Source organism: Ferrovibrio terrae, from assembly GCF_943371255.1.
In the GTDB taxonomy this organism is placed as follows: Bacteria; Pseudomonadota; Alphaproteobacteria; order Ferrovibrionales; family Ferrovibrionaceae; genus Ferrovibrio; species Ferrovibrio terrae_B.
Genome location: NZ_CALRUC010000018.1, coordinates 1 through 52,110 on the forward strand (window position 1 = coordinate 1; position 52,110 = coordinate 52,110).

At 64.3% G+C, this 52,110-nt stretch carries 54 protein-coding genes; 26 read left to right on the top strand and 28 right to left on the bottom strand.

Annotation, left to right across the window (positions count from 1 at the left end):
• Positions 1–1,233 (top strand): acetate--CoA ligase (acs, locus tag AAG799_RS06195; protein WP_341894933.1); only part of this gene is annotated, 1,233 nt, incomplete at its 5' end.
• A gap of 194 nt (positions 1,234–1,427) precedes the next feature.
• A complete protein-coding gene (locus tag AAG799_RS06200; protein ID WP_341894934.1) occupies positions 1,428–1,631 on the top strand; it encodes a hypothetical protein in 204 nt (67 codons plus the stop codon).
• On the opposite strand, the gene AAG799_RS06205 is transcribed toward AAG799_RS06200, so the two are convergent.
• From AAG799_RS06205 to AAG799_RS06220, 4 genes are read right to left on the bottom strand one after another with little or no spacing between them, the layout of a single operon-like run.
• Positions 1,615–3,789, bottom strand: a complete 2,175-nt coding sequence (locus AAG799_RS06205; RefSeq protein ID WP_341894935.1) for an FUSC family membrane protein — start codon at positions 3,787–3,789, stop codon at positions 1,615–1,617. The two genes, AAG799_RS06200 and AAG799_RS06205, sit on opposite strands and share 17 nt — an antisense overlap.
• A 51-nt stretch (positions 3,790–3,840) precedes the next feature.
• Positions 3,841–4,359, bottom strand: a complete 519-nt coding sequence (locus AAG799_RS06210) for a GNAT family N-acetyltransferase (protein WP_341894936.1) — start codon at positions 4,357–4,359, stop codon at positions 3,841–3,843.
• Positions 4,356–4,853: an N-acetyltransferase family protein gene (locus AAG799_RS06215; protein ID WP_341894937.1), complete on the bottom strand. Its 498-nt coding sequence runs from the start codon at positions 4,851–4,853 to the stop codon at positions 4,356–4,358. The genes AAG799_RS06210 and AAG799_RS06215 overlap by 4 nt, the downstream gene beginning before the upstream one ends.
• Positions 4,850–5,437 (bottom strand): XRE family transcriptional regulator, encoded by a 588-nt coding sequence (locus AAG799_RS06220; RefSeq protein WP_341894938.1) that lies wholly within the window; start codon positions 5,435–5,437, stop codon positions 4,850–4,852. The genes AAG799_RS06215 and AAG799_RS06220 overlap by 4 nt, the downstream gene beginning before the upstream one ends.
• Before the next feature lie 94 nt (positions 5,438–5,531).
• Between AAG799_RS06220 and AAG799_RS06225 the strand changes: the two genes are divergently transcribed.
• Positions 5,532–6,656: a PQQ-dependent sugar dehydrogenase gene (locus tag AAG799_RS06225; protein WP_341894939.1), complete on the top strand. Its 1,125-nt coding sequence runs from the start codon at positions 5,532–5,534 to the stop codon at positions 6,654–6,656.
• Between the two features lie 52 nt (positions 6,657–6,708).
• Here AAG799_RS06225 and AAG799_RS06230 read toward each other — a convergent pair whose 3' ends face one another.
• From AAG799_RS06230 to AAG799_RS06245, 4 genes are all read right to left on the bottom strand, one after another.
• A complete protein-coding gene (locus AAG799_RS06230) occupies positions 6,709–8,238 on the bottom strand; it encodes a TRAP transporter large permease subunit (RefSeq protein WP_341894940.1) in 1,530 nt (509 codons plus the stop codon).
• A 6-nt stretch (positions 8,239–8,244) separates the two neighbouring features.
• Positions 8,245–8,808 carry a TRAP transporter small permease subunit gene (locus AAG799_RS06235; protein WP_341894941.1) on the bottom strand — a complete coding sequence of 188 codons (564 nt, stop codon included), beginning with the start codon at positions 8,806–8,808 and terminating at the stop codon, positions 8,245–8,247.
• 263 nt (positions 8,809–9,071) lie between these two features.
• On the bottom strand, positions 9,072–9,914 hold the full coding sequence (locus AAG799_RS06240) for a hypothetical protein (RefSeq protein ID WP_341894942.1): 843 nt from the start codon (positions 9,912–9,914) through the stop codon (positions 9,072–9,074).
• 148 nt (positions 9,915–10,062) lie between these two features.
• Positions 10,063–11,463, bottom strand: coding sequence for an aspartate aminotransferase family protein (locus tag AAG799_RS06245; RefSeq protein ID WP_341894943.1), 1,401 nt, complete (start codon positions 11,461–11,463; stop codon positions 10,063–10,065).
• A gap of 112 nt (positions 11,464–11,575) precedes the next feature.
• On the opposite strand from AAG799_RS06245, the gene AAG799_RS06250 reads away from it, so the two are divergent.
• On the top strand, positions 11,576–12,517 hold the full coding sequence (locus tag AAG799_RS06250; protein WP_341894944.1) for a lysophospholipase: 942 nt from the start codon (positions 11,576–11,578) through the stop codon (positions 12,515–12,517).
• On the opposite strand, the gene AAG799_RS06255 is transcribed toward AAG799_RS06250, so the two are convergent.
• The 11 genes from AAG799_RS06255 to AAG799_RS06305 form a co-directional block, all read right to left on the bottom strand.
• The gene (locus AAG799_RS06255; RefSeq protein ID WP_341894945.1) at positions 12,489–12,983 is read right to left on the bottom strand and encodes a MarR family transcriptional regulator; all 495 of its coding nucleotides are present in this window, start codon (positions 12,981–12,983) and stop codon (positions 12,489–12,491) included. The two genes, AAG799_RS06250 and AAG799_RS06255, sit on opposite strands and share 29 nt — an antisense overlap.
• 98 nt (positions 12,984–13,081) lie before the next feature.
• A complete protein-coding gene (locus AAG799_RS06260; protein WP_341894946.1) occupies positions 13,082–13,474 on the bottom strand; it encodes a response regulator in 393 nt (130 codons plus the stop codon).
• A 103-nt stretch (positions 13,475–13,577) separates the two neighbouring features.
• Positions 13,578–14,630, bottom strand: coding sequence for a chemotaxis response regulator protein-glutamate methylesterase (locus AAG799_RS06265; protein ID WP_341894947.1), 1,053 nt, complete (start codon positions 14,628–14,630; stop codon positions 13,578–13,580).
• Between the two features lie 27 nt (positions 14,631–14,657).
• On the bottom strand, positions 14,658–15,524 hold the full coding sequence (locus AAG799_RS06270; RefSeq protein ID WP_341894948.1) for a protein-glutamate O-methyltransferase: 867 nt from the start codon (positions 15,522–15,524) through the stop codon (positions 14,658–14,660).
• Positions 15,525–15,537: 13 nt separating this feature from the next.
• Positions 15,538–16,056: a chemotaxis protein CheW gene (locus tag AAG799_RS06275; protein ID WP_341894949.1), complete on the bottom strand. Its 519-nt coding sequence runs from the start codon at positions 16,054–16,056 to the stop codon at positions 15,538–15,540.
• 17 nt (positions 16,057–16,073) lie between these two features.
• Positions 16,074–18,335 carry a chemotaxis protein CheA gene (locus AAG799_RS06280; protein ID WP_341894950.1) on the bottom strand — a complete coding sequence of 754 codons (2,262 nt, stop codon included), beginning with the start codon at positions 18,333–18,335 and terminating at the stop codon, positions 16,074–16,076.
• A 47-nt stretch (positions 18,336–18,382) separates the two neighbouring features.
• The gene (locus AAG799_RS06285) at positions 18,383–18,748 is read right to left on the bottom strand and encodes a response regulator (protein WP_341894951.1); all 366 of its coding nucleotides are present in this window, start codon (positions 18,746–18,748) and stop codon (positions 18,383–18,385) included.
• Positions 18,745–19,059 carry an STAS domain-containing protein gene (locus AAG799_RS06290; protein WP_341894952.1) on the bottom strand — a complete coding sequence of 105 codons (315 nt, stop codon included), beginning with the start codon at positions 19,057–19,059 and terminating at the stop codon, positions 18,745–18,747. The genes AAG799_RS06285 and AAG799_RS06290 overlap by 4 nt, the downstream gene beginning before the upstream one ends.
• 192 nt (positions 19,060–19,251) lie before the next feature.
• Positions 19,252–19,794 carry a hypothetical protein gene (locus tag AAG799_RS06295; protein ID WP_341894953.1) on the bottom strand — a complete coding sequence of 181 codons (543 nt, stop codon included), beginning with the start codon at positions 19,792–19,794 and terminating at the stop codon, positions 19,252–19,254.
• 119 nt (positions 19,795–19,913) lie between these two features.
• On the bottom strand, positions 19,914–20,450 hold the full coding sequence (locus AAG799_RS06300; protein WP_341894954.1) for a hypothetical protein: 537 nt from the start codon (positions 20,448–20,450) through the stop codon (positions 19,914–19,916).
• 107 nt (positions 20,451–20,557) lie between these two features.
• Positions 20,558–21,058: a hypothetical protein gene (locus AAG799_RS06305; protein ID WP_341894955.1), complete on the bottom strand. Its 501-nt coding sequence runs from the start codon at positions 21,056–21,058 to the stop codon at positions 20,558–20,560.
• 275 nt (positions 21,059–21,333) lie between these two features.
• On the opposite strand from AAG799_RS06305, the gene AAG799_RS06310 reads away from it, so the two are divergent.
• The 4 genes from AAG799_RS06310 (at position 21,334) to AAG799_RS06325 (ending at position 24,289) form a co-directional block, all read left to right on the top strand.
• Positions 21,334–22,524 (top strand): pentapeptide repeat-containing protein, encoded by a 1,191-nt coding sequence (locus AAG799_RS06310; RefSeq protein ID WP_341894956.1) that lies wholly within the window; start codon positions 21,334–21,336, stop codon positions 22,522–22,524.
• 24 nt (positions 22,525–22,548) lie between these two features.
• The gene (locus tag AAG799_RS06315; protein WP_341894957.1) at positions 22,549–23,205 is read left to right on the top strand and encodes a chemoreceptor glutamine deamidase CheD; all 657 of its coding nucleotides are present in this window, start codon (positions 22,549–22,551) and stop codon (positions 23,203–23,205) included.
• A gap of 24 nt (positions 23,206–23,229) precedes the next feature.
• On the top strand, positions 23,230–23,781 hold the full coding sequence (locus tag AAG799_RS06320) for a response regulator (RefSeq protein WP_341894958.1): 552 nt from the start codon (positions 23,230–23,232) through the stop codon (positions 23,779–23,781).
• A gap of 82 nt (positions 23,782–23,863) precedes the next feature.
• On the top strand, positions 23,864–24,289 hold the full coding sequence (locus AAG799_RS06325) for a DUF2794 domain-containing protein (protein WP_341894959.1): 426 nt from the start codon (positions 23,864–23,866) through the stop codon (positions 24,287–24,289).
• An 80-nt stretch (positions 24,290–24,369) separates the two neighbouring features.
• On the opposite strand, the gene AAG799_RS06330 is transcribed toward AAG799_RS06325, so the two are convergent.
• The 4 genes from AAG799_RS06330 to AAG799_RS06345 form a co-directional block, all read right to left on the bottom strand.
• Positions 24,370–24,573: a hypothetical protein gene (locus AAG799_RS06330; protein ID WP_341894960.1), complete on the bottom strand. Its 204-nt coding sequence runs from the start codon at positions 24,571–24,573 to the stop codon at positions 24,370–24,372.
• Between the two features lie 140 nt (positions 24,574–24,713).
• Positions 24,714–26,027, bottom strand: a complete 1,314-nt coding sequence (locus AAG799_RS06335) for a tetratricopeptide repeat protein (protein WP_341894961.1) — start codon at positions 26,025–26,027, stop codon at positions 24,714–24,716.
• Between the two features lie 13 nt (positions 26,028–26,040).
• Entirely contained in the window at positions 26,041–27,534 is a 1,494-nt protein-coding gene (locus AAG799_RS06340; protein WP_341894962.1) for a M81 family metallopeptidase, read from the bottom strand.
• A 203-nt stretch (positions 27,535–27,737) separates the two neighbouring features.
• Positions 27,738–28,463, bottom strand: coding sequence for a Bax inhibitor-1/YccA family protein (locus AAG799_RS06345; protein WP_341894963.1), 726 nt, complete (start codon positions 28,461–28,463; stop codon positions 27,738–27,740).
• Between the two features lie 253 nt (positions 28,464–28,716).
• On the opposite strand from AAG799_RS06345, the gene AAG799_RS06350 reads away from it, so the two are divergent.
• Entirely contained in the window at positions 28,717–29,919 is a 1,203-nt protein-coding gene (locus AAG799_RS06350; protein ID WP_341894964.1) for a Bcr/CflA family multidrug efflux MFS transporter, read from the top strand.
• Here AAG799_RS06350 and AAG799_RS06355 read toward each other — a convergent pair whose 3' ends face one another.
• Positions 29,920–32,427 (bottom strand): FtsX-like permease family protein, encoded by a 2,508-nt coding sequence (locus AAG799_RS06355; protein ID WP_341894965.1) that lies wholly within the window; start codon positions 32,425–32,427, stop codon positions 29,920–29,922.
• On the bottom strand, positions 32,427–33,122 hold the full coding sequence (locus tag AAG799_RS06360) for an ATP-binding cassette domain-containing protein (protein ID WP_341894986.1): 696 nt from the start codon (positions 33,120–33,122) through the stop codon (positions 32,427–32,429). The genes AAG799_RS06355 and AAG799_RS06360 overlap by 1 nt, the downstream gene beginning before the upstream one ends.
• A gap of 185 nt (positions 33,123–33,307) precedes the next feature.
• Here AAG799_RS06360 and AAG799_RS06365 point away from each other — a divergent pair, with 185 nt between their 5' ends.
• The 4 genes from AAG799_RS06365 (at position 33,308) to cobB (ending at position 36,461) form a co-directional block, all read left to right on the top strand.
• A complete protein-coding gene (locus AAG799_RS06365; RefSeq protein WP_341894966.1) occupies positions 33,308–33,880 on the top strand; it encodes an arylesterase in 573 nt (190 codons plus the stop codon).
• A 103-nt stretch (positions 33,881–33,983) separates the two neighbouring features.
• Positions 33,984–35,042 (top strand): NADP(H)-dependent aldo-keto reductase, encoded by a 1,059-nt coding sequence (locus tag AAG799_RS06370; RefSeq protein ID WP_341894967.1) that lies wholly within the window; start codon positions 33,984–33,986, stop codon positions 35,040–35,042.
• Between the two features lie 49 nt (positions 35,043–35,091).
• A complete protein-coding gene (gene thpR, locus AAG799_RS06375; protein WP_341894968.1) occupies positions 35,092–35,739 on the top strand; it encodes an RNA 2',3'-cyclic phosphodiesterase in 648 nt (215 codons plus the stop codon).
• An 8-nt stretch (positions 35,740–35,747) separates the two neighbouring features.
• Positions 35,748–36,461, top strand: a complete 714-nt coding sequence (gene cobB, locus AAG799_RS06380; protein ID WP_341894969.1) for a Sir2 family NAD+-dependent deacetylase — start codon at positions 35,748–35,750, stop codon at positions 36,459–36,461.
• On the opposite strand, the gene AAG799_RS06385 is transcribed toward cobB, so the two are convergent.
• Positions 36,458–36,865, bottom strand: a complete 408-nt coding sequence (locus tag AAG799_RS06385) for a metallopeptidase family protein (protein ID WP_341894970.1) — start codon at positions 36,863–36,865, stop codon at positions 36,458–36,460. The genes cobB and AAG799_RS06385 overlap by 4 nt on opposite strands.
• Positions 36,866–36,971: 106 nt before the next feature.
• Between AAG799_RS06385 and AAG799_RS06390 the strand changes: the two genes are divergently transcribed.
• From AAG799_RS06390 to AAG799_RS06420, 7 genes are all read left to right on the top strand, one after another.
• Complete coding sequence (locus AAG799_RS06390) at positions 36,972–37,286, top strand: 4a-hydroxytetrahydrobiopterin dehydratase (protein ID WP_341894971.1); 315 nt, start codon at positions 36,972–36,974, stop codon at positions 37,284–37,286.
• Positions 37,287–37,289: 3 nt separating this feature from the next.
• A complete protein-coding gene (locus tag AAG799_RS06395; RefSeq protein WP_341894972.1) occupies positions 37,290–37,910 on the top strand; it encodes an SCO family protein in 621 nt (206 codons plus the stop codon).
• A gap of 208 nt (positions 37,911–38,118) precedes the next feature.
• Positions 38,119–39,363: a polyhydroxyalkanoate depolymerase gene (phaZ, locus tag AAG799_RS06400; protein WP_341894973.1), complete on the top strand. Its 1,245-nt coding sequence runs from the start codon at positions 38,119–38,121 to the stop codon at positions 39,361–39,363.
• A 52-nt stretch (positions 39,364–39,415) separates the two neighbouring features.
• Complete coding sequence (locus tag AAG799_RS06405) at positions 39,416–39,886, top strand: YcgN family cysteine cluster protein (protein WP_341894974.1); 471 nt, start codon at positions 39,416–39,418, stop codon at positions 39,884–39,886.
• 58 nt (positions 39,887–39,944) lie between these two features.
• Positions 39,945–40,232 (top strand): hypothetical protein, encoded by a 288-nt coding sequence (locus AAG799_RS06410; RefSeq protein ID WP_341894975.1) that lies wholly within the window; start codon positions 39,945–39,947, stop codon positions 40,230–40,232.
• Between the two features lie 125 nt (positions 40,233–40,357).
• Complete coding sequence (locus tag AAG799_RS06415; RefSeq protein WP_341894976.1) at positions 40,358–40,870, top strand: HAD hydrolase family protein; 513 nt, start codon at positions 40,358–40,360, stop codon at positions 40,868–40,870.
• Between the two features lie 23 nt (positions 40,871–40,893).
• Entirely contained in the window at positions 40,894–41,799 is a 906-nt protein-coding gene (locus AAG799_RS06420) for an SDR family NAD(P)-dependent oxidoreductase (RefSeq protein ID WP_341894977.1), read from the top strand.
• On the opposite strand, the gene AAG799_RS06425 is transcribed toward AAG799_RS06420, so the two are convergent.
• The gene (locus AAG799_RS06425; RefSeq protein WP_341894978.1) at positions 41,796–43,109 is read right to left on the bottom strand and encodes a 3-deoxy-D-manno-octulosonic acid transferase; all 1,314 of its coding nucleotides are present in this window, start codon (positions 43,107–43,109) and stop codon (positions 41,796–41,798) included. The genes AAG799_RS06420 and AAG799_RS06425 overlap by 4 nt on opposite strands.
• 123 nt (positions 43,110–43,232) lie before the next feature.
• Between AAG799_RS06425 and AAG799_RS06430 the strand changes: the two genes are divergently transcribed.
• The gene (locus tag AAG799_RS06430; protein WP_341894979.1) at positions 43,233–44,003 is read left to right on the top strand and encodes a crotonase/enoyl-CoA hydratase family protein; all 771 of its coding nucleotides are present in this window, start codon (positions 43,233–43,235) and stop codon (positions 44,001–44,003) included.
• On the opposite strand, the gene mutY is transcribed toward AAG799_RS06430, so the two are convergent.
• Positions 43,960–45,078: an A/G-specific adenine glycosylase gene (mutY, locus tag AAG799_RS06435; protein WP_341894980.1), complete on the bottom strand. Its 1,119-nt coding sequence runs from the start codon at positions 45,076–45,078 to the stop codon at positions 43,960–43,962. The genes AAG799_RS06430 and mutY overlap by 44 nt on opposite strands.
• 112 nt (positions 45,079–45,190) lie before the next feature.
• Between mutY and AAG799_RS06440 the strand changes: the two genes are divergently transcribed.
• From AAG799_RS06440 to AAG799_RS06460, 5 genes are all read left to right on the top strand, one after another.
• Positions 45,191–46,375 (top strand): ABC transporter substrate-binding protein, encoded by a 1,185-nt coding sequence (locus tag AAG799_RS06440; RefSeq protein WP_341894981.1) that lies wholly within the window; start codon positions 45,191–45,193, stop codon positions 46,373–46,375.
• 9 nt (positions 46,376–46,384) lie between these two features.
• The gene (gene crcB, locus AAG799_RS06445; RefSeq protein ID WP_341894982.1) at positions 46,385–46,765 is read left to right on the top strand and encodes a fluoride efflux transporter CrcB; all 381 of its coding nucleotides are present in this window, start codon (positions 46,385–46,387) and stop codon (positions 46,763–46,765) included.
• Complete coding sequence (locus tag AAG799_RS06450) at positions 46,762–47,271, top strand: DciA family protein (protein ID WP_341894983.1); 510 nt, start codon at positions 46,762–46,764, stop codon at positions 47,269–47,271. Before crcB ends, AAG799_RS06450 begins: the two co-directional genes overlap by 4 nt.
• Positions 47,272–47,377: 106 nt before the next feature.
• Positions 47,378–47,998: a DsbA family protein gene (locus AAG799_RS06455; RefSeq protein WP_341894984.1), complete on the top strand. Its 621-nt coding sequence runs from the start codon at positions 47,378–47,380 to the stop codon at positions 47,996–47,998.
• Positions 47,999–48,034: 36 nt separating this feature from the next.
• Positions 48,035–52,110 (top strand): AAA family ATPase (locus AAG799_RS06460; RefSeq protein WP_341894985.1); only part of this gene is annotated, 4,076 nt, incomplete at its 3' end.

Sequence of the window (52,110 nt, forward strand, 5' to 3'; positions counted from 1 at the left end):
GAAGCCGCCAAGGTGCCGGCGACCTGCGCGCCGGAGCCGATGGGAGCGGAAGACCCGCTGTTCATTCTCTACACCTCGGGCTCGACCGGCAAGCCGAAGGGTGTGCTGCACACCTCGGGCGGCTATCTGGTCTTCGCCGCGATGACGCATCAGTATGTCTTCGACTATCACGACGGCGACATCTACTGGTGCACCGCCGATGTGGGCTGGGTCACTGGCCACAGCTATATCCTCTACGGGCCTCTGGCCAATGGCGCCACCTCGCTGATGTTCGAGGGCGTGCCGAACTATCCCGATGCCTCGCGTTTCTGGCAGGTGATCGACAAGCACAAGGTCAACATCTTCTACACCGCACCCACTGCAATCCGCGCCCTGATGCGCGAAGGCGAAGCGCCGGTGAAGAAGACCAGCCGCGCCTCGCTGCGCCTGCTCGGCTCGGTGGGCGAACCGATCAACCCGGAAGCCTGGCTGTGGTATCACCGCGTGGTTGGCGATGGCCGCTGCCCGATCGTCGATACCTGGTGGCAGACCGAGACCGGTGGCATCCTGATCACGCCGCTGCCCGGCGCCATTGACCAGAAGCCGGGTTCAGCCACGCTGCCTTTCTTTGGTGTTCAGCCGCAGCTGGTGGATGGCGACGGCAACGTGCTGGAGGGCGCCACCGAGGGCAATCTGTGCATCAGCGACAGCTGGCCGGGCCAGATGCGCACGGTCTATGGCGATCACCAGCGTTTCATCGATACCTATTTCAGCACCTTCCCCGGCAAGTATTTCACCGGTGACGGCTGCCGCCGCGATGCCGATGGCTATTACTGGATCACCGGTCGCGTCGACGACGTGATCAATGTGTCGGGCCATCGCATGGGCACGGCCGAGGTGGAAAGCGCGCTGGTCGCCCATCCCAAGGTGGCAGAAGCCGCCGTGGTCGGCTATCCGCATAACATCAAGGGCCAGGGCATCTATGCCTATGTCACGCTGAAGACCGGCATCCAGGCGACCGAAGAGCTGCGCAAGGAGCTGGTGCAGCATGTGCGCACCCTGATCGGGCCGATTGCCTCGCCCGATCTGATCCAGTGGGCGCCGGGCCTGCCGAAGACACGGTCGGGCAAGATCATGCGCCGCATCCTGCGCAAGATCGCCGAGAACGAACATTCGGCGCTGGGCGATACCAGCACGCTGGCTGATCCCAGTGTGGTGGACGATCTGGTCACCAACCGCATGAATCGCGGCTGACGCCGCGGGGCACATGAATCGCGGCTGACGCAACGAACCGTCGCAGCATAAAAAAACCGGGAGGCGCGACGCCGGGCGTCTGGAGTGATCCAGGCGCCCGCACTGTTTTCGCGACCCGCCACGCCTCGCTGGACGGGAACCGATGGCCGTGCCGGGGATTATATCTCCCTGAACCCACAGCGGAGGACAATCTGATGACAGCGCAATCGCCGCGCTACGGCTCGCAGGGCTATGGCCCGAAGGAACCGGCGGAATACGATACCAAGGAGCGGGTGGTCGGGACTGAAAAGGTGCGCAGCGGCATTGAACTGCACCGCATGCGCTATGTGCTTGGCCTTGGCCTTGCCGGCGTGATCATCGCGTTTGCGCTGGCCTGGTATTTCATGTTCCGCGCCTGAGCGGCGCGATCTGCAGGCCAGCGGCCAGGTCGCTGATCTGCCGTGCCACGGCTTCGGCCTGTTGCAGCCGTTGCATCAGGGCGGCCGCCATTTGCCATTGTCCCGTATCGGGTTCCGTCCTGGCCGGCGTGGCTTCGCGCGGGCTCTCGGTCGCCTCTGCCGTGGTTTCGGCACCCAGCAGCCCCAGCAGCGCCGGCCGGTGCCGGGCCAACAGATTCTCGGCCATGGCGGGGTCGAGGTCGTGCCCGCGCATGCGCAGCAGCACATGCAGTGCAGCCAGCTGCGCCATCATGCGGTAATTGGCCGACAGGAAGGCCTGCAGCCGTGTCATGTCAGCCGTAGTGGCGCCGGGTTCGGCAGCCAGACGTCGCAACGCGCCGGCGAAGTCGGCGCCAGCATCGAACAGATCCTTGCGGGCCAGGCGGTAGCTCTGCTCGGGCGGGCTGCGCTTCAGGGCCTGGCGTGCGTATTTGCGGTTGGCACGCAGCAGTGCGGCCGTCAGCTGCGGCAGGCTCTGTCGTTCCCAGTAGGGCAGGACAAAACTGAACAGCGCCGCAATGCCGGCACCGATCACGGTATCAAGCAGGCGCTCGCCCAGCAAAGAGCCGCTGGCCGGGCTCAGGAAATGCATCATCAGCAGCGCCATCACGCAGGCCGCGGTCGAGGTAATCAGGTAGCGCACGGGGGCATAGGCATGGGCCAGCGCAATACTGGCGAAATACAGCGCCAGCAGCACCGGATCGGACAGCAGATGCAGGGCCACAGCCGCCAGCACGCAGCCGATCAGGTTGCCGACCAGGCGATCCTTCTGGCGTTGGCGGGTGGCGCTGTAGCTGGCGCGCATGATGACGGCCACGGTCAGCAGGATCCAGCTGCCATGGCTGAAGTAATGCGTCAGCGCCGCCGCGATGGCAAAGGCACAGAGCATCGCCGCCGTCAGGCGCAGGGCATAGCGGAAAATTGGCGAGGTCAGCCGCAAGTGACGACGCACCAGCTGCAGGCGATAGGGCCGGGGCGGCAGGAATTCCTCGATCCGGATCGCAGCCAGCACCGTTTCGGCGGCGGCAGGCTGACGAATCACCTGCTGCAGGCGGTCCACTGCCTCGACGGCATGGCCGATCCGCTCCAGTGTGGCGCGCAGTTCCAGCAGGGCTGCGCCATGTTCGGTGTCGCCATTACTGCCGTCACCCTCCAGGGGCGCGACCTGCTGCAGTTTTTCAGCAATGGCGGCGAATTCGTTGCGCAGCGTATGCAGTGATGGGCTCGGTCTGCCATCGCGGATTTCATCGGCGATATCCTCGATCAGCAGGGCGGTATGCAGCACGCCAATGCGGATGCGCTCCAGCAGTGCACCGCTGTCACGCTGACCGGCGAATTGCCGGCGCAGCAACCAGTAGTCGGTTTGGCTGGAAAGGATGATCTCGAAGGTGTCGAGCGTGGCGATCAGCGCCGCCGCCATCTGTCGTTCGCGTACGGTTCGCATGTGACGGAACAGCAGGTTGCGCGCCGCCTCCACCCGTTCCATCAGTGTTACCTGGCGCTCGATCAGGATGGCATGGCTCGTCTCCACGCTGATGCGGGAATCATACAGGGCCGCTTTGGCCCGCACATAGGCAGCAAAGGCATCCAGTGTGCCGGTCAGGGCAATCTGCTTGTGACGCGCCTCCAGGGCGTGGCTCATCCCCATGCCGAAGACGGCATAGGCCACGGCGCCGGCAAAGAACAGCAGGGCATGATGCACGGCAGCCGCGCCGCCACCGATATCGACGCCAAAGGCAAAGACCATGGAGAGGATCATCGACATGCACAGCGCCAGCATGGTCTTGCCATAGATCGTCAGCATGGCGGCGACAAAGCTGGTGAGCGCAACAATCCCGGCCTGGGCGGCAAGATTCTGCTCGCTCAGGCCGATGCCGAGTGTCACCAGGCTGTCGAACACGATAACGATCAGAAAGGCAATGCGCTTGTGTCCGGGCGGCGCCGGCGTGTCGACAATGCTGGCGCAGGTGGCACCTACGGCCACCACGGCTGCGGCAGCTGCGCCGAGCCACAGCCCGGTCGCCAGCGCGACGAGGGCGACGCCGGCAGCGGCAGTGGCGCCACTGAGCAATTGCTGTGCCGGCAGGGCGAAGATCGAAAGGTTGAAACGGTTCGGCATGATGCTGTGCCCTGAGTCTAGCGCAGGCCACGCAGCATCGCGAGGCCGGTGTTAGGTCAGCGTCTTGTAGAAAAACGCGCAGGGCTGCGCGGCCGTTCCATCCGCCGACAGAGCATAGCCTGGCATGATGCCGAGCAGGGTATAACCCAGGCCTTGATAGAGCGGTTCGGCGGCGCTGCCATGCTCGGTATCCAGCGTTAGCAGGCTGCGACCACGACGGCGTGCCTCTGTCTCGACGGCCTGCATCAACGCGCGTGCCAGACCCTGCCGCCGTGCCCGGCTGTGCACCAGCAGTTTCTTCACATCGGCGCGGTGCGGCTGGTTCGGCGGCGTATCGAGGCCGAGCATGACGGTCCCGGCAATCTCGCCATCCTGTCTGGCTATGAACAGGATCGCCTTGCCAGCGCGAAGATCCGGCAGCTGGCGCTGCCAGTAGCCGCGCGCTTCGGCCAACGGGAAAGGCTGTACGAAATTGACGCTGGCGCCATGCAGCACGCAGTCGTGCAGCACCTTGGCGAGGTCATCCAGCGCAGCTTCTGCGGCGGCAGCATCGAGGATGGCAATGGTCATGACTGCAGCATCCGTTGCAGGAAAACCAGGTCGAGCCAGCGGTCGAACTTCCAGCCTGAATCCCTGATCAGGCCGGTGCGGGTGAAGCCAAGCTTTTCATGCAAGTGCAGGCTGGCGGCATTTTCCGCCGTGATCGCTGCCACCATGCTGCGCAAGCCGCGCTGGGCCGCCACGGCGACCAGGGCTGTGAGCAGCTTTTGCCCGATGCCCTGGCCGCGCCGGTCGGGTGCGATGTAGATGGCGTTTTCTACGCAGTACAGAAAGGCCGGCCAGGGCCGGAACTGGCCGAAACTGCTGTAGCCCACGACAGCGGCGCCATCGACGGCAACCAGCACCGGCAGATTCTGATCGGCTTTCATCGCCATCCAGTCGCGCTGGGCCTGTGGTTCGCGGGCGGTATAGTCGAAGACGGCCGTGGTGTTCAGCACGGCATCGTTGTAGATGGCGCGGATCGCTTCAGAGTCCTCAAGCGTGGCGTCACGGATATCAATCATCGCGGCTTCCGTCTGGCAATCGTCACAAGGTAGCGGCAGGGTTCGCCGGTTTCGTTGGCAAAGGCATGCGGCTGGTCCAGCGCGCAATGCAGGCAGTCGCCGGGGCCGATCAGGAAATGCTCGGCGCCGCTTTCAAACCGCAACTGCCCGCTGATGCCGAGGATATGCTGGTCATAGGCGCCGGCCGGCAGGGCGGGATAGCTGATGCGCGCACCTGGCGGCAGGGTGGCTTGCACGATCTCCACTGACGAGCCGGTGCCGGCCGGGGTCACGGCGCGGCGCTCGAAGCCGGTTTCCGGGTCGCGCCAGACGGGCTGGGCTGCGGCGGTCAGCAGCACCAGGCTTTTATCCTCCACCGCCGCCATCAGGCCGGACAGGGTGATGTCGAGACCGGCGCAGAGCCGGCCCAGCAGGGCGGCGGTCGGGCTGGCCTCACGGCGCTCGATCCGCGAGATCATCGGCTTGCTGACCCCGCTGCGGGTGGCCAGATCGGCCAGCGACAGGCCCAGCTCTTCGCGGCGGCTTTTCAGCCGGCTCGCAATACGGGCCTCGATATCGTCCGCGACCGTTGTTGTCTCATTCATAAGACTATCGTCTATTATATAAGACGATGAGGGTCAAGCTGGGTTTGCCATCAGCCCCTCCTATGTCAGAGCATGGGCAAAGCGGAGAAATGATATGCGGCTGGTTTTGAGTGCCTCACTGGTGATGACGTTGTTCGCGGGCTCCGTCGCTGTCGCCCAGCCGGCACCGGTCATCCGCACCGAGGCCGCCAGCCTGCGGGTGGTGACGGTGGCCAGTAGCCTGGAAAATCCCTGGGGCATGGCCTTTATGCCTGATGGCCGCATCCTGGTGACCGAACGGCCGGGGCGTATGCGGGTGGTGGCGAAAGACGGCAAACTGTCGCCGCCGCTGGGCAATGTGCCAAAGGTCTTCAACAGCGGCCAGGGCGGCCTGCTGGATGTGGCGCTCGATCCCGGCTTCGCCACCAACCGCACATTTTATTTCACTTATGCCGAACCCGGCGAAGGCGGCGCCAGCACGGCGCTGGCCACCGCCGTCTTCAACGAGACTGCTCTGGCCGATGTTAAGGTGCTGTTCCGCCAGCAGCCGAAGCTGTCCGGCGGGTTGCATTTCGGCAGCCGTGTCGTGGTGGGCAGCGATGGCAAGCTGTGGCTTGGTGTCGGTGAGCGCTACCGGCGCGATGAAGCGCAGAATCTGAACGTGCATCTGGGCAAGCTGCTGCGGCTGAACAAGGATGGCAGCGTGCCGGCGGATAATCCTTTTGTCGGTCGCAGCGATGCGCGCCCGGAAATCTGGTCTTACGGGCATCGCAATATCCAGGGCATGGCGCGGCACCCGCAGACCGGCATTGTCTGGCTGCACGAACATGGCGCCCAGGGCGGTGACGAAATCAACATCCCCGAGCGGGCGAAGAACTATGGCTGGCCGGTGATCACCCACGGCATCGATTATTCAGGTGCGAAGATCGGCGTCGGCACGGCGGCACCGGGCATGGAGCAGCCGCTGCTGCACTGGACGCCGTCAATCGCGCCCTCGGGCATGGCCTTCTATAGCGGCAGCAAGATTCCGGGCTGGACCGGCAACCTCTTCGTCGGTTCGCTGAAATTCGGCACCCTGCATCGCGTGGTGCTGGATGGCACGCGCGTGGTGCGGCAGGAGCAGATGCTGAAGGAGATCGGCGACAATATCCGCGACGTGCGCGACGCGCCCGATGGTTTCCTCTATCTCGCCACCGACAGTCCGCGCGGTCGCATCCTGCGGCTGGAACCCGCCAACTAGGCAACAAAAAGCCCGGCATCTATGCGATGCCGGGCTTTTCGTCAGGGCCGCATCAGTCGGCCTTGGTTTCTTCTTCGTCTTCGGTCTCGGGGTCGGCACCGGGCTCGCCAAAGGCCGGCGGGTCATCCTCGCTCGCATCATAGGGCTTGTCGTCGATCGTCGGATCGCTTTGCAACTCGATCTGGATCGTATTGGGATCGACGCCGGTGCCGCGATCCAGCATGCCGGTCACCATTTCCGGGAAGGCGATCACCAATCCGACCATGATGATCTGGATGCACACGAAGGGCACCGCACCCCAGTAGATCTGGCCGGTGGTTACCCTGGGCGTCAGCTTGCCGGTCACCTTGTCGATATAATCGGCCACCGGTGCCACGCTGCGCAGGTAGAACAGCGCGAAGCCGAAGGGCGGATGCATAAACGAGGTCTGCATGTTCACGCCCAGCAGCACGCCGAACCAGATCAGGTCGATGCCCAGCTTCTCGGCCGCCGGACCCAGCAGCGGCACGACGATGAAGGCCAGCTCGAAGAAATCGAGGAAGAAGGCCAGCAGGAAGACCATGATGTTGACGACGATCAGGAAGCCGAGCTGGCCGCCGGGCAGACTGGTCAGCAGATGTTCGACCCAGAGATCGCCGTTCACCGCGCGGAAGGTGAGGCCGAACACGGTGGAGCCGATCAGGATGAAGATCACAAAGGCCGACAGCTTGGCGGTCGAGTCCATGGCCTGGCGCATCAGCGACCAATCCAGCTTGCGCTTCATCATCGCCAGGATCATGGCGCCGGCCGCACCCATGGCGCCGCCTTCGGTCGGTGTGGCAACACCGATGAAGATGGTGCCCAGCACCAGGAAGATCAGCACCAGCGGCGGCACCAGCGACACCAGCACGCGAACAACCAGCTGCATGCCGCGTAGCGAGCGCGCTTCCAGCGGCAGCGCCGGGGCCGCCTTGGGGAAGATGATGGTGACGAGGAAGACATAGCCGGCATAGAGCGCCGACAGGATCAGGCCCGGGATCAGCGCGCCGGCATACATGTCGCCGACCGAACGGCCGAGCTGGTCGGCCATCACGATCAGCACCAGGCTGGGCGGGATGATCTGCGCCAGCGTGCCGGAGGCGGCAATGACGCCGCTGGCCAGCTTACGGTCATAGCCATAGCGCAGCATGATCGGCAGCGAGATCAGGCCCATCGAGATCACCGAGGCCGCCACCACGCCGGTGGTCGCCGCCAGCAGCGCGCCGACGAAGATCACCGCATAGGCGAGGCCGCCACGCAGCGGGCCGAACAGCTGGCCGATGGTGTCGAGCAGATCTTCCGCCATGCCGGATCGTTCGAGGATCAGGCCCATGAAGGTGAAGAAGGGGATCGCCAGCAGCGTATCGTTGCGCATGATGCCGAATACGCGCTCGGGCAGTGCCTGCAGCAGCGCCGGGGTCAGCAGGCCCAGCTCAATACCGATGAAGGCGAAGATCAGGCCGTTGGCGGCCAGCGCGAAAGCGACCGGATAGCCAAACAGCAGGAAGAAGACCAGCGCCACAAACATCAGTGGCGCCATGTTGTCGATCAGGAACTGTGTCATTTTTGCTTACTCCGCGGCGCCTTCGACGGGGCTATGGGCATCCTGTTTTCTCGGTGCCGGGTTCGGGATCAGGCCCTGCAGGAACGCGATACGCTTGATCAGTTCCGACAGGCCCTGGAGGATCAGCAGCAGGAAGCCGACCGGGATCAGCAGCTTCACCGGCCAGCGGATCAGGCCGCCGGCATCGCTCGACATCTCGTTGCGGACGAAGGAGTCGAGCACCGCTGGCAGGGACAGGTACATGATGCCGATGGCCATCGGCAGCAGGAACAGCACGGTGCCGATGATGTCGATCCAGGTGAGCGTGCGCTCGGAAAAGCGGCTGACGATCACGTCGATGCGGATATGCTCGTTGCGCAGCAGCGTGTAGCCGGCGCAGAGCAGGAAGACGGCGGAGAACAGATACCACTGCACTTCCAGCCAGGCATTCGAGCTGTTGTGGAAGATGTAGCGCACCGAAGCATTGCCGGAACTGATCACCACGGCGAGCAGAATGGCCCAATAGACCATGCGGCCGACCCAGTCGTTGAGACGGTCAACGGCTGAACTGAAAGCCAAGAGCAGACGCATGCAATAAATCCCCCTTCACAGCAGACCGATCATGAACGGCCGTCGTGACCCGAATGGTTGGTGTGGCGCCGGATCATGCCCGCAGGCGGATCCGGAACCGGCGTTCCCTGTTGCGGGGCGTATTTATTCTATGCGGATCGCTCGATAAAGCCCCGGCCGGCGACCGGGGCCATTTATAATCGACATGCCCCGCTCAGGGCACGAAAAATTTCATAAATTTTAGGGGTTTAGGGCCACCTGTCGCCAAGGGATATACTCCCGGCTCAGCCCATTTCGCCGGTATTGGTGTTATAATTGTTAATGATCCGGTGCAGCACATCGAGCTGATTACGGGCAATCGGATCCTGGCCGTTGAGAATCAGGGTCAGGGCCACCCGGGTAATGCCCAATTTCGAGGCAACCTGGTCCAGGTTAATCCCGCGTGCCCGGCAGGCCACGGTGATCTGGTCAAATGAACCCTTGTCGAGGAAGACGCGGCCCCATTCGTCGCGCCCGGTCAGCCGGATCGGCTTGATCTCGAGTGTGGCGGTCTTGGCGGCGCGCGGGGCAGGCGCCGCGGCCGGCCGGCCCGTGGGCACGCTGCGATGCGTCGGTCGCCAATCAGGGTCGCGCTCGAAGACCTCGAGCTGCGGGGCCTGCTCCATCAGATGGCTCAGCATCTGGCGCATGTGAATCAGCAGCTGGTCGGCGGTGCCGCCGGCTTCGGGGCCATCGACCAGCAGGCTGCTCAACTCTTCCAGCCGCTTCAGCCGCGAAGCGAAGAATTCACGCGCGCCATAGGGCAGGGCGGAGCGCGCCTCGATCAGATTCTCCAGATAGCTCTGCTTGACGTCGATTTCGACCTTGAGGATTTTCGCGCGCAGCTGTGACACGAAGCGGCGCAGTTCATCGCGCCGGCCGGTCTTCAGCACCGACAGTCGCCCCTCGGCGATTTCGGCCGCCTGATGGAAGTCGTCGACCAGGGTGGAGAATTTGCGAAAGCCGGTGACGGTGTTGCGCTTCTCATTCACATCTTCAGTGAATTTGAAGATGTACATGGCGCGCTGTTCGATACGCGAAACCAGTTCGTTGGCTTCCTGGCTATGCGCTTGGTTATCGGCGATCATCCGCGGGATACTGGCTGGTGTATGTTACATTAACCTTAACACATTCCAGTTGCAGAGGAACCAGCCGGTTAGCCCCTCAAAAGGATAAGATGCGGTGCGATGCGCCGGCCGCCACGGAAGCCATGGCCGGCCAGCGCATACCGCCGCATCAGGCTGCCGCGGTCAGCCCCTGCTGAGACACCCAGGCAAGCGTCTTGGCCAATGCTCGCTCGAACCGGTCGAACAGTTCGTCGATCTCGCTTTCAGTGATGATCATCGGGGGGCAGAAGCCGATCACGTCGCCGCCCATCGCGCGGATGATCAGGCCTTCCTCCTGGGCAAAGCCCATGCAGGCGGCGCCGACGCCGGCGGTGGGCGCGAAGTTGGCGCGTGTTTTCTTGTTGGCGACCAGTTCGGTGGCGCCGATCAGGCCGGTACCGCGTGCCTCGCCAACCAGCGGATGGTCGCCCAGCTTTTTCAGGCGGGCCTGGAAGCGTGGTGCCACGGCGTTCACATGGCCGACGATGTTGCGTTCCTCGTAAATCTGCAGCGTGCGCAGCGCCACGGCGGCCGCCACCGGATGGCCGCCATAGGTGAAGCCATGGCCGAAGGTGCCGATCTTGCCTGAATTGTCGCGAATCACCTCATAGACATGCTCGGGCACCAGCACGGCCGAGATCGGCAGATAGGCACTGGAGAGCTGCTTGGCGCAGGAGATGAAGTCGGGTTTGTAGTCGAAGGTCTGCGCGCCCCACCAGTTGCCGGTGCGGCCGAAGCCGCAGATCACTTCGTCTGAGACGCTGAGGATGTCGTATTTCTGCAGTACCGCCTGCATGGCGGGGAAATAGCCCTTGGGTGGCAGGATCACGCCACCGGCGCCCATGATCGGTTCGGCAAAGAAGGCGGCGACATTGTCGGGCCCTTCCTGCAGGATGAAGTCCTCCAGATTCTTGGCCAGGCGGGCAACAAACTCGGCCTCGCTCTCGCCGTCCTGCGCAAAGCGGTAATAATGCGGGCAATCGACATGCTTGATGCGCGCGATGGGCAGGTCGAAATCCTTATGATTCGCCGGCAGGCCGGTCAGGCTGGCGCTGGCGATGGTGACGCCGTGATAGCCCTTGATGCGCGACAGAATGGTCTTCTTCTCGGGCTTGCCGCGCGCATTGTTGTAATACCAGATCAGCTTGATCAGCGTGTCATTGGCACCCGAACCGCCCTCGGCGAAGAACACCTTGGCCAGCTTGATCGGGCTCAGCTCCTTCAGCTTCTCGGCCAGTTCCACCACGGGTCCGGTCGTCTTGTGGCCGAAGCCGTGGTAGTAGGGCAGCTTGCGCATCTGCTCGATGGCGGCATCGACGAGGGATGCCTCGCTGAACCCTAAGCCGGCGCACCACAGGCCGGCCATGCCCTCGATATATTCCTTGTCCTGGTCGTCATAGACGTAAATGCCCTTGCCGCGTTCGATCACCAGCGGTCCGACGGTCTCGTGCTTCACCAGGTTGGTATAGGGGTGCAGCACATGGGCGATGTCGCGGGCGGCCATCGAATTGGGCAACTGGGGAGTCGGCATTGGGCAAACCTGTCTGTGGGGTCCGGGAGGGGTACTCAGTAGACGGCGAAATCGGCGCTCTGTCAAAACTTCGACTCTACCGATGACGCAAATCGCTGGTTACACTGCGGCCATGTCTTCCCCTGATATCGCCCCCAACATCACGCTGGTTTCGCCGACCGATGGCCTCACACTGTCCGGCTATGCCTGGCTGCCGCCGGCAGACTCGATTCAGGCGGTGGTGGTGATCGCCCATGGCATGGCTGAACATGCCGGGCGCTATGCCCGGTTCGCCGCAGCCCTGAACGCCGCCGGCTTTGCCGCTTATGGTTTCGATCATCGCGGCCACGGCCATTCCGTCTCCAGTCCGGCGCTGCTCGGCCATATGGGCGACACCGACAGCTGGAACCGCGCGGTCGGCGATCTGGCCGCCGCCTGCCGCCTGGCGCAGCAACGCCATCCCGGCAAGCCCGTGCTGCTGTTTGCCCATTCGATGGGATCGTTCATGGCCCAGCAGCTGCTCTACGAGCATGGCGACCTGCTGGCCGGCTGCGTGCTCTGCGGTTCGAATGGCAAGCCGCCGGCGATTGCGGGGCTCGGCCGGCTGGTGACGCGACTGGAGCGTCTGCGGCACGGCCGGCGCGGGGTCAGCCCGCTGGTGCAGGCGCTGTCCTTCGATGCCTTCAATAAGCGGTTCCAGCCGCAGCGTACCGATTTCGACTGGCTGTCGCGCGATCCGGCCGAGGTCGACAAATACATTGCCGATCCCTTCTGCGGCTTTCCGATCACGGTGCAGTCCTGGGTCGATTTTCTGGATGGGCTGGCTGCCATCGCGAGGCCCGATCACCAGGCCCGCATTCCCAAGACCCTGCCGGTCTTTGTCATTGCCGGCCGGCACGATCCGGTTTCCGGCGGCGGGCGCGGCCTGCGCCAGTTGTTGGATGCCTATGCCGCCGCCGGCCTGGCACGGGTTGAAAGCCGGTTCTACGACGAGGCCCGGCACGAACTGCTGAATGAAACCAACCGCGATGCCGTGACGGCCGATATCATCGGGTTTTTCCGGCGCTGCCTATAGGGGGCGCATCGCCGGCAATCGGCGGCTGTGCGGCCATATTGTCGTAAATCCGGTTCAGCAGATTCTTCAGCGTCGTGATTTCTTCTTCGTTCAGGCCCGCCAGGGCCTCGCGCTCCAGACTCTGCGCTGCGGGAATCAAGGTGGCGGTGGCGGCGGCGCCATCAGCGGTCAGTCGGATGGCGATCGCACGCGCATCGTCACTGTCGCGGCTGCGGCTGACCAGGCCACTGGCCTCCAGTCCGCCGACCAGCCGCGACAATGTTGACACCTCGATGCTGGTGCGCACGGCCAGTTCGGTCAGGCGCTGGCTGTCATGTTCGCGCAGCGCTGCCAGCACGCGCCAGTCCTGCAGTGTGACATCGGCCTGACGCAGTGCGGCGCCGAAACGTGCAGCCAGAGAGACACCGGCACGATTGATCAGATAGGGCAGATACAGATCCAGCTTCAGCGGTGCTGGCTGCGTCAACAAAGGATCGGGCTGTGATGGCTCAGGCTGCGTCGCTGTCGATTGGGGCGCTGGTGACTGTGGCGCGGCCATGATGCGCGCTGGGGTGAGCTGCGGCGTCAGGCGCCGAGCTTGCCCAACACTGCCTCGATCTTCTGTCGCATGGTCGCTGCGTTGAACGGCTTCACCATATAATTGTTCACACCGGCCTGGATCGCGGTCTTCACCATTTCGGTGTCGCGCTGACCCGTCGCCATGATGAACGGCATGCGTTTGGTGAGCGGATTGCTGCGGATGGTCTTGAGCAAAGTCAGGCCATCCATCCCGTCCATGTTCCAGTCGGAGATGATCAGGTCGAATTTGTTGGAGCCGATGGCGACCAGGGCTTCGGCCCCGCTCTTCGCCTCGACAACATTCTTAATGCCGATTTCCTGCAAGCAGTAACGCGCAATGCCGCGCATGCTCATCTGGTCATCGACAATCAAAACTCGCAGAGTGCTGGCCGAAGGCATATCTCTCGCTCTTCCCTCAACTCAACCAACTCCGGCCCTTCTGGCCGGCGGTGTCCAAATCAATGCCTAACATCATGGTTTTTATCCCAAAAAACAAGGTTTCTCAACGCTGTTTGCAACGGTTCAAAATCTCGGAGGCGATCTGGCTGATGCCGATTTCCGCTTGCACCGCACCCATGAGTTTCGCGGCCTTGGGCATGCCGTAAACCAGGCTGGTCGACTCGTCCTGGCCAATCGTCTGGGCACCGGCCTCCAGCATTTTCTTAAGGCCGGTGGCGCCATCCTTGCCCATTCCGGTCAGGATCACGCCGATGGCATTATGCCCGGCATGTTCGGCCACCGAGTTGAACAGCACGTCAACCGAGGGCCGGTGCCCGGAGACCGGGGCGTCATGGTTCAGCTTGGTATAATAATGGCCGCCCGAGCGGTGCAGGGTCAGGTGATAGTCGCCCGGGGCGATGTAGACGTGGCCGGGAAAGACACGAACATTGTCTTTCGCCTCGGTAACCGTGACGGCAGACAGCGAATCGAGGCGGGCGGCAAAGCTGCCGGTAAAGCGGGGCGGCATATGCTGGGTGATCAGCACCGGCGGGCTGTCCGGCGGCAGGATCGTGATCACTTCCTTCAGCGCCTCGACACCGCCGGTGGAGGAACCGATGGCGACAATGATGTCGGTCGAGTTGAACCCCGGGCCAGGCGTCAGGCGCTTGGGCGACTGGCCCTCGACCGGCCGGTTGCGCGCCACCACCCGGGCGGTGGCGGCGGTCTTAACCTTTGCGATCAAATCCTGCTTGATCTCTTCCAGGGCATGCTTGATGTCCAGCGTCGGCTTGGGCACGAAGTCGACGGCGCCCATTTCCAGCGCCTGCATCGTGATGTTGGCGCCCTTCTGGGTCAGGGTGGACACCATCACCACCGGCATTGGCCGCAGCCGCATGATCTTTTCCAGGAAAGAGATACCGTCCATGTTCGGCATCTCGATATCCAGGGTCAGGACATCGGGGTTGAGTTCCTTGATCATGGTGCGTGCCACCAACGGATCAGGCGCCGCGCCCACCACATCCAGCTCGGGGTCACTCGACAGGGCGGTCGTCAGCAACTGACGGATCAGCGCACTGTCATCAACAATAAGAACCTTGATACGTTTGCCGGCCACTGCGTTGCTCCGCGCGTCCCAGAATGATTATGCGATCTTGCGATGGATGTTACGGCCCAACAGTTTGAACCGCTCGGTGATGCCGAACAGGTTTTCCGAGTGGCCGATATAGAGAAAGCCGCCGGGTGCCAACAGATTGGCGTAGCGGTCGAACAGCACGCGCTGGGTGTCCTTGTCGAAATAGATCACGACATTGCGGCAGAAGATGACGTCGAAGGGGCCCTTCATCGGCCAATGGCTGACCAGATTGAGGTGCTTGAAGCTGATCAGGGCGCGGGCCTCGGCCACGACGCGCACCTTATCCTCGCCATAGGGCTCGAAATATTTCTTGGCGATATCGGCGGGCATGCCTTCCAGCGACGCAGCGGGATAAACGCCTTCCGTACCGCGGCGCACCATCTCGGTATCGATATCGGTGGCCAGGATCTTGGCATCCCACTGCTTGATGTCTGGCATTGCGCGCAGCAGCGTGATGGCGGTCGAATAGGGCTCCTCGCCCGACGAGCAGCCGGCCGACCAGATGCGCAGGCGCCGACCCTGGCTCACCGCGCGGGCGCGGATTTCCTGCAGGGCATTGGTGGCGAGATGCTCGAAATGATGGTTCTCGCGGAAGAATTTGGTGAGATTGGTGGTCAGCGCATTCAGCGTGGTGCCCAGCTCATCGACGCCGGCAGGCGAGCCGATGAATTCGATATACTGGCGAAAACCGTTCATGCCGAGCTTGCGCAGGCGCTTGGCCAGGCGGGCATAGACCATATTGTGCTTGGTCGGCCCCAGCTCGATGCCGGTCTTTTCCTTCAGCATTGAACGCAGATAATCGTAATCACCCGTGGAGAAGGCGAATTCGCGATCCTCGGTGCCGGGGGCATCCACTGTTTTGCTGTCGGCGGCCATGTGTTTGTACGGGTCAGGCAGCGGATTCGGCCGGACCGGCCAGCATCGGCTTGCCGGTATTGTCGGCGGCTTCCAGCATGCGGCCGGCGAACATGCGCTCCAGGCCGATCAGGCCGACCATGCGCTCGCCCACGGTGATCAGACCCTCCATGAAGCCCAGGCCGCTGACCTGCTCCATGTCGGGCATCGGACGGATTTCATCCTCGTTGATGGTGATGATGTCCGATACCGCATCGACCAGGATGCCGACGATGCGCGAAGACACCGAAACGATGATCACCACATTGTATTTGGTCGGCTCTGTGCGCGGCATGCCGAAGCGGGCGCGCAGGTCAAAGATCGGCACGATGGCGCCGCGCATGTTGATAACGCCACGCACCACTTCCGGGGTGTTTGGCAGCGGGGTGGTTTCCGACCATGCACGGATTTCGCGCACCGCCATGATGTCGACGCCGTATTCCTCGTTGCCAACCGTAAATGAAACCAGCTGGACGGTGCGGCTTGAGCGGGCGGTCTGTTCTGCGGCTGCCATGGCTGAACTCTCCTGATTTACGCGGCCGGCGCGGCCAGACGCGGAACCGAACCGCGCTGTTGGCCCTCATGCTCGGCAATATGCTTGATGCCGGCCACGTCGAGAATCAGCGACACGCGGCCATTGCCCAGGATGGTGGCGGCACCGACGCCGCGGATCGGATCGAAATTCTCTTCCAGGCTTTTGATAACCACCTGCTGCTGGCCGATGATCTCGTCGACCACCAGGCCCATCTTCGAGCTGTCTTCCAGCTCGACGATGATGATGAGTGCCTTGGTCGTGTCGTCGATACCGTTCGGCACCTTGAAGATGCGATGCAGGTAGACCAGCGGCACATATTCGCCGCGGATGCGCAGCAATTGGCTCTGGTTGGCGACAATATTGATCTGATCCGGCTCGGGCCGCAGGCTTTCCACGATATTGGCCAGCGGCAGAATGTAGGACTGCACGCCGACCTTGAGCACCATGCCATCCAGCACCGCCAGCGTCAGCGGCAGGGTCAGGATGAAGGACGAGCCCTGGCCCGGGCGCGACTGGATATGCACGCGACCGCCGAGCGACTGGATGTTCTGTCGCACCACGTCCATGCCGACGCCGCGGCCGGAAATGTTGGACACCGTATCTGCGGTGGAGAAACCGGGCAGGAAGATCAGGTTGTCGATTTCTTCGTTGCTCAGCACGGCATCGGGGGCGACGAGCTTTTTCTCGATCGCCTTCTTCATCACCTTTTCGCGATTGATGCCTCGACCGTCATCGGTGATTTCGATCACGATACGGCCGCCGCGCTGGTCGGCGGAGACATGGATCACGCCTTCGGCAGGCTTGCCGGCGGCGGCGCGGTCTTCCGGGCTTTCGATGCCATGATCGCAGGAATTGCGGATCATGTGGGTCAGCGGATCGCCCAGCTGCTCGATCACCGTCTTGTCGATTTCGGTGTTCTCGCCGCTCATGTCGAGGCGGATCTTCTTGTTGGTCATCATCGCCAGTTCGCGCACCAGGCGCGGCAGACGGGCAAATACGCTTTTCACCGGCTGGGCGCGCATCGCCATCACGCTTTCCTGCAGATCGCGGATGTGATGCGACAGTTCGGCCAGGCCGTTGGCGAGTTCAGGATGCTGGTCGGCGTGCAGATGCTCGGTCTGCTGCGCGATCATGGCATGCGTGATCACCAGCTCGCCGACCATGTTGACCAGCTTGTCGACGCGATCGAGATCGACGCGGATCGAGCGGGCGGCTTTGGTCTCGCCACCGGGCGCACCACCACCACCACCAGCGCCGCCGCCGGGGCCCGCAGAGCCGGCACCAGCCTCGGGCTTGGGCGCGGCAGCAGCGGCCGGTTTCGGTGCTTCGGGCTTGGGCTGTGCAACCGGTGTCGCCGCCGGGGCTTCCGCCTTGGGCGCGGCCTCGGGAGCGGGTTTGGCTTCTGCCGCGGCGGGCTTTGCAGCCGCAGCGGGCGGGTTCAGGCAGGTGATCGAAAGTTCGCAGTCGTCGAGCACGAATTCGAAGACATCCTTGATCGCCTGTTCACCGCGATCGGTCTCGACCTCGAATTCCCATTTGATATAGGCGCCCTCGGGCTGGATCTGATCCAGCGCCGGCACGGCCTCGGCATCGGCCTTGGCCAGGAAGCCGCCCAGTTCGCGCAGTTCGCGGATCAGGATCAGCGGCTCGTTGGCGCGCTGGTACAATGCGTCGCGCGGCGTGAATTTCACCAGGTATTTCAGCAGCGGCACCTTGGCCGGCGCTGCCGGCGCGGCGGGCGCTTCCGGCTCCGGCTCTGGCGCGGCGGCCGGGGCAGGCTCGGGTTCGGCATCCAGTCCGCCGCCGCCCGCCAGCTGGGCATCCAGCGCGGCCAGGGCCGCATCGGCAGCATGCGGATCGGCATCGACGCCGATGGTGGCCGCCAGGTCGATCAGCGACTTGCGGCCTTCATTTTCATGATCGGCGGGCAGCTCGGTGCCGTTCTGCGCCGCCTTCACCAGATCCGACAGGATATCGGCGCAATGCAGCACCAGCAGCACGGAATCCGGTGTCGGCTCCAGCCGGCCGTCGCGCATCAGGTCGAGCACGGTTTCGAAGATATGGGCAAAGGCGACCAGACGGTCGAAGCCAAACGCACCGGCGCCGCCCTTGATCGAATGGATCGCGCGGAACACGGCATTCAGCGTGTTATTGTCACCCTCGCCGGACTGCAGGGCCATCAGGTGACCTTCAAGGTCACCCAGCAGTTCCTCGCATTCCGAGAAAAAGGTTTGTTTGAATTGGGCTAAGTCATCCATAGGCCGCGTCCCGCTTCTGCTCCGCGTCGCCGTTCCGCCATCGCCCGTTACGGGCTGACCTTGCGGATTACCTCAAGCAGCTTGCCGGGATCGAACGGCTTGACGATCCATCCGGTGGCGCCGGCACTGCGGCCCTCCTCCTTCTTGGACTGACTGCTTTCGGTGGTGAGAATCAGAACCGGCGTCGCCTTGTTCTTTGGCTTCTTACGCAGTTCCTTGATGAAGGTAATGCCATCCATCACCGGCATGTTGATATCGGTGATGATGACATCGACGGTATTGGCGTCCAGAAGATCGAGGCCTTCCTGGCCATTCTCGCCCTGGATGACCTCGAAGCCGCCCTGCTTGAGCGCGAACTGCAGCATCTGCAGCATCGTCTTCGAATCGTCGACAGTGAGAACCCGCTTGGTCATGTCTGTACCGGCCATTTCATGAGAAACGAAAACAGGCCCAGGTCGTCGAAGGCACTGACGAAGGCGTCACTGGGCGATTTCACGACGAAGGCGATGCCGTTCTGCTCCATATGCTGGGCGGCAGACAGCAGAATCTGGACACAGGGGGTGGACAGGCGCTCGACGGCGGCGGCGTCGATCACCACCTTGCCGCCCTGGGCCATAATCTCGTGGAAACTGTGCAGCAACGGTTCGGCAGCCCGCAAATCCATGCTGGCCACCAAGCCAAGCTGGGTCGCGTCGTCAGCCTTTGTAATCGTGAACGGTTCCATCCACTCGCCCCCTGAGTACCCGCGGAGCGGGCACCGGCTGCGGTCGCTCGGACGACCGCACACCCTTATGAGGACAAACCTAGCCGACGGCCTGCCGGGACGGAAGGGGGATGAGTCGGGGGGTTATCAAAAAACCACATTTCATCCGAGACTTCGGCCAACACCAAAGCCGGGCAGCGGGGAGGCCTGATATTACTGGGCGCGGCCCAGATCGATGGTTGCGTGGCTTTGCGCCCGCATGGCGAGCTTGATTTCGTGATAGCGCTGCCGCAGCTCCTGGCGGGTGCCGCCGGCCAGCTGGAACATCAGCATGATCGCGCTTTCCAGGTCATCGGCGCAGCGGCCGATGCTGTCCAGGTCGCCATCGGCCATTTCGGTCTCGCCGAGCTGGCGCAAATAATCCGCGATCCACAGGGAATGAACCGCAAGTTGTGACAGCGACTGGCCGTGGAAGCGGGTCTCCGTGTTGAAACGGTCACCCATGCGGGGCAGGCGGCTCAGCGGCTGCACGCGCGGACCGGCATCTTCCGGCTCGATATCTTCTGCTTCAACATCGATGATGGTATCCTCGGCCAGCCCTTGGCTGAACGAACTCTGGCCGAACGGGTCATGGCTGAACGGGGCGTCATCGTGGCCCGAAGAATCCGAATCGCGCTCTGCGAACAACCCTTGATCGAGATCCACGGGTGTTCCAATCCCTGAAAAAGCAGATGCAGAAGTCTCGAATCGGAACATCCGTCCGATTCGGTTTGACCTTACCTGTGCCGATTCGGGGGGTCAAGGTCGAACCGCTAGATCACGGGGCGGACGATTGCAAGGCCACTAGGTGTTGGGTTTTAGCGTGTTGGTGGCGGTTATCCGCCAATGCGTGCGCCGGTCTTGAGCACAACCTTTTCCAGGCCGGAGACCAGTTCGCGGCCGATCGCGCCGCCATCGCCGCTGATCTTCTGACTCAGAACCACATACAGCGCGTCGATATGCGGCGATACGACCGCGGGGCTAACCTGCGCGGCTTCGGTATTCAGGCAATGTTCAAGGTAATTGCTGAGATAATGGGTGATTGTGGTGACCAGCGGGTAACCGAAGGTGCCGCCCAGCCCCTTCATGTCCCAGCAGATGCGCAGCATCTTCTTCACGCTGTCAGGGTCGTCCAAGCTGGTCTGCTTGAGTTCCTCGAACGAAGCGCGCATGCGGCCGAGATCGTCATCGGCCCATTTCGAATACATTTTATGGCCCAGCACCTGGATCGCGATCTCAGCTTCCTTGATCGCTTCCTTGTCGATGCCGCCAGCGCCAACCTTCATCTTCAGGTAATTGGGAGGCGTCACGAACTCCGCGCCCTTTGAGGGTTGGGAGGCGCCCTCGGTCTTGGCGCGATCGTTGTCAGCCATGCTCATGACGCTCCTGGTGCGGTGACGTATCGGCCACTGCAATAACACGGGCAAAGTAAACGTCCTGTTTCATCGCCGCAACCGAATAGAGCTGATCTGCATAAAGACTAGAAGAGTTCCACGTCGCTTTTTTCGTCGATTGCAGAGCGGCTGCGCTCTGCATCTTCAGATGGCGTTCCCAGCAGATAATGCTGAAAATGAGTGCGCACCTGTTCCAGGGTCTGGCTGGCAATCAGGCCCTCGCCCCAGCCGGCGGCGCGTTCAGTCAGGCGGGGTGCCCAGTCGCGTCCCGATTGATCGCGGATAATGTCTTCGACATAGCGCAGTGCGTTGATCACATGCTGCTGGCGCTGGCTCCGCAGGTCATCGCCCTGCATCAGGCCGATGGCTTCGCCCATCAAGGGTGAATCCGGCAGTTGCTTGCCCAGTTCCACCAGCTTGGCTGCAAAAGATTGGCCGTTACTGTTCTGGACTTTCTGCAAGTCCTCGACCTCTTCCTTGAGCGCCAGCAGGACAAGGGCGATAAAGTCCAGCAGTTCGCGCGACGCGGCCGGTCCGATACCGACTTCCGCGCTGCCCGACGGCGTATTCCGAGTGTTGTTCGGCAATGCCCCAGCCTTCCCCATAAGTTAACTCTTCCATACTTTCCGGCGGTTTGCACCCGTCGCCCGGCGAGCCTTAAAGGTATTCTTTTATGCTTTGGCGCCCCAGCCGATTGCGACCGCTGGTTGTCATTGCGGTCTCACGCCCGATGATTGACTTGCACTGTGGCCAAAATCGCCAAGAGGTGGAAATTAAAAGGCGGTAACATCGCACAAGCATGCGTATGCCGCTGCTCCGAAACATGGTAACTACCGGATCAATAAAGGGGCACCGTACGGGTATGGATCCGATCGATATCAAGGAGATGCTGCATCACCATCATCTCTGGCTCAAGGGTATGCCGAGTGGTCGGCCGGCGGATTTTTCCGGCCGTGACCTCACCGGCGCAGACCTGAGCGGCGCAGACCTGCGCCGTGCATCCTTTCGCATGGCGACGATGCGCGATGCCAAGCTGACCAAGGCGCAGCTGGTGCAATGCGATCTTTTCAAAGCCGATCTGAGCGGGGCCGACCTGTCGGAAGCCGATCTCAGCCGCGCCGATCTGCGCGGCGCGACGCTGGAAAATGTCAACATGGCCGGCGCCAATCTGACCGGCGCGAATTTCCGTCGCGGCCTGGAGTTGGGGCAGAATCCTGCCGAGGCCGTAGAGCTGCTGCGCCAGAATGTCACCGGCAGCAATTTTGCCGGCGCCACGCTGGTCGGCGTTGATGCGCTGGGGGCCGATTTCAGCGGCAGCAACCTGGCCGGCGCCAACCTGCAGGATGCGGCCCTCACCGATTGCCAACTGGTCAGTGTTGATCTTTCCGGGGCCGATCTGGGTGGCGCCACGCTGGCGGGCGCCAATCTCGTCGGCGCCGAATTGAGCGGCGCCAACTTGGCCGGCGCCACTTTGCAGGGCGCCAACCTGACCGATGCGCATCTGCACGGCGTCGATCTCAGCACGGTCGATACTTTCGGCGCCAATGTGGTGATGGCCAACATGGCGGCCGAGCCCAGTTCCGCAGCCCCCAGCCCGATGAGCGAAGCGGAAATCCATGCCGCCCTGGCCGAGCACAAGAGCTGGGTTGGCGGTGGCGACGGCAAGCCGGCCAATCTGCGCGGCCAGGATCTCAGCGGCTTCGATCTCAGCAACCTCGACCTGTCTGGCATCAAATTGCGCGGCGCAGCCCTGCGCGATGCCAAGGTCGACAGGACAGTATTCAAATTCGCCGATCTGTCCGGCGTTGATATGCGCGGCTGCCATGCCCTGGATACAACCTTCGCCGGGTGCAACCTGACGGGCGCCGATCTGCGCAATGGCCACTTTAACGGCAGCCGTTTTGCCAGCGCCGAGATTCTCAGTTCGACCGGTGAGCGGACCGGCCGCCGGATTTACACCGATCTGTCCAATGCCCGCCTGGCCGGGGCGGTCTGCGACGGAGTCGACTGGGGGGACGCTATCCTCCACGACGTCAGCGGCCTTGAACCGTGACCGGCCGAAAGTCATGATGGCAAAATGAATACCACACCGGGCAGTATCCTGCGGCGTCCAGCCGCCACCGAGGGCAGCGCTGCTGGCCCCAATGCGGAGCGCCGGCGGTATTACGACCCGATTCTAAAAGTTAACGTGGTTCAGGTCTTTCAGGGTGATTTCTACGTCTCGACCCGCGAGGGCGAGATGCTGGCTACCGTTCTGGGGTCCTGTGTCGCGGCATGCATACGCGACCCGGTCGCGGCGGTCGGCGGCATGAATCACTTCCTGCTCCCCGACAAGGGCGGCGACAACAATCCGGATTTGCCGTTTTCCGCCTCGCTGCGCTACGGTAGCTATTCGATGGAGCAGTTGATCAACGGAATTCTGGGAGCCGGCGGGCGGCGTGAGCGGCTGGAGGTGAAAATCTTCGGGGGTGCCAACGTGCTGGCAGGCCTGCGCGGGATCGGTCACCAGAATGCCGAATTCGTTGAGCGCTATCTCAAGGCCGAAGGCTTCAAGATCATGGGCGCCGATCTGCGCGGCACGCTGCCGCGCAAGGTACAGTATTTCCCCGCCACCGGTGTTGTGCGCATGAAGCAGATCGAAGATGCCAGTGCGAAGACCGTGTTCCAGCGCGAGAGCACCAAGAAGATCACCGCGGTGCAGACCACAGCGGGCAGCATCGAGCTGTTCGACTGAGATCCGCGCAGAGCTTTCGTCGCCATGGCATACAAACTCAACAACGTCGCAGTGCTTGTGATTGACAGTAATCACAACCACATGCAGCTTATTAAAGAGGTTTTGCGACCGCTCGGTGTCAATCGTATCGCCGAGTGCCTGAACGCCAAAGACGCACTCACTTATCTCGAAAATAACGTCGTCGACATCATCTTCACCGAATGGCACATGGATGGTGAGATGGATGGCCTGGGTCTGGTCGAATGGATTCGCAAGAATCCGGCATCGAAGAATGTGTTCGTGCCGATCGTGATGGTGACGGCGCAGTCTGAAGAATGGAAAGTGCATAAGGCGCGCGATGCCGGCGTCACCGAATTCCTCGTCAAGCCATTCTCGGCCAAGACCATGGCGCGCCGGATCAGCATGGTGGTCGAATATCCGCGCCAGTTCGTGCGCACCGACGAATTCTTTGGCCCCGACCGGCGCCGCCACAAGGTGTCGAACTACACCGGCGAAGAGCGGCGCAAGGAGATGCTGGAGAAGGGCGACCAGCAGATGGATGAATCCGCCGTCGCGAACCTGCTCAACGAGCTCTAATCGTTACATTCCGGTTGACGTTCTGCCGGAGCGGGACCAAGATTCAAACAATTGAAGCAGTTGGGAGGTCAGCCGTTCCGGCATGAGCGAAGTTGTTGCTTTGCACCAGTTCCGCCGTTCGTCCGAGGAAACCGTCCTGGACGGTGTGACTTCGGGTGCGGATGTAAAGCTGATCGTTGCCAGGAGCACTGATCCTCGCCCGGCGGTCGAAACCGCCGTTTTTTTCGACCGGCGCGAATTCAACCTGATCCTCAATCTTTATGCCCGCATGGTCGGGATGGGCGAATGGCGCGATTATGCCATCGGCCATGACCGCGAGAGTTGCAGCTTCGCTGTCTTCCGCCGCAGTGCCGACGGCGCCCTGTATCGCATCGTCAAGACGCCAAAGCTGGCGCGCAAGCAGGGCGCCTTTGCCATCATCGCCCAGGGTGGCCGCATCGTGCGGCGTGGCAAGGATCTGGCGGTGATGCTGCGCTTTTTCGAGCCCAAGCGCGAGGCCACACTCTAAGCGCGGCAGATTCTGGAAAAGAAAAGGGCCCCCATCAGTCGATGGGAGCCCGTTCCAAAAGCGGGAAGTCCGAGTGGCGATTAGGCCTTCTTGGTCTTCTTGGCCGCCGGCTTGGCAGCCTTCTTCTCGCCAGTCTTCTTCTTCTCGGCCTTCTTCTCAACCTTCTTCTTGGCAGGCTGAGTGGTCTGAGCTTCAGCGGCCGGGGCAAAGGCAGGCGCAACTGCGCCAGCCAGGAAGCCAGCCATCACAAAAGCAGCGGCGATCGTCTTGAAGCGGGTCATCATTGGAATCCATCCCTTGAACAGTGCTGCACATCCTGCCGACGAATCGGCGGCTGCATCATTGTCATTCTTGCGCTCGATACATGCGATCGGCAATGGCAGATATTTTCACTGCGACACTGTGTCGGTTTACGGGAAATTTATTATTGCAGGAGTGCAACGAGTTCACGGCGATGTTTCTCCACGCCGGGCCGATCGCGGATTCTGCGCTCCAGATGCGGCTTTATCGCTTCGCGCGCACCTGCTTTCGCGCCGGCCTGCAGCCACAGTTGCCAGAACAGATCACGCTGTGCGTGGCTGCCGCCGATCTGTTGGAGACCCTGCAGGGCGGATGGTAATTTTTCGAACACCTGCCGCCAGTCGCCACGACCATAGGCGGCAACGCCTTCGGCCAGATTGCTGCCGACCTGGCGCCAGATGCGCCCCATCAACTGCTGCTCAGTCTGGCTGGCAACATGCTCGCGCAGGCTGGCCAGCAGAGTTTGTACCGCTGTATTACGGCCGGCGCGGCTCAGTCCTAGCAGGTAATGCGCATCCAGGAACGGCTCGATATGCTCGGGCCCACGCCGCTCGATGTAGTCGGCGACATCCTGCCAGCGCTCGCCAACATCCAGCCCGGCGAATTCCAGCCGTGCCAGCAGGGCGACGGCGTTGACCTGATCCTGGCTGTATTCCTTCCACACGCCCCAGACCTGTTCGTCATAGAGGCGGAGCGCGGCATCGGGCTGGTCGCTGTCGATGGCAAACAAGGCAGCATGCCACCAGTTGTGGCTGCGCATGAATGAATTTCTGTCGCTCCAGGTATCGGAGAAGCCCAGCATGGTTGTCAGGCCTTCGGCGCAGCGGCCCTGGGTTTCCAGCACATGGGCCAGCGCATGATGGGCCCAGGGTTCGGCGCGCTTGAGCGCAATCGCTTGCCGCGCCGCCGCCTCGGCCTCGTCCAACCGGTTCATCTCTTCCAGCCCGAAAGCCAGCATGCCATGCATCTCGGCCACATCCCGATGCGCCGGCAGGGCGGTTTCGGCCACGCGCAACATCCCGGCCAGGTCGCCGACATGGAACAGGTGGAACTGTGCCATTTTCACCGCCGCCAGATCCCGGGGCCAGCGCGTGGCAATCTCGGTCGTCAGTGAAATCGCAGCTTCCGCATCGCCGGCAGCCCAGGCGGCAACTTGCGCATGCCACAGGCGCTCGCGCTCGGTCGCCCTGGCCAGATGCGGTTCGGCGGCGGCCAGCCAGGGCCGCGCCTTGGCCACCGATTGCCCGGTCTGCAGAAACAGCTCCAGTGCCGCCGCCTTGGCCTGCGCGATCACACAGGCCGGATCGGCCCCGGCGGCCTCCCAGATTGCGGCCGCCGTGGTGCCATAGGTGATGAAGCTGGTATCGAAGGTATTCAGGCCTTCGATGACGGCTGGATTGTCGGTGGCGACGTCGAGACCCCAGCGGTCCTGCAGCATGTTGTGCCTTCGATTACTTGGCGGCGTCCTGCCAGTCATTGATCTTGTCGAGCGGATAGATCGGCCGGCGGACATTCTTGTAGTCGATGATGCTGTTGTCCGAGGTGGTGACGCCCTCGCCATCCAGCGTAAATGTCGCCTTGGCCAGCGGGGCAAAGCCGGCGCGGTAATGAATGCGCGACTTCAGCAGCAGGTAGCGCTTGTGTTCGGGTTCAATGCCGACCGAGCGGAACACGCCGGTATCCCAGGGCTCATGATGCCGCGAGACGACGACAATCTGCATGCGCCCCTCAACTTCCAGCACGGCGGTCGGCCCCATCATGACTTTATAGCCATGATACATCGGGCCGCGCACGATCCATTCGCCATCGGTGATGGTGCGCACCTTGCCGGTCAGCGTCAGCGGCTTGCCCTTCAGCTTCAGCGACGGCATGTCGCTCTTGCCGCCCAGCTCCAGCGTCACGGTGGCGCCGACGCCGGCCTTCTGCATGATCTGCACCGCCGCCGGATCCCACACCGCGCCGACCGCCACGTCTTCCAGGCCCTGGCGCAGCACTTCGGCGATCACCATCATCACATCCTGGGTGCCGCCCGAGCCGCAGTTGTCGGCGTGATCCAGCAGGATCACCGGGCCATCCTTCAGCTTTTTGGCCTTGGCGACGGTCTCGGCCAGGTCACGATGCTGGTAGATATGGATGTCGCGCTTGTCCCAGACCTGGGCGGCGATGCGGTCGGCCGCCGCATCGGCCTGCGCCTGATCGACACCCACGGTGATGACGGTGGTGCCGGCATCCTTGATGTCTGCCATGGCAAAGCCACCAAACACGCTGGCGCAGGGTAGGCCCTTTGCTTCTTCATCCTTGCAGGCCTGGATCGCGGATTTCATCGGCTCGTCATCAGTGCCCTGGCACAGCGTCTGCGACAGCAGCGGCAGCTGCCGCAGCGCCATCGCCGGCTTCGGCGCCTTGCCGGCAATGAAGGGCATCACCACGCGGCCAACCTGGCCGGCCACCACATCCATGTCGACATGCGGGTAGGTCTTGTAGCCGATCAGCGCCGTGCAGTTGGCCACCATCTTGGGCGTCAGGTTGCAATGCAGGTCCAGCGTCACGGCGATCGGCAGGTCGGGCGCGATCTGGCGGATCTGCTCCAGCAAGGTGCCTTCGCCGTCTTCCAGGCCCTCCACCACCATGGCGCCATGCAGGTCGAGCAGGCAGCCGTCGCAGCCGGCCTTCACGGCCTCCAGGATCGGGTCGGTCAGGCGCTTCCAGGCGTCTTTCGTGACCAGGCCGCCGGGCATGGCCTCGGCAGCCATCGGCAGCACCACCTCGGCACCATACTCCCTGGCCAGGGTGAGGTAGACGCCGAGCGGCATGTTGGTCTTGGCATAGGCATCGATGGCAGCCTGGCCGGTATAGAGGCCCCAGGACTCGAAGCGGGCGAAATCGGTGACAATCGGCGAGAAGGTGTTGGTCTCGTGCTTCACCATCGCGAGGACAAGCTTCATGGGGCGGGACTTTCTTGGCTGGCTGAGTAATTCGTAGGCAGACGAACGAAAGCTTAAAACCGCGCCACCGGCTTTGTCACGTTGGATACGACACTTCAGGCAAAGAAAAAGCCCCGGCAGTTGCCTGCCGGGGCCCAAGATCAGCAAGAAAAAGGCCCCGGCAAACTTGCCGGGGCCTGGTCGTCGCGGTGGTTAAACCGGGATCATTCGTTCTTCTGGCCGAACAGGCTCAGCAGGGCCATGAAGATGTTCAGGAAGTTCACATACAGCGAGGTGGCGCCGAAGATCGCCTGCTTGGTCTGCAGGTCGGCCGGATCGCTCTCGTAGAACTCCGACTTGATGCGCTGCGTGTCGAAGGCGGTCAGGCCGGTGAAGACCAGAACCGTGATCGCCGAGATGGCGAACTGCAGCACGCTGGAGCCCAGGAAGATGTTCACGATGCTGGCGATGAACAGGCCGATCACGCCCATGAACAGGAACGAGCCCATGCCGGTCAGGTCGCGCTTGGTCGTGTAACCCCACAGGCTCATCGCGCCGAACATCGCGGCGGTGATGAAGAAGATGCGCAGGATCGAGGTGCCGGTGTAGACCATGAAGATGGTCGACAGCGACAGGCCCATCGTGGCGGTAAAGGCCCAGTAAAGGCCTTGCACGGCGCCGGCCGACAGCTTGTTGGCGCCGAAGCTCATGACCAGCAGCAGGCCGATCGGGGCCAGCATCACCACAAAGGAAAGGCCGCCGGTGAACAGCGTGCTCATCAGGGCGGGGGACTGCGACACCAGCAGGGCTACGATGGCGCTGAGCGCCAGGCCCGAGCCCATATAGTTGTAGACCCGCAGCATGTAGCTGCGCAGGGCCTCATCCACCACCGCACGGTCAATCGTGGTGGTGCCGTAGCCATAGCGCGGCTGGTTAAACGGGGTCGACATGGTATTGCCTCCTCAGACAATGGTTGTGATCAGCATATTGTCAGTGTCGGGGTGAATTTCAAGAATAAACCCGACATAAACTTTCTGTATAAGTCATTCTGTTGACGCAGTTTCTTCATACAATGCCCGGTGGCGGGCCGTTTTGGCCAAAACGCCGATTTTGTGATGCCGGTACTCGTCAGTACACGATTGATGCCGTAAGCATAAGTCCCTCCCGCAAAGGCGGAAAACCGCCGATTTAATCGAGATTCCAATGACTGATCCCGCGCGCGCACCCCAGTCGCAGCCCGCGACGCTCTGGCGCCTGACCCTGGTGCTGGGCGCGCTCAGCGCTTTCACGCCGCTGGCGGTCGACATGTATCTGCCCGCCCTGCCGGCGCTGGAGCGCACGCTGGCCACCGATTCGGGCAAGGTGCAGCAGACGCTGTCGTTCTTTTTCCTCGGCCTGGCCATCGGCCAGCTGTTCTACGGCCCGATCAGCGACCGCTTCGGCCGTCGTGGCCCGCTGCTGGTCGGCAATCTGCTGTTCATCGGCGCCTCGATCGCCTGCGCCCTGGCGCCGGGCATCGACACGCTGATCGGCGCGCGCTTCGTGCAGGCCTTCGGCTCCTGTGCCGGCCTGGTGATCTCGCGCGCCATGGTGCGCGACCTGTTCGAACCGCGCGAAGGTGCCCGCGTCATGTCGCTGCTGATGCTGGTGATGGGCGTGGCGCCGATCCTGGCGCCGCTGCTCGGCGGCTATGTCGTCGCCTGGTTCGATTGGCATGCCATCTTCTGGTTCCTCGCCGGCTTCGCCCTGCTGGCGATGCTGGCCGCCTGGCGGTGGCTGCCCGAGACGCGCGGCGCGCGGCCCGATATGCGGCTCACGCTGGGCTCCGTGCTGCAGGTCTATGGCCGGCTGCTCAGCACGCGGCGCTACATGGGCTACACGCTCGCCTCCAGCCTCGGCATGGGCGGGCTGTTCTGCTACATCGCCGCTTCGCCCTTTGTCTTCATCGATCTCTATGGCCTGTCGCCGCAGGCCTATGGCTGGGTCTTTGGCATCAACGCGGTCGGCATCATCGGCTTTTCGCAGGTCAACCGCGCCCTGCTGCGCCACTTCACGCTGGACGAGGTGCTGATCGTTTCGATCTCCACCATGGCGGTGGCCGGCGTCGCGCTGCTGATCGCGGCCGTGTTTTCCATCGGTGGGATGATCGGCCTGTGGGTGCCGCTGTTCTTCTATATCGCCAGCCTCGGCGGCGTGCTGCCCAATGCCGCCGCCAGCGCCATGGCGGCCGAAGCCGAACGTGCCGGCTCGGCAGCGGCGCTGATGGGTACGTTGCAGTTCACGCTGGGCGCGATGACCAGCGGCATCGTCAGCCTGCTGCCCGGCAATCCGGCGCTCGCCATGGCGGTGATCGTCGCCGTCTGCGGCCTCGGCGGTCTCTCGGCGCGGCTTATTCTGGTGCGCTGATCAGGTTGTCCTGAGCAGCGGCGCCGGCTTGGCGGCCAGCGCCTGCCAGGCGCCGGCAAGGCCGAGCAGCAACGTGGCGGCCACGCCGCCCAGCGCGGTGGCGGCGGCGATGCCGGGCGCGAAATAGAAGGTCGCGCCCATCATCAGCGTCACCATCGCCCAGGCGGCGAGCCAGCCGAGCCCGAAGGCCAGCGTGGCGCCCACCAGGCCGACGGTGCCGTATTCGATCACATGGGCGGCGATGATGTCGCGGCGGGTGGCGCCCAGCGCTTTCAGGATCGCGCCTTCCTTCAGGCGGCGGCGATGCTCGGCTGCCAGGGCGCCGGCCAGCACGATCAGGCCCGCGATCAGCGTGATGCCGGCGGCACCGCGCACGGCGGCCCCCAGTTTCAGCACGATGGCATTCAGCTCGCTCAGCACATCCTTCATGCGCACCACCGAGATGCCGGGAAAGCGCTGCGTCACGCTGCGGAACAGCGCCAGTTCGGCGGCCGGCCCGGCTTTCACGGTGGCGAGGAAGGTATGCGGCGCGCGTTCCAGCAGGCCGGGCGAGAAGACCAGCACGAAGTTGATGCCGAACGAACTCCAGTCGAGCCGGCGGATGCTGGCGATCTCGGCCTCGATGTCGCGGCCCAGCACATTCACGGTCAATCTGTCGCCGATGCCGACGCCCAGGCCCTGCGCCGCCTTTTCCTCGATAGAGATCAGCGGCGGACCGTTATAGTCGCGCGGCCACCAGCTGCCGGCCAGCAGGCTCGAGCCCGCTGGCAGGTCGCGTGCGTAAGTCAGGCCGCGATCGCCCTGCAGCACCCAGCGCTGCTCGGGCGTCACCTCCACCTGTTCCGACGGCACGCCTTTCACTTTGGCGATGCGGCCGCGCATGTTGGGCACGGTTTCGAGGTCGCGCGCGCCGGGCGAGGCCAGCACGGTGGCACGGAAATCATCCATCTGCCCGGGCTGGATATCGACGAAGAAGAAGGCCGGCGCCTCGTCGGGCAGGCGGTCCTCGACCTGGGCATGCAGGTTGCTCTCGACCAGCGCAATGGCAACCAGCAGCGTGAGCGACACGCCGAGCGACAAGAGCAGCGCTGCGGTGGCAGCGCCGGGCCGGTGCAAACTGGCAAAGGCCAGCTTGAGCCGCACATTGCGCGGCCGGATATGGCGCGCCACGCGCGCGACCAGGGCGGCGATCAGGCGGAACAGCACGAAGGCGACGATGGCCGAGCCGACAAAAGCTGTAGCGAAGCGGCGTTCATCGGCGCCGAAGATGGCCAGCGCGGCCAGGGCAGCAAACAGCAGCAGCGTGGCGATCACGTAAACCGGTCGCGGCAGGCTGCGGCCCGGCGCCACCAGGTCGCGGAACAGCGCGGCGGGCCGGATATCGGCGGCACGCGCCAGCGGCCAGATGGTGAAGGCCAGCGCCACCAGCAGGCCATAGGCAGCGGCGAGCGCCAGCGGTTGCCAGTAGATGCCGGCGACCAGCGGCAGCGGCAGGATATCGGCCAGCGCGCCGGCGGCGAGATTGGGAATCGCGGTGCCGACCACAAGGCCGATGATGATGCCGAACGCAGCCAGCAGCAGGGTCTGCCACAGATAGACGCGGAAGATCAGGCCGGTGGTGGCGCCGAGCGATTTCAGCGTCGCAATCGTCGGCGTCTTGCCGTCCAGATGCGCATGCACGGCATTGGCGACGCCAACGCCGCCGATCAGCAGTGCGGTGAGGCCGACCAGCACCAGGAACAGCGCGGCGCGGTCGAGGAAGCGTCGCACGCCGGGGCTGCCTTCTTTCCAGTCGCGGATGCGCCAGCCGGCGGTGGGGAGTTCCTTCTGCGCGGCATCCTGCACCTGGGCCGCGGTCAGCTCCGGGCGCAGCTTCACCCGGTAATGCCAGTAGGCCAGCGTGCCGGGCTGCACCAGTTTAGTGGCCTCCAGTGCATCGGCAGCGATCATCACGCGCGGCCCCAGCGTCAGGCCTTCGGTGGCGCGGTCGGGTTCGCGCGCGATCACGCCACGGATTTCAAATTGCGCTTCGCCGATGCCGATGCGGTCGCCCACCGCGGCATCGAGACGGATCAGGCTCTGCGGATCGACGGCGGCGCCCGGCAGGCCGTTGCGGGTCTCCAGCAGGGCGTCCAGCGTGCCGGGCTGTTCCAGTTCGACACTGCCATACAGCGGATAGCCGCCATCGACCGCCTTCAGTTCCACCAGCGTGCGTTCGTCGCTGCGCAGGGCATGGGCCATGGCGCGCATCTGCACGCTGTAGGACACACTGCCCTGGCGGGCGAGGAAGGCCTGTTCCTCCGGCGTGGTACCGCGATGGGTGAGACGGAACTCCAGATCGCCGCCCAGCAGGCTGCGGCCATCGCGCTCCAGGCCGGTGATGATCGCGGCCGACAGCGTACCGATGCCGGCAATGACGGCGACGCCCAGGCCCAGGCAGGCGACGAACAGGCGGAAGCCGCGCAGGCCGCCGCGCAACTCGCGCAGTGAAAACCGCAGCGACAGCATCAGTCTGCCGCCTGCGGGCGCGCCGGCCGCTGTTCGATGGATTTGATCCTGCCGTCCTCGATGCGCACCACGCGGTCGCACAGCGCCGCCAGGTTTTCGTCATGGGTGATCAGGATCAGCGTCGAATTCAGCTTCGCTGCCTCGCCGAACATCAGGTCGATGATGGCATGGCCGGTGCTGCCATCCAGGTTGCCGGTCGGCTCGTCGGCCAGCAGCAGGGCGGGACGGGGTGCCACGGCGCGCGCCAGTGCCACGCGTTGCTGCTCGCCGCCCGACAGCTGCGCCGGATAATGCGTTTCGCGCTTGGCCAGCCCCACCTGTGCCAGTGCGGCGCGGGCACGGGCGATGGCATCATTCGCGCCCGCCAGTTCCAGCGGCACGGCGACATTCTCCAGCGCCGTCATGGTCGGGATCAGATGGAAGCTCTGGAACACGATGCCCACCCGGCTGCGGCGCCACAGCGCCAGGCGATCCTCGTTCAGGGCATTGAGATCGCCGCCGGCAACAACCACCTGTCCCTTGCTGACGCGCTCCAGCCCGGCCAGCACCGCCAGCAGGGTGGATTTGCCCGAGCCTGATGGTCCGACAATACCAATGCGTTCGCCGGGCTGTACGCTGAGATCGATGCCGCGCAGGATATTGACCGGACCGGCCGTGCTGGCGAGAGTGAGATGCACATCGGTCAATTGAACGATCGGCGTCAATTGAACGATCGGGGCCCGCTCGACAGCTGGCGGATTTGCGCTAGGTGACGCCATCAATGGTTCAGTCCTTGTCAGGAAGGCAGCTCGTGAAGTTATACGGAAGATATGGGGTTTTCCGGCATTGCTGCAATGTTGCAGGGCTGCTGGCCGTGATCCTGGTCACGCTGATGTGTGGTATGGCCAATGCTCAATCTGGCGGGAAGACCCGTTTGCTGGTGTTCGGCGACAGCCTGGTGGCCGGCTACAGCCTGCCGCCCGATGCTTCCTATCCGGCACAGCTGGAAAAGGCGCTGAAGGCCAAAGGCCTCGATGTTGCCGTGCTCAATGCCGGCGTTTCGGGCGATACCACGGCCGCCGCACTCGCCCGGCTCGACTGGTCGCTGGCCGACCGGCCGACCCATGTGCTGGTCGAACTGGGCGCCAACGACATGCTGCGCGGCCTGGCGCCGGAACAGGCGCGGACCAATCTGGATGCCATCCTGGGCAAGCTGAAGCAGGCCGGATTGCCCACTATGCTGGTCGGCATGGTGGCGGCCCCCAATCTGGGGGCCGATTACGGCCGGCGGTTCAATGCGATCTATCCCGATCTGGCCGCCAAATACGGCATCCCGCTCTATCCCTTTTTCCTCGATGGCGTGGCCGGCGAGGCGAAGCTCAATCTGAGCGACGGCATGCATCCGAGCCGCGAGGGCGTGACCGTGATGGTGGAGCGCACGCTACCCCAGATTTTGCGGTTCCTGGGGCAATAGACCTCAATTCGTTGTTGTAAAAGCCGAGTCGTGCCGACAATATAAGCATGTCGTCGAAACAGTCGGTGGCCATTATCGCTTCGCCTGAGTTGGGAGTTTTGTCATGGAGTTCCGTCATTTAGGCCGTACCGATATCAAGGTCAGCCTCATCTGCCTCGGAACCATGACCTGGGGCGAACAGAACACCGAAGCCGAAGCCCATGCCCAGCTCGATTACGCGCTGGATCACGGCATCAACTTCATCGATGCCGCCGAAATGTACCCGGTGCCGCCGCGGGCCGAGACCCAGGGCCGCACCGAAACCTACATCGGCACCTGGCTGAAAAACCGCAAGGATCGCGACAAGATCGTCCTGGCCACCAAGGTGGCCGGCCGTGGCGGCGGGCCGCGGGGCGATTTCGCCTGGCTGCGCAATGACGGCCAGCCGCCGAATCTCAGCCGCCAGCAGATCTTCGAAGCCGTCGACAAAAGCCTGAAGCGGCTGCAGACCGATTATATCGATCTCTACCAGACCCACTGGCCGGACCGCCTGACGGTGAATTTCGGCCGCGCCGAATATCCCTGGAATGACGAAGCCGCGATTCCGATCGCGGAAACGCTGGATGCCATGGCCGCGCTGGTCAAGGCGGGCAAGATCCGTACGGTCGGCGTCTCGAACGAAACCGCCTGGGGTGTGACGCGCCATATCACCGCGGCTGAAACCAATGCCGCCCAGCCGCGCATCGTCTCGATCCAGAATCCCTACAGCCTGCTCAACCGCTGGTACGAAGCCTCGCTGTCGGAAGTGACCAAGCAGGAAGCCGTCGGCCTGCTCGCCTATTCGCCGCTCGCCATGGGCGTGCTCAGCGGCAAGTATCTCGGCGGCGCCAAGCCGGCCGGGGCCCGCATGACCCTGTTTACCCGCTTCACCCGCTACAGCAACCCGCAGGCCGAACGTGCCACCGAGCGTTACGTGGCACTGGCCCAGCAGCACGGCCTCGATCCGTCGCAGATGGCGCTGGCCTATGTGAACAGCCGGCCGTTCGTCACATCCAATATCATCGGCGCCACCAGTCTGGCGCAACTCAAGGCCGATATCGACAGCATCAGCGTGAAACTGTCTCAGGAGGTCATTGACGGCATTGAAGCCATCCATCGCGAGCATCCGAACCCGAGCGCCTGATTAGCGTTCGTTCCGGGCCGTAAGGTCCTTTCCAGCGGAGGGCCATGCCATGATCCGCTTGTTCGTCGCTTTGAGATTCCCTGACGAGATTCGTCAGTCGTTAGCCGCCCTCTGTGCCGGCGTGCCTGGTGCGCGCTGGGTTAATCCTGACCAGTTCCATCTCACGCTGCGTTTCATCGGCGAGGTCAATGGCCGCACGGCCCGCGCTATCTCCGAAGAACTTTCCAGCGTCATCATGCCGTCCTTCGATGTCGAACTGTTCGGCGTTGGCACCTTCGGCGACAAGCGCAAGGCCAATGCGCTTTGGGCCGGAGTGCGGCCCAATCCGGCGCTCAATCGCCTGCAGGAAAAGGTCGACAACGCCATGCTGCGGGTCGGCCTGCCGCCCGACCGGCGCAAATTCGCACCCCATGTGACCCTGGCACGGCTGAACTATGCGCCCTTCGACCGCATCGGCGCCTTCCTCAGTCATCACGCGCTCCATGCCGCCCCGGCCTATCGCTGCGACCGCTTCGTGCTCTATTCCAGCTTCCTGTCCTCCTCGGGCGCGATCTATACGCCCGAGCAGATCTATCGCCTGGACGGCGGCGTCGCCGAGGATGTCGAGCATGACTGGATGGCGGACGAGGCCGATGCCTGGGCCGAGGATCATGGCGACTGGGACAAGGCGGAGGCGGCGGCCTACGGTCACGGCTGAAGGCTGACGTGCAGAAACGATTTCGTTCCATCGTCGTGCTCACCGGCGCCGGCATCTCGGCCGAGTCCGGGCTGGGCACCTTCCGCGACAAAGACGGCCTGTGGACCAAATACGATCTGCAGGAGGTGGCAACGCCGGAAGGCTTCGCGCGCAATCCGGTGCTGGTGCATGACTTCTACAATGCACGGCGCAAAAATCTCGTCGAAGCTGCACCTAATGCGGCGCACTATGCGCTCGCCGAGCTGGAACGCCGCTTCGACGGCCAGTTCCTGCTGGTGACGCAGAATGTCGACGACCTGCATGAACGTGCCGGCTCGGCCCGGCTGCTGCACATGCATGGCGAGCTGCTGAAAATCCGCTGCGAAAACTGCGATAGCGTGCGCGACTGGCGCGGCGATCTCGATCTTGCCACCGCCTGCCCGGATTGCGGTGCGTCCGGTGGCCTGCGGCCGCATGTGGTATGGTTCGGCGAGATGCCGCTGTATATGGACGACATCGCCGCCGCGCTGGAGACCTGCGACCTGTTCGTATCGATCGGCACCTCGGGCCAGGTCTATCCCGCCGCCGGTTTCGTCGCCGAGGTGCGCCGCGGCGGCCTGGCGCATACCGTTGAACTCAATCTCGATCCGTCCGACGGCTTCTCGCTGTTTGCCGAGAAAATCTACGGCCCGGCCACAGATGTGGTGCCGGCCTTCGTTGCGCGGGTCTTGGCGGCCGGCTAGTCGGGCACGCTCGCCTCGATGCGGTCCATGTCGTCATCCGACAGGCCGATATGATGGCCGATCTCATGGATCAGCACATGGCGCACCACGTGGCGCAAACTTTCGCCGCTCTCGCACCAGTAATCCAGCAACGGCCGGCGGTAGAGGAACACCATCGCGGGCAGCGTGCCGGTCTCGCCGCGCTGCTCGGCCAGGAAACTGCCGCCCTGATACAGGCCGAGCAGGTCGAACGGCGTTTCGCAGCCCATTTCTTCCAGGATCTCGTCATCGGCGAAGTCGGCCACCTGGACCGGCACGCCGTCGATATAGGGGCCCAGCGCCGGCCGCAGGCGTCTCAGCTCGGCTTCGCCGATGGCGGCGAGGTCGTCCAGGCTGGGGGCGGTGCGCGAGGCGGGATCGGTCATGCGGCGTATCGTCTCAAAGTGGCGGCGACTGGTTGAAGCGGTCAGGCCTGCGCGCTAGCTTGCGCGGCATCGAAGGTGCCGATCATGGCCCCGCGAGGAGGATGACATGGCCAGAGCGAAACTGGAAGGCGCCGCCCGCGCCGCCGCGCTGCAGGCCCTGCCGGGCTGGCAGGATGTGGCCGGCCGCGATGCCATCGTGAAGACCTTTCTCTTCGCCGATTTCAACACCGCTTTCGCTTTCATGACCCGCGTGGCGCTGGAGGCCGAGAAGGCCGACCATCATCCCGAATGGTTCAATGTCTATAACCGCGTCGAGATCACGCTGGCCACCCATGACGTGAACGGCCTGAGCGAGCGCGATGTGAAACTGGCGCAATTCATCGAGGTTGCCGCTGCGGCGGCCGGCGGTAAAGGAAAGTAGACCATGAGTGCAGCCACCCGCGGCCTCAAGCGCGGCCTGATCCTCGCTGCCATCGTCGCGCTGTTCGGCGTGATCGGCTATCTCGCGGTGCCGCAGCTGCTGCCGCAACGGGGTGAGGGCGAGTCCGCCGGCAGCGGCGTGGTCTCGATCGGCGGGCCGTTCAGCCTGACCGACCAGGATGGCCGCACTGTCAGCGACAAGGATTTCGCCGGCAAGCTGATGCTGGTCTATTTCGGCTTCACCAACTGCCCCGATATCTGCCCGACCGGCCTGCAGACCATCGCGCTGGCGATGGACGAACTGGGTGCCGCCGGCGCCACTGTGCAGCCGATCCTGATCACGGTGGACCCCGAGCGCGACACGCCGCCGGTGCTGAAGGAATATGTCCAGGCCTTCCACGAGCGGCTGATCGGTCTGACCGGCACGCCGGAGCAGATCGCCGCGGTGGCCAAGGCCTACCGGGTCTATTACCAGAAGGTGGTGCTGAAGGATTCCAGCCTCGGCTATTCGGTCGATCATTCCGGCTTCATCTATCTGATGGACGGCAAAGGCCAGTATCTGACCCATTTCCGCCATGATGCGACGCCGGATCAGATGGCGCAGCGCATCCGCGCCAAGCTTTAACCTTCTGCTACATTGAACTTTTCCCTTCATTGCACGTTTATGTTGCAGTGCAAAATAAATCGTGCGGCTACTGAGGAAGAGGCGTAGACTAGCCCCTCGCTGCCAGGGGCTGGCCACGATTCCTGGTGGCGTTGTCCAAGGCTTGTCAGGCGGTTGCCGCCCGGGTCGTTTCCCGGGGCGCCGCGCTCCAGCAGAAGGGTGGGACCGGATGCTCTATTCGCTCTACGAACTTCACCACGCCGCGCTGCGGCCGGTGCGCGCCATGGTCGAGGCACAGACCCAGGCGCTCAAGCTGCCCTATCTGCCGATGAACTACACCGCCGCTGCCCGCACGCTCGCCGCCGGCCTGGAAGTGTTCAGCAACATCACCCGCCGTTACCCGAAGCCCGCCTTCGGCCTGGCCACCACCATGGTCGACGGCACGCCGCGCCAGGTCACCGAGCGCAATGTGCTGAGTCTGCCGTTCTGCCATCTCAAGCATTTCGAGCGCGAGGGCTGCGAGGGCCGCAACGATCCCAAGCTGCTGATCGTGGCGCCGCTGTCGGGCCACTATGCCACGCTGCTGCGCGGCACCGTGGAAGCCATGCTGCCGCATCACGAGGTCTATATCACCGACTGGATCGACGCCCGCGACGTGCCGCTGCGCGAAGGCGACTTCAGCCTCGACGATTATGTCGACTACATCCGCGAATTCTTCGTCACGCTCGGCCCTGGCGCCCATGTCATCGGCGTGTGCCAGCCCTCCGTGCCGGTGCTGGCCGCCGTGGCGCTGATGTCGGCCGACAATGACGCCCATGTGCCGCGTTCGATGACCCTGATGGGCGGCCCGATCGATACCCGCATCAGTCCCACCGCGCCCAACAATCTGGCGCAGGAACATTCCATCGAGTGGTTCGAGCGCAGCGTGATCAACCGCGTGCCGTTGCCGCATGCCGGCTTCATGCGGCCGGTCTATCCCGGCTTCATCCAGCTCACCGGCTTCATGACCATGAATCTGGACCGCCATGTCGGCGCCCATGTCCGCCTGTTCCATCACCTGATCAAGGGCGATGGCGACAGCGCCAAGGCGCATACCGATTTCTACGACGAGTATCTGGCGGTGATGGACCTGCCGGCCGAGTATTATCTGCAGACCGTGAAAACCGTGTTCCAGGATCACGCCCTGCCGCGCGGCATCATGACGGTGCGCGGCGAGACGGTGGATCCGGCCGCGATCCGCAAGACCGCCCTGCTCACCGTGGAAGGCGAGAAGGATGATATCTCCGGCGTCGGGCAGACCATGGCGGCGCATGATCTGTGCCCCAATATCCCGGCGGCGATGCGCGGCCACCACCTGCAGGCCGGCGTCGGCCATTACGGCGTGTTTAACGGCCGCCGCTGGCGCGAGGAGATCGCGCCGAAGGTGACCGCCTTCATCCGCCAGCATGACGGCAATCCGCTGAAACGCCGCTAAGTCGCACCGGCCGTCCCTTTATACGAACGCCCATCCGGCGTAATCTGCCGCCATGCCCCGCAGCCTGCCTTTCTGGCGCCGCAAGCGCCTTGACCAGATGACGCCGTCCGAATGGGAGTCGCTCTGCGACGGCTGCGGCAAATGCTGCCTCTACCGGCTGGAAGACCAGGATACCGGCGATCTGGAGCAGACCAACGTGGCCTGCAAGCTGCTGAACTGCGCCACCGGCCAGTGCAGCAACTATCCCAAGCGCAAGAAGCTGGTGCCCGACTGCATCCAGCTGACGCCCGGCAAGGTGGCGAAGATGAACTGGTTGCCCGCCACCTGCGGCTATCGCCTGGTGGCGCAAGGCAAGGATCTCTACTGGTGGCATCCGCTGAAAAGCGGCAGCCGCGAGACCGTGCACCAGGCCGGCATCTCGGTGGCCGGCCGCTGTATCTCCGAAAAGGAGGCCGGCGAGCTGGAAGACCATGTCGTCTACTGGCTCGACGACAAGGGCCCGCCCCGGCCTAAAAAGAGATAGGGCCAAAAGCGATCCTGAACTGCAGGGAACGGGGCGGGCGGCAGAACGTTCTGATGTCATGAAAACCAGTTCTGTCTTCGTGATCGCTATGCTGCTGTTACCGGCGGCGCTGTTGCCGGTGGCCATGGCGCAGGCACAGATTCTGCCGCAGACCGATACTGAGCGGATTCAGGCGGAAACCCGCCGCGCCGAGCAGGAGCGCGAGCAGCGCGCGCTGGAGCAGCTGCGCGACCGCACCCAGGAAGCCGAGCGGCAGGACCAGCGCCGGCAGGACCGCAACCGGCTGGAACGCACGCCATCATCCGCCCCACCCACGCCGCTGATCCAGCAGCGCAAGCCCCAATAGGTCGGCCGCAGAGGTTGGCCGTGACGTAGCGGTAGACGGCTTGCCGATGCTGGTGCTCGCCCCGGCTTCCCCGCTAATCTGCGCGACAGCGTGACAGGGGCCCGATCGGGCGGGGGATTTTTCCAATGTTTGGTTTGCCGGCCATCGATGCCGATCTCGCTGCCCGCTTCCGGGCCGTAAAGTTGTTGTCGCTCGATCTCGACGGCACGCTCACTGATGGCGGGCTGTATTATGCCGAGGACGGCAGCGAATTGCGCAAATACCATGTGCAGGACGGTTTCGGGATTCTCCTTGTTAAGGACGCTGGCATTGAGGTCGCGCTGATCACCCGCAGTGACACGCCGGCGATCCAAAAGCGCATCGATCGCCTGAAAATCCGCTTCGGCCTGATGGGCGTGATGGAAAAACTGCCGCGCCTGCAGGCCATCTGCGCCGAGCTGGGTATCGGGCTGCATGAAGTCTGCCATGTCGCTGACGACGTCAACGATCTTGATGTGATGGGTGCGGTCGGCCTGCCGATCGCCGTGTCGAATGCGCGCCCCGCCGTGAAGAATGCCGCCGCCTATATCACCGAAGCGGCCGGCGGCGCCGGTGCGGTGCGCGAGGTCTGCGACCTGCTGCTCGAACACAAAGTCTGATCGCACAAAAGGGAGAGATACAGATGGCCATCGATTTCCAGGGCCGCGTTGCCATTGTCACCGGAGCCGGCGCGGGCCTCGGCCGCAGCCACGCGCTGCTGCTGGCCGAACGCGGCGCAAAAGTGGTGGTCAACGATCTCGGTGGCGCGGTGGACGGTACCGGCGGTTCGGCCAAGGCGGCCGATGCCGTGGTGGCCGAAATCAAGGCAAAGGGCGGCGAGGCCGTTGCCAATCACGACAGCGTCTCCGATCCGGCCTCGGCCGCCAATATCGTCAGGACTGCGATGGAGGCTTTTGGCCGCATCGACATCCTGGTCAACAATGCCGGCATTCTGCGCGACAAAAGCTTCGCCAAGATGGAGATCGCCGATTTCGACACGGTGGTCGATGTGCATTTTCTCGGCTCGGCCTATGTCACCAAGGCGGCTTGGCCGGTCATGCAGCAGCAGCAGTATGGCCGCATCGTCATGACCTCGTCGAATTCCGGCCTGTACGGCAATTTCGGCCAGTCGAATTATGCCGGTGCCAAGACGGCGGTGGTCGGCCTGATGAATGCGCTGAAGCAGGAGGGCGGTAAATACGGCATCCTGGTCAACACGATTGCACCGGTGGCCGCCACGCGCATGACCGAGGCGTTGCTACCGCCCAAGCTGCTGCCGCATCTCAAGCCGGAATACGTCTCCCAGGCCGTGGCCTATCTCTGCTCGGAAGCCTGTTCGGCCACGGGCGACATCATCTCGGCTGGTGCGGGCTTTTACGCCAAGATTCAGATCATGGAAGCCGAAGGCCTGTTTTTCGGTGTCGATGCCAAGGTCAGCATCGACGACATCGCCGCCAACTATGCGAAGATCACCGATATGGCAAAGCCACGCGGCTTCGGCTCGTCGATGGAAGAGGTCATGCACATCGCCAAGCCCTTCGTGGGTTAGGGGCTGCACTGGGCCGGCAGGCGGGCAAGGGCGGCCTCGGTCAAGGTTTCGATGATGCGGCTCTGCTGGCCGGCATAGTTTTGGGCCGCATGGCTCAGGGCCGCGCTGCGCGCCGGCTCGGCCAGCAGCAGGCCCAGCGCGGCAATCAGTTCGCCGTCATTGGCCACCTGCAGCGCGCCACCCTGCAGCAGCAGGCCGGCGGCGGCTTCGCTGAAATTGAACATATGCGGGCCGAACAGCACGGCGCAGCCCAGCCGCGCCGGCTCCAGCGGGTTATGGCCGCCATGCGGGATCAATGAGCCGCCCATCAGCACGATCGGGCTGAGCCGGAACCACAGGCCGAGTTCGCCCAGCGTGTCGATGATATAGAGATCGGTATCGGCGGCTGGCTCTGCGCCGCTGGAGCGCAAGGCCACGCGCAGATCGGCTGCCGCCAGCGCTTGGCTCAGGCCGCTGCCGCGCTCGGGGTGGCGCGGCGCGATCAGCGTCAGCAGACTGGGGAAGCGGGCTTTCAGCGCCTGATGCACGGCGGCGATCTGCGTTTCCTCGCCGTCATGGGTGCTGGCGGCGAGCCAGAGTGGCCGACGGCCCAGGCGCTGGCGCCAGGTTTCAAGTTGCTGTGGATCGACGGGCAGCGGTGGTGCCGCCTGTTTCAGGTTGCCGGCCTCGATCACGGTCTGGGCGCCGATGCGGCGCAGGCGTTCGGCATCGCCGGCGGTCTGGGCATAGATCGCGGCGAAACTGTCGATCAGCCAGCGTGCCGTGCCCGGTGCCTGCAGCCAGCGGGTGCCGGAGCGTTCGGACAGCCGGGCATTGATCAGCAAGGCGGGGATGCGGCGCGCACGCAGTTCAGCAAGGATGCCCGGCCAGAAATCCGACTCGCTCCACAGCACCAGATCGGGCTGCCAGTGATCGAGGAAGCGATCCACCGCGCCGGGCAGGTCGACCGGCACAAACTGGTGGATGATGCCGCTGTCGTTCCCGACGCGCTGCTCCACCAGCGCCGCCGAGGTGACAGTGCCGGTGGTCAGCAGCACAGTTACATCGGGTCGCGTATCGTGCAGATGCTGCAGCAGCGGCAGCAGCGCCTGTGCCTCGCCGACGCTGGCACCATGGCTCCAGATCAGCGGGCCGCGCGGCCGCGGCCGTGTGGCATGGCCAAAACGCTCGCCCAGCCGCGCGGCGCTCTCCTTGCCCCGGGCGGTGCGGCGGTGCAGCCACAGCTGCACCAGCGGGCCGAGCAGATGCCCGATGCCGCGCCAGATCAAGCGGCGTCCGTCGAAAGGCATGGTCTCTGTCTGCGTGCTCATTGCCGCCGCAGATTGCCGTAACGGGAACCCCAGGGGAAGAGTTGCGCAAGGACTTGCGGCGCGCCGCCGGCGCTGTCAGCCTGTGCAGATACAGACAGAACAGCCAACCGGGAGGGCAGCGCCATGGCGGTGCATGTGGAAAAGCGCGGCGCGGTCACCACCGTGATTCTGGATCGGCCCGCGGCACGCAATGCGGTCGATCGTCCGACCGCCGATGCATTGCGCCAGGCCTTCAAGGATTTCGACGCCGATGACAGCGCCCGTGTTGCCGTGCTGTGGGGTGCCGGCGGGCATTTCTGCGCCGGTGCCGATCTCAAGGCGGTGGCCGGCGGCGACCAGCGCAACGATGTCTCGCCTGAAAGCGAAGGCCCGATGGGGCCGACGCGCCTGATGATGTCCAAGCCGGTGATCGCCGCGGTCTCGGGTTTTGCCGTCGCCGGCGGTCTGGAACTCGCGCTGTGGTGCGACCTGCGCGTCGCCGAGGCCGATGCCACCTTCGGCGTGTTCTGCCGGCGCTGGGGCGTGCCGCTGATCGATGGCGGCACGGTGCGTCTGCCGCGCCTGATCGGCCACAGCCGCGCGCTCGACATGATCCTCACCGGTCGGGCCGTGGATGCCCAGGAAGCCCTGCAGATCGGTCTCGCCAATCGCGTGGTGCCCAGGGGAGAGTCGCGCAGCGCCGCCGAGGCGCTGGCCGAGGAAATCAGCCGCTTCCCGCAGGCCTGCATGCTGGCCGACCGCAGCTCCAGCTACCGCCAATGGGAAATGTCGCTCGATGCCGCCCTGCATAACGAGGCCGAAAGCGGCCTGCCGATCATCGAGCAGGAAGCCATCGCCGGTGCCGCTCGCTTCAAGAGCGGGCTCGGCCGGCACGGCGACTTTTCGTCGATCTGATCGCGTCGGTCTCTGCCGCCGGCAGCAGGCCGAGCATCTTTTTCATCACCGTGGGCAGCGCCGCCTCCTGCGGCTGCTGCCACAGGCCATCGAGTCTGGCAGCCGCGCGGGCATCGACGCGGCCCAGCAGGGCGGCGATCTTCAGCTCGAAATGCGTAAAGACATGCGCGGCATCGCCGTTCAGCGGCAGCCAGTCCAGCGTGAATGGCGCATGCGATTGAGCTTCACCCGCCAACCAGGGCGTGTCGCGCCACGGCGTGCTTGGCACTTCCAGCATGCCGCCCAGCAGGCCCTTGGGCGGACGCCGGCGCAGCAGCACGGCGCCATCATCCGCGCGTTGCAGCAGGAAGGCGATGGTATGGCGCACCGGTCGCGCGGCTTTCGCGGCCTTGCGCGGCAATTCGGCGGCGATGCCGCGCGCGAACGCCAAGCAAGGCCGCTGCAGCGGGCAGAGCAGGCAGTCAGGCGATTTCGGCGTACATACCGTGGCACCGAGATCCATCATGGCTTGCGCGAAATCGCCGGGGCGTTGCTGCGGCGTCACCTGCGCAGCCAGTTTGCGCAGCTCCGGCTTTGATTGCGGCAGCGGTGTTTCGACGGCAAAGACGCGTGACAGCACGCGTTCGATATTGCCATCCAGCACGGCGGCAGGGCGATTGAAGGCAATCGCGGCGACGGCAGCTGCGGTATAGGCGCCGATGCCGGGCAGTTCCAGCAGGCCCGCTTCGCTGTCGGGAAAACGGCCAGCCAGCGTGCGGCTCACCGCCTGCGCGCATTTGTGCAGGTTGCGTGCGCGGGCGTAGTAGCCCAGGCCCGCCCAGGCCTCCATCACATCCTCCACCGGCGCCGCCGCAAGGTCATGCACGCTGGGCCACCGCGTCAGGAATTTGGCGAAATAGGGCATCACGGCGGGCACCGTGGTCTGCTGCAGCATGATCTCGCTGAGCCAGACGCGATATGGTTCCGGGGCCGGAGTACCGGGCGGGCTGCGCCAGGGCAATTTACGATAGTGCCGGTCATACCAATCCAGCACCAATGAGGCGATATCCGGTGTCTTGGTGCGGTGTTTTGGCATGTGCGATATCCTAACACCGAGATTCGCTCACTGTCACCGCGCGGCGCATATCCGGGCTTGCATCTGCCCCGATCTCTGCGCCATGTAGGGCCGCCATTTTTGGGAGAATCTCATGCGGCATGTTCTTTTCGCGGCGGTTATCGCTGCCTTCACCGGAACGGTGATGGCGCCGCCCGCTCTGGCAGCCGAACCGGCCAGGCCAGAGATCATCATCGGCACGCTCACGGATCTGTCGGGCCCGGCCGCGGTCTATGGCAATGCCGTGGTCAATGCCATGCGCCTGCGCTTTGACGCGGTGAATGCCGCCGGTGGCATCCGCGGCCGCAAGCTGCGGCTGGTGGTCGAGGATCACCAGTTCCAGGTGCCGCGCGCTGTGCAGGCTGCGGCCAAGCTGATCAAGTATGACCGCGTGCAGGTCTTCGTCGGCTCGCTCGGCACCGCGCAGGTGCAGGCGGTGCTGCCGCAGCTGCGCGCGGCGGGCCGTGCCAACCTGTTTCCGATGGCGGCCAATCGCGAACTGGTGCAGGCCGCGGATTCGATCAGCTGGATTTCCGGTTCGCTGTATTACGACCAGATTCGCGCCGGCGTGAAATGGATGGTGGAAACCAGGGGCAAGCAGGCGATCTGCGCCCTGGCGCAGAGCACCGAATATGGCGAGGAAGTGCAGCAGGCGATCCGCGACCAGCTGGCGCAACACGGCCAGACAGTGAAGGCGGTGGCCACCCATCGCCCGATCGACACCGATTTCAGCGCACCCATCGCGCGCCTGCGCGGTGCCGGCTGCGACCTGATCGTGCTGGCCACGCTGCTGCGCGATACCATCCTGCCGATGGCGGCCGCCCGCACGGCCGGCTGGAGTGATGTGGATTTCCTCGGGCCCTCGACCACGCATGACTATCTGCTGGCCCAGGCGCCGGGCGGCGCCACCCAGGGGCTGTACAGCGTGTCATCGATCGCGTTGCCCGACCGCGAGACCGCACCGCACGAGGTGGTGGCCTGGATGGATGCCTACAAGGCCCGTTTCGGCGCCGAACCCAATGCCGCCGCGATCTATGGCGCCACCATCGCCGACCTGGCCGTGCTGGCGCTCGACCGGGCCGAGGGCGACACCGCGCTGCCCAGGCTGACCCAGGCGGTGGGCAGCATCCGCGGCTGGCGCGACCTGTTCGGCGGCACCCTGCAGACCTTTGCCGGCGGCCATCGCCAGGGCACCTACCAAGCCTATGTCTACCAGCTGCGCGGTTCGCGGCACGAACGCCTCAGCGAGGCGGTGGGCTATGAACCGCGCCTGCGCTAAACTGGCGGCATGAACACCCTGATCGTTTTCATCGGTGCCGGCATCGGCGGCGCGCTGCGCTACGGCGTCAATGTCGCCGCCCTGCGCCTGGTCGGCGCCGGGTTTCCCTGGGGCACGCTGGCGATCAATGTGGCGGGTTCCTTTGCCATGGGGCTGGTGGCCGAGTATTTCGCCCTGAAAAGCGGCCTGCCGCAGCACTGGCGGCTGTTTCTCACCACCGGCGTGCTTGGTGGCTTCACCACCTTTTCCGCCTTCTCGCTGGAAACCGCGCTGCTCTATGAGCGCGGCGAATTTCTCGCCGCCGGGCTCTACATGCTGGGTTCCGCCGTGCTGGCGGTGGCCGGGCTGTTTGCCGGGCTGGCGGTGATCCGCGCGGTCGTGGCGCCGTGAGCGAGAAAAAACCGCCGCGCGACCCGGCGCAGCGGACGAATGCGCCAAAGGCCCTTGGCCTCGCGCTCGGGCGGCTGACGCGGCCGATCATGAAACAGCGCGGCGTGGCGCTGGCCGAGATCATCAACCACTGGGCCGAGATCGCCGGTCCGCTGCTGACGAAGGAAACCCAGCCCGAGAAAATGGTCTATGCCTCGGGTGCGGGCCATGCCGCCACGCTGGAGATCGGCGTCAGCCCGGCGTTTGCGCTCGAGCTGCAGCATCTCAGCCCGCTGATCATCGACAAGATCAACGGCTATTTCGGATTCCGCGCGGTCGAGAAGCTGCGTCTGAAGCAGACTCCGATCCGCCGCCCCGAGTCGGTGAAGCCAGCGGAGCGCATCCGCCGGCCGCTCAGCGCGGATGAGCGCGCCAAACTGGAAGATTTGCTCGCCGGAGTCGATGACCGCGAGCTGCGACAAGCCCTTGAGAACCTTGGGCAATCACTTTTCAGTGCGAGTCGCTGACGCGCCTTGAGTGCGCCAGATTCTTGTGGATAACGGCAGAGTCCGGTTGCCAGCCGGACGTGCAACCATACAATGCCCCCAAGATGTAGGGGGTCGGAGCATCTCTATGAAATATATACAGCGTTTCGTCCTGACCCTGGTTTTGGTCTTCGGTGGTTTCTTCGCGGTCGGTGCCCAGGCGCAGTCTGGATCCGCCGGTGCCGATCCGCGCCTGCAGGACATGGTGCTCGGCAAGGCCGATGCGCCGATCACCATCATCGAATATGCCTCGCTGACCTGCCCGCATTGCGCGGCGCTGCATGCCAATGTGCTGCCGGCGATCAAGACCGAGTATATCGACACCGGCAAGGTCAAGCTGATCTACCGCGACTTCCCGCTCGACCAGCTCGCCTTCGCCGGCGCCGTGCTGGCGCGCTGCGGCGGCCCGGAGAAGTACTTCACCTATCTGAACGTGCTGTTCGCGCAGCAGCGCCAGTGGTCCGGTGCGGCCGATCCGAAGGCGGCGCTGGTGCAGATCGGCCGGCTGGGCGGCATCTCGGCCGAGCAGTTCGACAAGTGCCTCGCCGACAAGCCGCTCGGCGACTACATCCTGAATTCGCGCCTCGAAGGCACCCAGAAGCACAATGTGAGTTCGACGCCGACTCTGATCATCAACGGCAAGACCGAGAGCGGTGTGCCGTCGCTGGACGAGTTGCGCAAGAAACTCGACGCGCTGGCCAAGTCGTAAGACGGCCGGCGTCTGCGTTATTGAAAGGGAGTTCCCGTGCAGTTTACCAAGTTGCGCTTGTCCGGTTTCAAGTCCTTCGTCGAGCCGACGGATTTCGTGATCCATCCCGGCCTGACCGGGATTGTCGGCCCGAATGGCTGCGGCAAGTCCAATCTGGTGGAAGCCCTGCGCTGGGTGATGGGCGAAAACTCGGCCAAGCGCATGCGCGGCACGGGCATGGACGACATGATCTTTGCGGGCACGGCCACGCGGCCGGCCCGCAATATCGCTGAAGTCACGCTGACGCTCGACAATGCCACGCGCACCGCGCCGGCAGCGTTCAACGAGCAGGAGATGGTCGAGATCACGCGCAAGATTGAGCGCGAGAAGGGCTCCGACTATTCGATCAATGGCAACGACGTGCGCATGCGCGACGTGCAGCTGCTGTTCGCCGATCTGGCCTCCGGTGCCAATTCGCCGGCCATGGTCAGCCAGGGCCGCGTCGGCGCCATCATTAATGCCAAGCCGACCGATCGCCGCATGCTGCTGGAAGAAGCCGCCGGCATTTCCGGCCTGCATTCGCGCCGCCATGAGGCCGAACTGCGGCTGAAGGCGGCCGAGCAGAATCTGGAACGCGTGGTCGATGTGATCGGCCAGATGGACAACCAGCTGCAGTCGCTGAAGCGCCAGGCCCGCCAGGCCAGCCGCTACCGCAACATCGCCGGCCAGATCCGCAAGACCGAAGCCATCCTGTTCCACCTCAAGCATGACGCGCTGAAACACGCGCTGGCCGAGGCCGAGCAGGCCCTGCAGGCCGCCGAGCGTGAGGTGGCCGACCGTACCCTGCAGGTGTCGGAAGCCCATGAGGCCGAGCGCATCTCGGCCGAGGCGCTGCCGCCGCTGCGCCAGCATGAGGCCGAGGCCGGTGCCCGCCTGCATCGCCTGACGGTGGCACGCGAAGGCCTGGATGCGGAATCCGCCCGCGCCCAGGAGGCCGCCGAACAGGTGCGCGCCCGTCTCGCCCAGATCGCCTCCGATGCCGAGCGCGAAAGCGCGCTGTCGCAGGATGCCGAGGAAACCGTGGCGCGGCTGGCCACCGAAACCGAGCAGCTGGAAGCCCAGCGCGCCGGCGAGGCCGAAGCGCAGGCCACCGCCGAAGCCGGTGTGGCCGAGGTGCAGGGCAAGGTCGATGCCAGCCAGGCCGAACTCGATACGCTGACCAACCGCGCGGCCGAGGAACAGGCCCAGCGCGCCCGCCTGCGCCAGGCCATCGAAGACGCCGGCCGCCGGCTCGAGCGTCTGAGCGCACGCATTGCCGAACTGAGCGCCGAAGAGCTGCGCCTGAATGAGCAGACCGAGGCGCTGACCGAAGCCGAAACCGCCAATGCCGAGGTCGAGGCCAAGCAGCTGGCCGTTGAAACCGCCCGCAATGCGCTGGATGGCATCGAGGCCGAGCATGCGCAGAAGATCGACGCCGCGCGCCAGGCCTATGAGGCCGTCGAGGCTGAACAGGCCCGCCTGATCGAAGCGGCGCGTGCGGCGCTGGAGGCCGTCGAGGCCGAGCATGCGCAGAAGATCGAGGCCGCCCGCGCCACCCTGGCCCAGGCCGGCACCGAGCATGAGCAGAAGATCGAGGCCGCCCGCCTCGGCCTCAATGCGGTCGAAGCCGAACATGCGCAGAAGATCGAGGCGGCCCGCGCCGGGCTGAATGCCGTCGAAGCCGAGCATGCCGAGAAGATTGCCGCCGTGCGCGGTGGCGTGGAGGCGGCCGAGGCCGCGCGTGCCGCCAAGCAGCAGGCCGAACAGGCCAGCCGCGATGCCTGGCAGGCCGCGCAGGGCGAACTCACCCGCCTGAAGGCGGAAGAGGCTGGCCTCACCAAGCTGCTCAAGCTGGATGAAAGCAACCTGTTCCCGCCGCTGATCGACCAGGTCACGGTGGAGCCGGGCTATGAAAAGGCGCTGGGTGCGGCGCTGGCGGATGAGCTGAATGCCGCCACCGATCCGAATGCGCCGATGCACTGGGATGCGCTGCCGCCGCTGACCGATGCGCCGGCACTGCCCTTCGGCGCCGAGCCGCTGTCGAAATTCGTCACCGGCGCCTCAGCGCTGCAGCGCCGCCTGAGCCAGATCGGCCTGGTGTCGGATGATGCCGATGGCGCCCGTCTGCGCGCCGACCTGAAACTCGGCCAGCGTCTGGTGACCAGGTCCGGTGCGCTCTGGCGCTGGGATGGTTTCACCGTCAAGGCCGGTGCACCCACCTCGGCCTCGATCAAGCTGGAACAGCGCAATCGCCTGGCCGACCTGCGCGAGGAACTGCGCGAGCTGGAAGGCCGCCTGCGCGATGCGCAGCAGGCCTATGAAGCCGCGCGTATGGCGACCGAAGAGGCTGCCGCTGCCGAACGCGCCGCGCGCCAGGCTGTCGGTGCTGCCGAAGCCGAACGCAACAGCGCGCGCCAGCAGGCATCAGGCGTGGTGCAGACCGCCGAGCAGAACCGCAACGAGGCGCGCACCACCGCCAGCGCCATCGTTCAGGCCGCCGAACGCGCGGCTGCCGAAGCCCGTGACCAGGCCGCGCAGGCCGTGGCCGTGGCCGAACGCGAGCGCCAGGGCGCACGCGACCGCGCCAATCATGGTGTGGCCGCCGCCGAGCGCGACCGCAACACCGCGCGCGAACATGCCACCGGCGCGATTGCCGCCACCGAGCGCGAGCGCAATGCGGCGCGCGAACGCGCCAACCAGGATATCGCCCGCGCCGACCGCGAACTGGGCCAGGCGCGCGACCGCCAGGCCGAGATGGTGCGCAAGGAAGCCGAGCGCCAGTCGCGCCTTGCGGCATTGGCCGAGCAGAAGCAGCAGACCGCCGCCGAGATCGCCGAGACCGAGCAGGTGCGCGCGACCGAGGAAGCCGCGCTTGCCGCCATGCCGGCGGAAGACGAGGTGCGCCAGCTGATCGCCATGCTGCGCGACGAGCTGAACGGCCTGCGCCAGGCGCTCGTCGAGCGCCGCGCCGCACTGGAGCAGCTGCGTCTGGATGCGCAGGCGCGTGCCCGCCGGCTGGAGGCCATCGTCATCGAGCGCCGCGCCGCCAATGCGCGCAACGAAAGCGCCAGCCAGCAGCTCGCCCAGCTCGGCGCCCGCCAGGCCGAGGCCGCGGCCGAACTGCAGAAGCTGGAACAGATCCCACTCGAGATCGAAAGCCGCCGCAGCGGCCTGCTGGAGCAGATTGCCGTCGCCGAGACCGCGCGCCAGGAAGCCGCCGATTATCTCGCCAATGCCGAGGCTGCCCAGCAGCTGGCAGCCAAGACCGCGCGCGAGATCGAGCAGCTGCTCGGCCATGGCCGCGAAGCCCGCGTCAAGGCGGAAAGCGACCTGGAGCATCAGCGCGTCAGCCTGGACGAGCTGGCGATCCGCGTGCGCGAGGTGCTCGACTGCACGCTCGATGCCGTGCTCAAGGCCGGCGAAGTGGAAGACGGCGAAGACTTCCCCGAACTGCATGTGGTGGACAACCGGCTCGAGCGTCTGCGCAAGGAGCGCGACAATATGGGCCCGGTGAACCTGCGCGCCGAGCTGGAAGCCAACGAGGTGGAAGAGAAGCTCACGGCGCTCAGCACCGAGCAGACCGACCTGGTCTCGGCGATCGAAAAGCTGCGCCAGGGCATCACCTCGCTGAATAAGGAAGGCCGCGAGCGCCTGCTCGATGCCTTCCAGAAGGTCGACAGCCATTTCCAGAAGCTGTTCGTCGAGGTGTTCGGCGGCGGCAAGGCGCATCTGCAGCTGGTGGAAAGCGATGACCCGCTGCAGGCCGGCCTGGAAATCTATGCCTCGCCGCCGGGCAAGCGGCTGCAGGTGATGTCGCTGCTCTCGGGCGGCGAGCAGGCGCTCACCGCGCTGTCACTGCTGTTTGCCGTGTTCCTCACCAATCCCGCACCGATCTGCGTGCTGGACGAAGTGGACGCGCCGCTGGACGACGCCAATGTCGAGCGGCTGTGCAACCTGATGGAAGCGATGGCGCGCCAGACCTCGACAATCGGCGAGGGCACGCGCTTCGTGGTGGTCACCCACCATCCGATCACCATGGCACGCATGGACCGCCTGTTCGGTGTCACCATGGCCGAACGCGGCGTCTCCACGCT

Coding starts and splice junctions, on each gene's coding strand:
- AAG799_RS06410 (WP_341894975.1), top strand. CDS start 39,945: ATGAAAACCAGTTCTGTCTTCGTGATCGCTATGCTGCTGTTACCGGCG.
- AAG799_RS06345 (WP_341894963.1), bottom strand. CDS start 28,463: ATGTCGACCCCGTTTAACCAGCCGCGCTATGGCTACGGCACCACCACG.
- mutY (WP_341894980.1), bottom strand. CDS start 45,078: ATGCCAAAACACCGCACCAAGACACCGGATATCGCCTCATTGGTGCTG.
- AAG799_RS06210 (WP_341894936.1), bottom strand. CDS start 4,359: ATGACCATTGCCATCCTCGATGCTGCCGCCGCAGAAGCTGCGCTGGAT.
- AAG799_RS06310 (WP_341894956.1), top strand. CDS start 21,334: ATGGATCCGATCGATATCAAGGAGATGCTGCATCACCATCATCTCTGG.
- AAG799_RS06225 (WP_341894939.1), top strand. CDS start 5,532: ATGCGGCTGGTTTTGAGTGCCTCACTGGTGATGACGTTGTTCGCGGGC.
- crcB (WP_341894982.1), top strand. CDS start 46,385: ATGAACACCCTGATCGTTTTCATCGGTGCCGGCATCGGCGGCGCGCTG.
- AAG799_RS06285 (WP_341894951.1), bottom strand. CDS start 18,748: ATGACCAAGCGGGTTCTCACTGTCGACGATTCGAAGACGATGCTGCAG.
- AAG799_RS06325 (WP_341894959.1), top strand. CDS start 23,864: ATGAGCGAAGTTGTTGCTTTGCACCAGTTCCGCCGTTCGTCCGAGGAA.
- AAG799_RS06240 (WP_341894942.1), bottom strand. CDS start 9,914: ATGATCGCCGATAACCAAGCGCATAGCCAGGAAGCCAACGAACTGGTT.
- AAG799_RS06425 (WP_341894978.1), bottom strand. CDS start 43,109: ATGAGCACGCAGACAGAGACCATGCCTTTCGACGGACGCCGCTTGATC.
- AAG799_RS06215 (WP_341894937.1), bottom strand. CDS start 4,853: ATGATTGATATCCGTGACGCCACGCTTGAGGACTCTGAAGCGATCCGC.
- phaZ (WP_341894973.1), top strand. CDS start 38,119: ATGCTCTATTCGCTCTACGAACTTCACCACGCCGCGCTGCGGCCGGTG.
- AAG799_RS06455 (WP_341894984.1), top strand. CDS start 47,378: ATGAAATATATACAGCGTTTCGTCCTGACCCTGGTTTTGGTCTTCGGT.
- AAG799_RS06230 (WP_341894940.1), bottom strand. CDS start 8,238: ATGACACAGTTCCTGATCGACAACATGGCGCCACTGATGTTTGTGGCG.
- AAG799_RS06200 (WP_341894934.1), top strand. CDS start 1,428: ATGACAGCGCAATCGCCGCGCTACGGCTCGCAGGGCTATGGCCCGAAG.
- thpR (WP_341894968.1), top strand. CDS start 35,092: ATGATCCGCTTGTTCGTCGCTTTGAGATTCCCTGACGAGATTCGTCAG.
- AAG799_RS06365 (WP_341894966.1), top strand. CDS start 33,308: ATGGCCAATGCTCAATCTGGCGGGAAGACCCGTTTGCTGGTGTTCGGC.
- AAG799_RS06315 (WP_341894957.1), top strand. CDS start 22,549: ATGAATACCACACCGGGCAGTATCCTGCGGCGTCCAGCCGCCACCGAG.
- AAG799_RS06385 (WP_341894970.1), bottom strand. CDS start 36,865: ATGACCGATCCCGCCTCGCGCACCGCCCCCAGCCTGGACGACCTCGCC.
- AAG799_RS06355 (WP_341894965.1), bottom strand. CDS start 32,427: ATGCTGTCGCTGCGGTTTTCACTGCGCGAGTTGCGCGGCGGCCTGCGC.
- AAG799_RS06270 (WP_341894948.1), bottom strand. CDS start 15,524: ATGGCCGCCGACAGCAAAACAGTGGATGCCCCCGGCACCGAGGATCGC.
- AAG799_RS06245 (WP_341894943.1), bottom strand. CDS start 11,463: ATGCCGACTCCCCAGTTGCCCAATTCGATGGCCGCCCGCGACATCGCC.
- AAG799_RS06405 (WP_341894974.1), top strand. CDS start 39,416: ATGCCCCGCAGCCTGCCTTTCTGGCGCCGCAAGCGCCTTGACCAGATG.
- AAG799_RS06335 (WP_341894961.1), bottom strand. CDS start 26,027: ATGCTGCAGGACCGCTGGGGTCTCGACGTCGCCACCGACAATCCAGCC.
- AAG799_RS06350 (WP_341894964.1), top strand. CDS start 28,717: ATGACTGATCCCGCGCGCGCACCCCAGTCGCAGCCCGCGACGCTCTGG.
- AAG799_RS06390 (WP_341894971.1), top strand. CDS start 36,972: ATGGCCAGAGCGAAACTGGAAGGCGCCGCCCGCGCCGCCGCGCTGCAG.
- AAG799_RS06220 (WP_341894938.1), bottom strand. CDS start 5,437: ATGAATGAGACAACAACGGTCGCGGACGATATCGAGGCCCGTATTGCG.
- AAG799_RS06340 (WP_341894962.1), bottom strand. CDS start 27,534: ATGAAGCTTGTCCTCGCGATGGTGAAGCACGAGACCAACACCTTCTCG.
- AAG799_RS06260 (WP_341894946.1), bottom strand. CDS start 13,474: ATGCCTTCGGCCAGCACTCTGCGAGTTTTGATTGTCGATGACCAGATG.
- AAG799_RS06330 (WP_341894960.1), bottom strand. CDS start 24,573: ATGATGACCCGCTTCAAGACGATCGCCGCTGCTTTTGTGATGGCTGGC.
- AAG799_RS06235 (WP_341894941.1), bottom strand. CDS start 8,808: ATGCGTCTGCTCTTGGCTTTCAGTTCAGCCGTTGACCGTCTCAACGAC.
- AAG799_RS06395 (WP_341894972.1), top strand. CDS start 37,290: ATGAGTGCAGCCACCCGCGGCCTCAAGCGCGGCCTGATCCTCGCTGCC.
- AAG799_RS06280 (WP_341894950.1), bottom strand. CDS start 18,335: ATGGATGACTTAGCCCAATTCAAACAAACCTTTTTCTCGGAATGCGAG.
- AAG799_RS06250 (WP_341894944.1), top strand. CDS start 11,576: ATGTCTTCCCCTGATATCGCCCCCAACATCACGCTGGTTTCGCCGACC.
- AAG799_RS06295 (WP_341894953.1), bottom strand. CDS start 19,794: ATGTTCCGATTCGAGACTTCTGCATCTGCTTTTTCAGGGATTGGAACA.
- AAG799_RS06290 (WP_341894952.1), bottom strand. CDS start 19,059: ATGGAACCGTTCACGATTACAAAGGCTGACGACGCGACCCAGCTTGGC.
- AAG799_RS06440 (WP_341894981.1), top strand. CDS start 45,191: ATGCGGCATGTTCTTTTCGCGGCGGTTATCGCTGCCTTCACCGGAACG.
- AAG799_RS06370 (WP_341894967.1), top strand. CDS start 33,984: ATGGAGTTCCGTCATTTAGGCCGTACCGATATCAAGGTCAGCCTCATC.
- AAG799_RS06275 (WP_341894949.1), bottom strand. CDS start 16,056: ATGGCAGCCGCAGAACAGACCGCCCGCTCAAGCCGCACCGTCCAGCTG.
- AAG799_RS06430 (WP_341894979.1), top strand. CDS start 43,233: ATGGCGGTGCATGTGGAAAAGCGCGGCGCGGTCACCACCGTGATTCTG.
- AAG799_RS06420 (WP_341894977.1), top strand. CDS start 40,894: ATGGCCATCGATTTCCAGGGCCGCGTTGCCATTGTCACCGGAGCCGGC.
- AAG799_RS06320 (WP_341894958.1), top strand. CDS start 23,230: ATGGCATACAAACTCAACAACGTCGCAGTGCTTGTGATTGACAGTAAT.
- AAG799_RS06415 (WP_341894976.1), top strand. CDS start 40,358: ATGTTTGGTTTGCCGGCCATCGATGCCGATCTCGCTGCCCGCTTCCGG.
- AAG799_RS06300 (WP_341894954.1), bottom strand. CDS start 20,450: ATGGCTGACAACGATCGCGCCAAGACCGAGGGCGCCTCCCAACCCTCA.
- AAG799_RS06205 (WP_341894935.1), bottom strand. CDS start 3,789: ATGCCGAACCGTTTCAACCTTTCGATCTTCGCCCTGCCGGCACAGCAA.